The following is a 56935-nucleotide window of genomic DNA, read 5'->3' as shown; positions in this document are numbered from 1 at the left end:
CGTGAACTGGCGACTGCCGATGGTTTGAATGTGGTGCTGGAATTCAGTGCCAAGGTGGGGACGAAAGAGTTGAAGGGGATCGACATGATTCGCTTCGATGAGAGCGGGAAAATTATCGAGTTCGAGGTGATGGTGCGGCCGTTGAGTGGGTTGCAGGCCCTCGGCGAAGAGATGGGGCGGCGGCTTGGTGCGTATCTGGCAAGCGCGAAACCACAGTAGGATCAGGCGCCACAAAAAAAGCCCACTGACCATTACCGATTCAGTGGGCTTTTGCGTATCTGGCGTCTAGTTACAGCGCCATGTCACGTGCAGCATTTTCCTTCGGCGCTTCAGCTTTCTCAGCTGCAGGTGCAGCCGGAGCAGCCTGACCGATCACCGGAGGCGTTGGCAGTTCGAGGATCTTGGCGGTGTACGCCCACTCTTGTGCCACTTTGGCCGGATCGTTGTTCAGCTGGGTGCCGTAGCTTGGCACGATCTGGTGCAGCTTGGCCTGCCACTCAGGGGTGGCGACTTTGTCTTTGAAGACTTTCTGCAGCACGCTCAGCATGATCGGTGCAGCGGTCGACGCGCCTGGCGATGCGCCCAGCAGGCCGGCGATGGAGCCGTCTTGTGCAGCAACGATTTCGGTGCCCAGTTTCAGCACGCCGCCAGCGGCTTCATCACGCTTGATGATCTGCACGCGTTGGCCGGCTTGCCACAGGCGCCAGTCTTCGGCTTTGGCGTTCGGGAAGTATTCCTTCAGCGCGTTCAGACGGTCTTCATCCGACAGCATCAGTTGACCGGCCAGGTACTCGACCAGCGGGTATTCCTTGATGCCGACCTTGGTCATTGGCCAGATGTTGTGGGTGGTGGTGCTGGTCAGCAGGTCCAGGTACGAGCCTTCTTTGAGGAACTTGGTGCTGAAGGTCGCGAATGGGCCAAACAGGATGACGCGCTTGCCGTCCAGAACACGGGTGTCCAGGTGCGGAACCGACATCGGCGGTGCGCCAACCGAAGCTTTACCGTAGGCCTTGGCCAGGTGCTGCTCGGCGATGGCCGGGTTATCGGTCACCAGGAACGAGCCGCCTACCGGGAAGCCAGCATATTCCTTGGCTTCAGGAATGCCCGACTTCTGCAGCAGGTGCAGAGCGCCACCACCGGCACCGATGAACACGAACTTGGCGTCGGTTTCGGTTTTGGTGCCGTCTTTCAGGTTTTTGTAGCTGACGCGCCAGGTGCCGTCGGCGTTCTTGGTGATGTCTTCGACTTCACTCGACAGCTTCAGGTCGAAGTTAGGCTTGGTCTGCAGGTAACCGGCGAACTGGCGGGTGATTTCGCCGAAGTTCATGTCGGTGCCCAGCGGGCTCCAGGTGGCCGCGATTTTCTGGTTCGGGTCACGCCCTTCCATCATCAGCGGGACCCACTTCTTGATCACAGCCGGGTCTTCGGAGTACTGCATGCCGGCGAACAGCGGGCTCGCCTGCAGGGCTTCGTAGCGCTTTTTCAGGAACTTGATGTTGTCGTCACCCCACACGAAGCTCATGTGCGGCGTGGTGTTGATGAACGAGCGAGGGTTCTTCAGAACGCCTTGCTGAACCTGCCAGGCCCAGAACTGACGGGAAACCTGGAACGCTTCGTTGATCTCGACGGCTTTCGGGATCGTCACGTTGCCTTTGTCGTCTTCCGGGGTGTAGTTCAGCTCAGCCAGGGCCGAGTGACCGGTACCGGCGTTGTTCCAGCCGTTGGAGCTTTCCAGGGCGACGCCATCGAGGCGCTCGACCATTTCCATCGACCAGCTAGGCTCCAGCTCATTGATCCACACACCCAGGGTGGTGCTCATGATGCCGCCGCCGATCAGCAGAACGTCGACTTTCTTTGCTTCTGCAGCATTGGCGGACGACATCCCCATCGCCAAAGCCAGCCCGAGCAAGGCTGTGTTCACTTTCTTAAACATCCGTTGCACCTATGATAAAACGCCTTCCGCCCGTCGCTGTTGTGGGTATGAGGGCCTTTGTCGCGACACTCAGGCCAGGGTCGCGGGCACCTTCACACTGCAATGTTGACGGGTGGGCACACAAGGCCGACGTACCGCATCGACCTCAGTTAATGTCCCTTCTGAACTGACTTTTTATCATTATTGGCTTCAGCTACTTGAGCGACAGGGATTCCGTCAGCCCGCCCAAAGGCAGGCAAACCGAATAAGGTCAAACCAAGTTGGCGCGAAGAATATCACGTCAGGGCAAACCCGCGCGTCTGTTCCCGACTTGAGAGTCTTTTTCCGCTGTTGGCGTTATCGGCCGGTTTGGGCTGAACATGACCTGAATGAACCTGATACCTGAAGCCTTTCAACAATCTTGTGTTGTGTCGCGGCCGGATGCGGTGTCTGGTATGCCTGCTCGCGAAGAGGCCGGATCTGTCCCAATCACGCCCTCACAACCGAAACCGGTCCACCGACAACGCCAGCGCCCCCGCCAGACTCGACAGTTCATCGGTGGTGTTGGCCGTCTGCCCGATGACCTTGCTGTTGCCCTCGGACATCCCGGCGATCATTTCCACCTGATGGGCAATTTCGTTGCTGGCCTGGCTTTGCTCGCCGATGGTGCGGGTGATGTCATTGACCAGTTGCGTGGTGCTGAGGGTGGCGTCGAGGATCTCGCGGATCGCCCGCTCGACTTCAGCCGTGACCGCCATGCCTTTGTCGACCTGAGCCACGCCGGCCTCCATGCTGCTGACCGCTTCGCGGGTACTGTTCTGGATGCGCGCGACCATCGCCGCGATTTCCTGGGTTGAAGCGCTGGTACGCGCGGCCAGACTGCGCACTTCGTCGGCGACCACGGCAAAGCCCCGGCCCTGCTCGCCAGCCCGCGCCGCCTCGATGGCGGCGTTGAGTGCCAGCAGGTTGGTCTGGTCGGCGATGCTCTTGATCACCTGAATGATGTTGAAGATGCCTTCGGATTCCTGAGCCAGCGTGCGGATCACCTGTGCCGACTGCTGCGCCGAGCGGGCGATGTCGTCCATGTCGCTGACCACCTGATGGATCACCTGTCCGCCGCTCTTGGCCAGCGACTCGGCCTGATTGGCCATGCCCAGTGCGCGTTCGGCGTGGCGGGTGATTTCCTCGATGCTGGCGGTCATCTGGCTCGCGGCAGCGGCCATGGTGCCGGCGGCGGCGCTTTGCTGCTGACTGCTGTCGGCGACCTGATGGCAGCCGTGGCTCAACTGCTCGCTCATGCCGCTGACGCCATGCGCGTTGCGGCGCACCACGTCGATCATGTCGCGCAGATCGCGCTGCATGGTCGCCAGGCTGCGGATCAGTGTGCTGGCTTCATCCTTGCCGGCCGGTTCACTGATCGGCTCGCTGAGGTTGCCATGCGCAATGCTTTGGGCGATGTGGTTGGCGGACTTCAGCGGCCCCATGATGCTGCGGGTCACCCAACGCCCTTGCGCCAGCAATAGCAACAGGGCGGCGAGCAGCACCACGCCGAGGGCGATGTTGGCATTTCGAATGGCGCTGTCGGTGGCTTTGCTGGTGTCCCGGGTATTGCTTTCAATCAGCTCACTGAGCGCGGCCATCTGCTCTTCAAGCTGAGTGAAGGCGGTGTTGAACGTACCGAGCTCCCGTTGCGCGCTGTCCGGGTTGTCCAGTGCCAGGCCGACAATGCGCTCGGCCGCCTCGATGTAGGTGTCCAGGCTGGGCTTGATCTGTTCGAGCGCGGTCTTGATTGTCGGGTTGACCGGCAGCTTGAGGTTTTCATCCAGTACTTCGCGAAAATGGCTCGCGTGCTCGTTGATCGAATCCCGCACTTCGGCGGCCGTGCCGGTACTTTTGCCCAGGCCCACCAGCATCGCCGAGTACACGTCAGCCCGCAGTGCATCGTGCATCATGTCGGCTTCCATGTGATTGCGCAGCGCAGTCATGCTCACCGCGTTGTCGCCAACCGCCGCGGACATCCGCGTATTCCCCACATAGCTGACCAGACTCACGATCAGCGCTGTCAGCAGGCTGGTTGCTATCAGCAACAGCAAACGCAATTTGATCGACACGGTGGGTTCCTCCTGAGGCGCGCCGAATGCACCTGTCAGGAGTTCAGTTAAGCTTATTTGTGCAGATGTGCCGCTTCAGAGCGTTTCAGCAAGTATCCGCGTGTTTGAACGGAACTCCGGCAGAGGTCGCACCTCTGAGATTATGTAGTCTTCCTTTTTGCTTCGCGCTTGTGGAGGAACACCGTCATGCGCAAGTTAGTGCTCGTTTCTTCTCTCCTGCTGTGCCTCCCTGTCGGCTCGGCTCTGGCCCGTGTCGATGCTGGCGATGTCGCCACCTCGGCGGGTGTTTCCGCGTCGCTTTACTCGACCTTCAAGGATCACAAAATGGTGATCCCGGCGCGCGATGACCTGTCAGCGTTCGTGGCCAGCGGCGGAGCCATACGAGGGGTTTATCTGGAGTCGGTGCTGCAACAGGTCCGGCACGACAACCCCGGTCTGAACGCCAGCGATGAAGACCTTGCCAACGCGATTCTGGTGCATTACGAAGGCCTGAATCAGTAGTTGTCACGGAGGCAGCGGCCGATGGATGGCAGCTGAAGGCACATAGGCAAAACAGTCCGACGGCCTCTATGATGGAGGCCATGACGACTCTTGCGCCGCCTGCGCCTTTGCGCTCACCCTGCCCGCCCGGCGCCTGCGATTGCGGGCGCGAATCGTTGCTGGAAAATCCCGGCAGCGATCTGCGCATCCTGCGCCTGACTCGCGAGCAGGAAAAAATCCTGCTCGCCCGCCTGGAACAACTCAAAGACCTCGCCGACCTGCGCCATTTGCAAGATCGCATGCACGAACAGTTGGGCCTGCGAGTTGAGGTTGCTCCGGGCTTTCATGAAGTGCGCACCATGCTCGGCATCGAGATTCAGATCGAAGCGCTCCCGGGGCTGTGCCGCAAGACGCGCAAAGCGATTCCGGCGGCCATTCGTCGAGGCCTGAGCAACCACCCTGAAATCGCTTTCGAACTCCTCAACGCCCACGACTTGCTGCGCGACACCTGATCATCTTTTCATGCCAACCCGCTTGCGCATCTCTGCAGTGATGCTCTGGCGGGTTTTCTTCATATCGGCCCACGGCGCATCGCCGACCTCGTTCAGGCGCTCATGGACATTGCTGATGTTCCACTGATTGCCACCCTTGATCTGCGCCACCTCTTCGCGAAACAGCGGCACCGACACCGGCAGCCCCTCGCGGGTGCGCGCCGCGTAGGCACAAATAGTGGTGGCACCCAAACCGTTGCGCAGGTAATCGATGAAGATTCGCCCCACCCGATTTTTCGGCCCGGACACCGCGGAAAACCGTTCCGGCAACAAATTCGCCATATGACTGACGATCGCATGGCTGAAATCCTTGACCTCGTCCCAACCGTGCTTGCGGGTCAATGGCACCACCAGGTGAATGCCTTTGCCACCGCTGGTCTTGAGAAACGCCTTGAGCCCCAGTTCATCGAGCACGGTCAGGGTCAGCGCAGTGGCTTCGACCATGCTTTTCCATGGGAGCGCGGGATCCGGGTCAAGATCGAGGACAAAGCGGTCAGGCTTGTCCAGATCAATGGTGGTGGCGTTCCAGGTGTGCAACTCGACCGTGCTCATCTGCACGGCGCCGATCAAGGCTTCGGCATTGTTGATCAACATCACCGGTTGACCGGTGACCTCCTTGTCCAGCGTGGTGATGCCGGGAATCGCCAGACGCTCGGCGTTTTTCTGGAAGAACAGTTCGCCGGCGATACCGTCCGGCGCACGCACCAATGCCACTGGACGATCCTTGAGCTGCGGCAGGATCCACTCGGCGACGCTGGCGTAATACTCGGCCAGTTGCATCTTGGTGGTGCCACTGACCGCATCGATTACCCGGTCGGGGTGGGTGATGCGCACCTTGCCGCTGGCGAGGCCCAGCTGTGACGGTGCTGCTTCAGCCTTTTTCTTTGCCGGTGCAGCCTTTTTCGATGGGGTGGCTTTCGCTGAAGTCTTCACGGGTTTCGCGCGCTCCTCGGTAATTGCCTTCGCCGGTTTGTCATTGCGCAGACCATGGAACACGGCATGGCGCACCGAGCCGTCCTTGGTCATTTCGGCGAATGCCACTTCCGCCAACAGATTCGGTTTGAGCCAGTGCACACCCTTGGCGTCGAAGCCGCTTGGCGGGTTGACCACGGCAGCCTTCTTCACCTGCAACGGCTTTAGTTGGGCAAGGATGCTTTTCAGGGTGGTGTCGTTGAACCCGGTGCCGACCTTGCCGGCGTAACGCAATTCGCCACTGTCGCGGTCATGCAAGCCCAGCAGCAAGGCGCCGAAGGCACTGCGCGCGCCCTTCGGATCGGTATAGCCGACAACCACGAATTCCTGACGATGCTTGCACTTGAGCTTGATCCAGTCGCTGCTGCGCCGCGATACGTAAGGGGAGCCCAGGCGCTTGCCGATCAGTCCTTCCATCTGCATCTGGCAGGCGCTATTGAGCAGCGCGTCCGGGGTTTCGTCGAAGGCTTCGGAGAAGCGCAGCAAGGGCTGCTGATGCCCAGCGAGCACTGTGGACAGCGCGGCGCGGCGCTCCTCCACCGGCACTTCGCGCAGATCCACGCCGTTGAGGTAGGGCAAGTCGAACAGGTAATAGACGATGTTGCCGCTGCTTCCAGCTTCGAACGCATTCTGCAGCGCCTGGAAGTCCGGCACACCGTGTTCGTCAGCGACCACCATTTCGCCGTCCAGCCACGCCGATTCCAGGCCCAGCTCGGCCAGAGCCTGCGCCTGTTGCGGCAGTTTGTGCGTCCAGTCATGGCCATTGCGGGTAAACAGCTGCACCTGATCGTGATCGATGCGCGCCATGATCCGGTAGCCGTCGAACTTGATCTCGTAGCTCCACTGCCCTTCCGGGGCGCTGTCGACCAGCGTCGCCAGTTCCGGCTTGAGTTGTGCAGGGAGCTTGGCCTTGCGCGCACCGGTGAGCGTAGCGGACGCCGTTTTGCGCGGTTTGGCCGGGGCCTTCTTCACCGGTTTGGCTTGCTCGGCGGCAAGCTTGGATTTGCTGATCAAGGTGCGCTCGCTGAGCACACTGTGCGGCTCGGCGCTGAGTACGTCGTAATCGTCTTGCGGGCGCGCAGCGCTGTCCTGATGTTTGATCAGAAACCAGTTCTCCTTCTTGCCAGGCATGTGGGTGCGCACCAGATTCCAGAGGCCGGACAGCTTCTCGCCTTGCAGTTCGAATTTAAGTTTGCCCTTGGCGTAAGCCTTGGCCGGGTCTTCCTGTGGAATCCACACGCCACGATCCCAGACGATCACATCGCCGGCGCCGTAATGCCCTTCGGGAATGCTGCCCTCGAACGTCGCGTAATCCAGCGGGTGATCTTCGACGTGCACGGCCAGGCGTTTGACCTTGGGGTCGAGCGACGGCCCCTTGGGCACCGCCCAACTCTTCAGCGCGCCATCGAGTTCGAGGCGAAAGTCATAATGCAGGTGCGAAGCGTCGTGCTTCTGGATGCAGAACTGCAGCGCATGTTCAGTCGCCTTGCTGCGGCCACGGCGCTTGATGGCGGCGGGCTCCGAGGTCGCCGAAAAATCGCGCATGCGGTTGTAGTCGTCGAGGTTCCTGGTCATGACGCACCTGCCTTGTGTCAGCCAATGCGGGTCACGGTCAGCGCGACCACGGCGATCCGGTCTACACGCTGGTAATCGGGGTTCAACAATTCCTCACCGAACACGTCGGGATCCAGTTCGCGATAGGTCCAACCGAATCGCGCCGAATCCAGGCGTGGCACCACGGTGTCGAAAAACGGATCACGGCCATCGACCATGGCCACGCCGGTATACAGCAGTAACGAGCCGCCGGGTGCCAGCCGATTGAGTGCCTGTTCGACGATGCGCAGCGACAACCCGGCCCCGAGTGAACCTCCGCCATTTCGGTAGGCGCGCCCGGCGGGATCGGCCATGTATGGCGGGTTGGCGACGATCAGGTCGAAGTGGCCGTCGGTACCCTGCAACACATCGCTGGCCTGCACCTCGACGTTGGCGACCTCGGCCAATGCCGCGTTGATCGCGGTCAGGCGCAGCGCGGCGGGGTTGATATCCACCGCCAACACTTCGGCTTCCCGCCGAGCGCGGGCAATCAGAATCGCACCGACGCCCGCCCCGCATCCGATATCCACCGCACGCTGGATCGGTGCAAAGCTCTGCTGCAGATGCGCGTGAATCAACTGCGCGAAACGGTAGGTGTCCGGACCGAAAAACACCGAATCGGCGGCATCGGTGGGATAGCCCGAATGCACGAACAACAGGTCATCCAGACTCGACCAGCGCACCCGGCTTTTCAAACGGCCGTCGTAGGCGTCAATCACTTGCGCCTCTTGCAACTGCCGCTGCTCGTCGGCGGACAACAACCCCGGTTCGAACGGGCGCGACCAGCCGAAGACATCACGCAAGGTATCGGCCACCTGCCCCTCGTCCCGCTGGTTGACCCGCTGATGGGTCAAAGGCGTCGGCGTGATGAAACGATAACCGTCGGCCTGCAAGCGTCGGCCGAGTTGCAGCAGCGTGAGGTCGTCGGCAGACAAATGTTCTTCCTGATTCATGGAGAGTTCCTTAGCGCAGACTGGATTTGAGTTCGATGAAGCGACGCGTTGCCAACAGCCCCGCCGGGTGGGCATGGCGGGCGGGTGACAGCCATGGGATCAGCGTGGCCATTTGCGCGTGACCGTCCTGGCCTTGTAGCGAGGCGGTCAGACGCTGCACATCGGGATCGTGTTCGGGCACGGCGGCGTCCGGGGTGGCGACCTGACGGCTGCGTCTTGGTGTCGGATTCTTCTCCGACGACGTCCAGTCGCCGGCGATCCAGTCGTGCAGCAGTTGCTTTTCATAAGGACTGAACACGCCGAACATCGCCGCACCGTCGCCGTCGATCAACTGCCAGAAACGGCTGGCCTGCGGATCCTGATTGCGCTTGATCCAGCCCTTGTCCTGCATCACCTGCAGAAACCCGGGCAGTTGCTCGGGCGTGGCCAGCCACTGATTGACGGTTTTGCCGTCGAAGCGGCAGTAGTCGGAATGCATGTGCTGACCGAACGGACGCTTGCGCTCGAGCATCGTCAGCACTTCCTGTTCCAGGTCGAAACCCTCGATGATGGCGCGGCTGCCCTGCCCCAGGTCGTTGAGTCGATAGCCCAGCGATACCCGGCGCAGAAACTCGCTGCGATCCGCTTCCAGCGGCAGCAGGTCGAGCACCGCCTGCACAGCTTTTTGCGCATGACCGGTGCTGGCGTTATCGATGGTCACATGCAGGGTGAAATAGTACGGATCGATGCCCAACTCGCTGAGCTCATAGGCACTGATCAGCAGGTGCAGCGGTAATTGCTCGTAACCGAGGTTGTAACCGATCACCTCCGGCAAACAAGCTTCACCGCAGGCACCGAGTGCCAGTTGCAATGCACCTTGCAAGTAGCGCTCATCGGCGATGGCGCTGGCATCCTGCAAACCGTGTTCAGCGAGCAGTTTGCGATAGATCACCACATGGTTTTGCGCAGGATTGCCGTCGCCGAGTTCTTCCAGATAGGTACACAGCAAGCCATCAAAACGCGGGTCGCGCCATTGCGCCAACAAGCCGTACAGCCACGCGCCATCGACCAGTTTGGTCGGTGCCACGGCTTGTAGAAAGTACAACGCGTGAGCCTTGTTGCTGAAGAACTGGCGCGGTCCGCCGGCCTGACGCTGTTGCAGGTAATCGGCGTACTGCCGGGCAACCTCGGTGCAGTGCCCGGCGACCCACTCCTGCCACGCCGACGGATCCTGCGGCAGCGCTTCGGGCAGCAGCGCGGCGCGCTGCAACTGCTCGGCGAGAAAATCCTGCGCGAGGGTGTCAGGCGCATCCTCAAGCAGCAATGCCTCATAAATACGCCGCAGGTCACCGTCGGCAGTGATCGGCTGTGGCTGCGCGCTCGGCGCTGGCAGGGAAGTCAGGGCAGTCATGTCAGTGTTCTCACTCGGTTGGCCGGTCAGGGCGTTGTTTCACGCCTCTACAGCAGCAGAGCAACCGCTACGGAGAAAAATTCAATCAACATGAAAAACGCCCTGACGGACGGCGATCAGCGCCAATTCTCTTTCACTTGATCACCTGATCACTTGATCACTTGATCACTGTAGGAGCTGCCGCAGGCTGCGATCTTTTGATTTTGTCTTTTACGATCAAGATCAAAAGATCGCAGCCTTCGGCAGCTCCTACATTTACATCGTGTAATGGCTTGGCCGAGCGGATTGTTTCGGGAGCGCTAGTGTTCAAGGACGATGGTTACGGAGGGCAAAGGAATGCCTGAAGCTGCAAAAGCCTGCGGTTTACGCAAGGGACGTTATTCGGAGGTTGGGCGGGTTTATTTGTTGACAGCGGTGGTTGAGCAACGCCGACCGTTTTTTTCGGATTTGAGAGCAGGACGACTATTGGTAGGGCAGATGCGGGCCGCCGATCAAGCGGGAATGGTTCATTCGCTTGCCTGGGTTGTGATGCCGGACCACCTCCATTGGCTGGTCGAATTAAAACAAGGCTCTTTGGCGCAATTAATGTGCCGTGTCAAATCGCGCAGTAGTCGCTCGGTCAACCTGCTGCGAGGCAATTCGGAGCCGGTGTAGCAACGCGGCTATTACGACCGAGCTCTGCGTCGCGATGAAGATCTTAAAGCCGCTGCCCGCTACATTGTCATGAATCCATTGCGGGCCGGTCTGGTAAAGCGTTTGGGTGATTACCCGCTATGGGACGCAATCTGGCTCTGAAGATCAACAGATCGCAGCCTTCGGCAGCTCCTACATTTGGAGCGCTTTTCCCCTGTAGGAGCTGCCGAAGGCTGCGATCTGTTGACTTTTGCTTCAGCCCTGCCCCTTGGCCTGCTGTTCCAGGTGCACCTGCAATTGCGGATCGATCTGCAGGGCGGCGGCCAGTTCATCCAGATAGTTGCGTTCGGCGTCCTGCTGATCGTCCACCAGTATCACGCTGACCAGGTACATTTCGGCGGCCATGGCCGGGTCGCCGTTGGCGGCCTCGGCGACTTCGTTCGCATCCAGTGGTTTGGCGACTTCGCTTTCGAACCACTGCTGCAATTGCGGATCGTCGGTGTGCTTGCTGATTTCACTGTTGATCATCTGTTGTTCCCGGGTATCGATCTCACCGTCGGCCTTGGCTGCGGCGATCAGCGCCCGCAGTACGGCATGACTGTGTTCCTCGACTTCGGGCCCGGCCAGCAGGTTGGCGGTTGGCGGGATCTTTTGCGGTGCCGCTGAGGCCTGACTGCGTTGCCAGGCCTGATACGCCTGGAACGCCATCATCCCCAGCGACGCCAGCGCCGCATAATTGTTACCACCGGAGCGGCTTTGCGTACCGCCACCCAGTGCCCCACCCAACGCGCCGCCCAAGCCACCACCGCTACCGCCGCCGAGCAGACCACCGAGCAAACCGCCCAGACCGCCCAGCCCACCGGACTGCGCCGCACTGCCGCCGGGGCCTGCACCGCCACCCAACAGACCACCGAGCAAGCCGCCCAGTCCGCCGATTCCGTCCGGATTACCGGCCGAGTCAGCACGTTGTTGTCCCGCCGAGGCCTGGCCTCGCAGCAGTTGTTCGAGCAAATCGCTGGTGTTCATGATGTCGTCCTCAGGCATTGGCATTCACTGCGTCAGGCAACGATAGACCGGCGCAGCCATCGCGCCAGCACCGTCTGGCTGACACCGGCGGTTTTCGCCGAGGTATTTTTCGAGCGGCCAGCTAAGATTCAACAGTGGTGAACCTTATCCCGGCCAAACCGGTCGATAGCTGCAACCCCGACCCGGTTTGCCGGCGCCCTTTGCTCGAGGGTGATACCCGGCTTGCTTCATTTTTCTGGAGAACGCCCCTGTGATATCGACCGTACACATCGCCAGGCTCAAAGCATGGGGCGCCCATGGTTTTACCGCGACCGGCGTGGTCACTGCCTTTCTGGCGACCCTCGCCCTGCTGGAGAACCAGCCGACCCATTGCCTGATGTGGCTGGGTGTGGCATTGATCGTCGACGGCCTCGACGGGGCGCTCGCGCGCAAGGTCAATGTGCAATCGGTGCTGCCGAGTTTTGACGGTTCGATCCTCGATCTGGTGATCGACTACCTGACCTACGTGTTTATCCCGGCGCTGTTCATCTACCGCTACATCCCCCTGCCCGACTACACCCTGCTGCTGAGTGTGTCGCTGATTCTGGTGTCTTCGCTGTTCTGCTTCTGCAACGTCAACATGAAAAGCAAGGACAACTATTTCGTCGGTTTCCCCGCCGCGTGGAACGTGGTTGCCCTGTGCCTGTACATCATTGGCCCGGGACCGTGGATCACTTTCCTGACCATCATTGGCCTGGCGCTGCTGACCGTCACCCGCATGAAGTTCCTGCACCCGTTCCGTGTGCGCCGGTTCATGCCGATCAACATCGCGGTCACGGCAATCTGGCTGTTGTGCAGCCTGTCACTGGTGCTCAATCACCCGGTGATCAATCCGCTGGTGATGGGGTTGTGGCTGCTGATGTCGGCGTACTTTCTGGGGATCTGCATCTGGCGTACGGCGCTGGAGTGGGTTGATGGGGCACACCTGAAATAGCGCCAGACCAGCCAAACACGAATACCTGTGGGAGCTGGCTTGCCAGCGATTTCGTACTGTCAGTCGATATCGTTTTGACAGAACGGCCGCCATCGCTGGCAAGCCAGCTCCCACAGGGATTGGCATTGTTCCGCCATTCAGCGTTTGGTGATCACCACCTCCAGATACTCGCTCGGCACCACCAGCGAAGCGGCTCCCGCCCGATTCGAGCGGTTGAGCAAGTCCGCCAGATCACTCTCCAGCGCCTGACCGCTTTCCGGCGGCAATGCCGCGAAAGCCTTGTGCACCGGCCCGTACCAGTGACGGAAGATGTCGATGAAATGCGCTGCCGAGCGATAACGGAAGTTGAACGTGCGGCGTGTGACCTGCAGCAGAAATTCACGTTCATCGAAGTGGCTGTGCAACCACGCTTCGGTGCCCCAGTTTGACGGTGGCTGCGCCACGGCAGGCGGCGGCACGTGACGGCCGAGAACCTTGAACATCTGGCCGACGAAACCTTCCGGCGTCCAGTTCGCCAGGCCGATGCGCCCGCCACGCCGGCAGACCCGCGCCAGTTCCGCCGCCGCAGTCGCCTGATCCGGGGCAAACATCACGCCGAAGGTCGACAGCACCGCGTCGTAACTCTCGTCAGCGAACGGCAACGCTTCGGCATCGGCGACCTGAAAAATCACCTCCAGATGTTCGGCTCGCGCCCGATCCTGCCCACGTTCGAGCAGCGCCGCGACATAGTCGGTCGAGGTCACCTGGCAGCCACGCCGCGCTGCCGCCAGGGTCGCATTGCCGTTGCCGGCGGCGACATCCAGCACCTCTTCATCGCAGCGCAGGTCGCAAGCCTCGGCGAGGTTTTCGCCGACGATCTGCAAGGTGGTGCCGATCACCGCGTAATCGCCGCTGGCCCAGGCGACTTTCTGGCGCTCCTTCAGACCCGTCAGATCAATGGGCGTACTCATCAATCGTGCTCCGCAGCAGGTTGGAGAACTTCATTCAGCCGTGGTCGGGTCAATGACCGTCATCACCCGTGCCACGCTGTTGGCCGGGAAGCCGCCCAGCCTGGCGTGCTCGCGCACCTGCTCTTCGTCAGGGGCGATGTAAACGCAATAGATTTTGTCGGCGGTGACGTAACTCTGCAGCCACTGCACTTGCGGCCCGAGTTCACGCAACACTTGGCAGGAGGTTTGCGACACGGCTTGGAGTTCTTGCGGCGACAGCTTTCCGGCCCCTGGAATCTCGCGTTCAATCACGAATTTCGGCATGGCAACCTCGCGTTCTTTTTATCAAGGACAGGGTCGGCAGTGGCCCTGCCTGTTCACTATCGCGCCGAGGGTCGATGGCGTCCGTGCCAATCGTCCGAAGAGCACGTAAAACAAGGGCTGGGCCGATGAATGGCGGTTTTTTGTAAAGCCTGCGAAACACCGTCGGGACTGCTCGGGATGGCGAGGAGCACTCAATTTTCGTTGTTGCAGCCATCGGCGAATTTACGGTAATCCAGCACTTGGGTTTTGCCTGCCGAATCGAGGTAGGTCATGCGCGCATCGACAATGCCGCAGGTCACCGAGGTGTCCTGAGTCATCGACAGCACTTTCTGCACGTCCAGGTGCGTGCCGTAGGTGTAGGTGTGCGGGGTGATATCGGCTTCGGCACGGACCGACAGGGTGCAGATGTTCAGGGCGGCGAACAGGCAGGCGGCGATCACGGATGTGCGGGTCATGGCGGTTACCTCAAGGCGTGGATGGGTTGAGCCGAGGCAAGCTGGGTGCGCCTCGATGGAGCCTATTTGAGGCGCCTGAGGTATCACGTCTGTGTCTGGAAATGCCCGTTATGACGCGCTATGTATCTGCGCCACCCGGAGATACACAGCGATACAAAACCCTGAAAAAATCGCGTTTTTGCGTGTGTATGTATCCGTCATGGCGCCAGATACACTGCAATACAAACCCCGACAGGCAAGCCGGCGCAGGCTCGATAGACTGCATGGCATTGCCCTTTGATTAGAGGTTCTGCACCGATGGAACATGTCGATCACATTCTCATCGTCGACGACGACCGCGAGATCCGCGAGCTGGTTGGCAATTACCTGAAAAAGAACGGCCTGCGCACCACCGTGGTCGCCGATGGCCGACAGATGCGCAGCTTTCTCGAAGCCAACACCGTCGACCTGATCGTGCTCGACATCATGATGCCCGGCGACGATGGTCTGCAGGTGTGCCGCGAGTTGCGCGTGGGCAAGCACAAGGCCACGCCGGTGCTGATGCTCACCGCGCGCAACGATGAAACCGACCGCATCATCGGCCTGGAAATGGGCGCTGACGATTACCTGACCAAACCGTTCGCTGCCCGCGAACTGCTGGCGCGGATCAACGCCGTGCTGCGGCGCACGCGGATGCTGCCGCCGAACCTGGTGGTCACCGAAAGCGGTCGGCTGCTGGGTTTCGGCCGTTGGCAGCTGGACACCTCAGCCCGCCATTTACTGGACCAGGACGGCACGCTGGTCGCGCTCAGCGGCGCCGAATACCGCTTGCTGCGGGTGTTCCTCGATCACCCGCAACGGGTGCTCAGCCGCGATCAGTTGCTCAACCTGACCCAGGGGCGCGAGGCCGATCTGTTTGATCGTTCCATCGATCTGCTGGTCAGCCGCCTGCGCCAGCGTCTGCTCGACGATGCGCGCGAACCGGCTTACATCAAGACCGTGCGCAGCGAAGGTTATGTGTTCTCGCTGCCGGTAGAAATTTTCGGGGCTTCGGCATGAGTTTCAGGCTGCAGTGGCCGCGTACGCTGGCGTCACGCTTGTCGCTGATCTTTCTGGTCGGGCTGATCCTCGCTCAGGCACTGTCGTTTGGCGCGCAGTACTACGAGCGTTTCCAGAGTGCCCGAAGCACCATGCTGGGCAATATGCGAAACGACGTCTCGACGTCGATCGCCATCCTCGACCGTTTGCCCGCGCAGGAACGGCCCGCCTGGCTCAAGCAACTGTCCCGCAGCAACTACGACTATCTGTTGAGTGTCGGCGAATCCGGTGCGCCGCTCGACCCCGAGGCCGACGAGGTGCCGGTGGCCGTGACCTCGATCAGCGCCGCGCTCGGCGGTGCACACCCGCTGGGCTTCACCCGGTTTGCCGGGGAGCAAAAACACTTTCAGGCCCATGTCAGACTCAGCGACGGCAGCCCGGTGACGATTGATGTGCGTCCGGCGATGCCGCCCTTGTCGCCGTGGCTGCCGGGGGTCTTGCTCGGACAACTGGCGTTGCTGATCGCCTGCACCTGGCTGGCGGTGCGCATTGCCATCCGCCCCCTCGCCCGCCTCGCCAACGCCGTGGACACCCTCGATCCCAACGCCCATCCCGTGATGCTCGACGAGCAAGGCCCGATCGAAGTAGCCCACGCCGCGCGGGCCTTCAACGCGATGCAGACGCGCATCGCCGCGTATCTGAAGGAGCGCATGCAACTGCTGGCAGCGATTTCCCACGACCTGCAAACCCCGATCACCCGCATGAAGCTGCGTGCCGAGTTCATGGACGACTCAGTGGAAAAAGACAAACTGTGGCACGACCTCGGCGAAATGGAGCACTTGGTCCGCGAAGGCGTGGCCTACGCCCGCAGCATCCATGGTTCGACCGAAGAAAGCCGGCGCACCGACCTCGATGCCTTCCTCGACAGCCTGGTGTTCGATTACCAGGACATGGGCAAGGATGTACGCCTGATCGGCAAGAGCGCGGCGGTGATCGATACCCGCCCCCAGGCCCTGCGGCGGGTGCTGGTGAACCTGACCGACAACGCGTTGAAATTCGCCGGTGCCGCCGAAGTCTGGGTCGAAGCCCACAAGGATAGCCTCGCAATCACCGTCATGGATCGCGGTCCGGGCATCGCCGACACCGAACTGGCGCACGTGCTGCAACCGTTCTATCGCGTGGAAAACTCGCGTAATCGTGATACCGGCGGTACCGGTCTGGGACTGGCGATCGCCCAGCAACTGGCCATGGCCCTCGGAGGTTCGCTGACCCTGAGCAATCGCGAGGGCGGAGGGCTGTGTGCCGTGCTGAAGCTGCCGCTGCAGCCCTGAGCCGTTCAACGGCCTCTGTTCAATCGCTGCCGACAGGTAACTGACGGTTAACGTGCACATTGTTGCGCCATGCCTGCACCTTTGTCGCAATCCACTGACTGCGCCGCCGGGTTGTCGCACTTATCGTTATGTTGTCCGTTTCGCGTTGGCGACCACTGGTCACCACTGTCAGATCTGACAGTGGTGAATCAGCGTCGGGATGCGGTTCCATGGCGATTGGTCCAACCTGTCGGGGCGCCACATGACTCTGCTCGAATCCGTCAGCCACGTGTGTACGCGCCTTGCCCCCGGCGGCTGGCATTCGCTGATGCTCGCCCACGGCCTGGATCTGCTCGGTGAACCGTTCGCTGCCGAACTGCAAAAGCCGCTGAACATCGACCGCTCGATACCCGGGTTTGCCGATTTCACAGTGGCCGGCAGCCGCGCGATCGAAGCCGGCGTGCCGGCGCACAGCCTGCTGTATCACGCGCTGGCCTCACCCGATGTGCTCTGCGATGAGAACGGGCAAACATTGCAACTGTTTCCCACCGCCGCCGAGATCGAGACGGTGCTCGACTATGTCTACAGCGTCATCCCGCCCACGCTCGACAGCCTGCGCCACAAAGCCCGGGGCGCGCCGTTGGCGGTGGTCGCGTTCGCCAGTGAATATCGTTGCGCCGCCGACACCGTGCATGGCCGGCATGCCGACCTGTGCTTCTCGCGTACCGGTATCGCCCGCGTCGGCACCGCACCCGCGCGCTATGACGCGATGCGGCGCAGTTTCCTGCCCTTTGTCGACGATGACCCGCACGGCATCCAGGTGATGCCGGTACGCTACAGCGCCTACATTGCCGTGCAACTCAAGGGCGATGCCGAACGCTTCGGGCCGATGGATTTCCAGGTGGATCTCGACCCCGGGCTGGATTTCTGGGTGCCCCTGCACAAGTTGTTCAATGGTTCGCAGTGCCTGGAGGGGCTGAACCTGACGCTGACGCTGGACAACCACCAGATCAACGAAAAACTGCGACACATTCATTTGCGCCACAGTGGCACCGGTTGGCAGGAACCGCAGATCAGCCAGCCGCCCTTCGTCGTGACGGACAATCTTGCGCATTGGGCGTCGGCTGTGGATCTCGGGCCGGGTCTGCTGGTGCCGGAAACCAGAGCCCGGCTGGTTGCGCCCGTCGAGTACCAGGGCAAACCGTTGTCCTTTGTGCTGCCGGCCAATACCGGCGGTATGGTGCACGGACGTCACCGGGTCGAGGCGGATGGCAGCATCGAAGACCTGAACGACCACGAAGGTGTCGACGAGTTGGTTCGTCAGGGCGGTTATCGCGCCTTGCATTATCAGGACGGCACCGCCGATGGCTGGGTGTTGCCACGCTGCCGCATGCTGGAAAACTGCTTGCCGACCGTAGCCGCCTATTCGCTGATCGGCCCTCCGGATTTCTACCCGTTATGCACTCAACGCCGGCTGTTGCACTGGCTCGGCAATGAACCGTCGCTACCAGATGCCGGCGTCTGGCACGCCCGACTGGAAGCACTCTCTAACGTACGCTACTGCGCCAACCTGGACTTGCAGGATCAATTGTTCTCCCCGGCTGACCGCGGGGTGAGCGCGATAGTCGGCCTCGTCGATCAGCTCGGCCCGCCGCAATCCAACGGCGCACAAACGTCACCCTCGCGGCCCACCTCGCTGCCCGACGGCGCCGCCGGTGTGTTCGGGCCGGGCTGGGAGGTCGGCTGGGTTCGCCAGCGCACGGCGGACGACGAATGGATCAACGTCCTCGCCGGTTATCAGATGGCCAGCCCGTTTCCCGAGGATGCCAAGATCTGCGCCGCGCTAGGTTCTTTCTGGCCCGGGGTCGCGCCGGATTCGGCACGGGTCTTCGAACCGCGCTCGACGCTGCACAGCATCATTCCCCTGACCGATGAGGAAATCGGCATGGGCGGCGTGGCCTGGGATAATCAGCGCGCCCCGCAACTCATCACTGAAGACGAGCACCTGATCGTCCAATACCACGCGTACGCCCATGCCGATTACACACAGGTGGCCCTCGATGGCCGGTTTTCCCTGAGCCTGACCGGCCACACCGCGCAAGCCGCGTATCAGCAACGCGTGCGCTCGATGTATCGCGTGTACCGCGTGCTCGGCGCCGCCAGCGACAAGCCACTGCGCAATGCCTGGCCGCTGCTGTCGTTCGTTGAGTTGCAGCGGCCGAATGCCGAACTTGAAACCGCGCAGGAAGAGTCTGGGCGGGTTCTCGACGGCTGGGTGCAGCGTTTTTTGCTGTACAGGCGCGGTGCCGTGAAAGTCGCTGAAAGTGATTTCAGGTTACGCCACGTTGAAGTCGAAGAGCGGGTGATTCTGCTGCTCAGCGCGGATGCAATCCTGATCAAACGCGACACCCTGCCATGGCAGGTAGCTGATGAAGCCATTTGACGTCGTGATCATCGGCGCCGGGCCTGCGGGCAGTGCAACCGCGATCAGTTGCGCCCGACACGGTCTGCGTGTGGCCTTGATTGAACGGCAGGCGTTCCCGCGCTTTCGCCCCGGGGAAAGCCTGCATCCGGGCATCGAACCGCTGCTGCAGCAACTGGGGGTTGCCGAGCAATTGTGTGGCCGCACGGCCCGGCGCTTCGACGGCCACTGGGTGCACTGGGACGGCGCACCGCGCTTCAATGGTTTTGGTGCCGATGATCGCGGCGCCTGGCAGGGTTTTCATCTGGAACGAGCGCAACTGGATGCGGCGTTGCTATCGAGTGCCGCCGCGTTGGGTGTAGAGGTTAATCAACCCTGCCGGGCACGACGGGTACTGACCCAAAGCAACCGAGTAATCGGCGTGGAAACCGACAGCGGCTGCTTCTACGCGACCTGCCTGATCGACGCCAGCGGCGCTGGCTGCTGGCTCGGTCGCCAACTCGGTTTGCCGGTGCGCCACTGTTCACCGCCGCTGGTGGCGCGTTACGGCTACCTGCAGGGCCACAGCGCGACCTATGCAACGGCCGCGCATTTGCTGGCCGAGCCTGACGGGTGGACCTGGATCGCCCAGGTTGAGCCCCAGTTGCTGCACTGGACGCGCCTGACATTCGAAAACAACGGCCGATCGGCGAGCCTTCCCTTGGCGCTGCATGCATTCCCGGCCGTGGGGCCGATACGAGGCGCCGATGTGACCTGGCGCATCACCACGACCGCCGCCGGTGCCGGCTTTTTTCTGGTCGGCGATGCGGCCAACCGGCTAGACCCGGCGTCCTCCCACGGCGTGCTGAAGGCGTTGATGAGCGGTATGCAGGCCGCGCAAGCCGTGGTGGATTGCCTGCGCAAACCGGCCTTGCAAATACCGGCGCAGGCGCAATATCGCCATTGGCTGAACGCTGGATTCGCGCGCGATATGACGCACTTGCGCAATTTCTATCGTCAGCATCCCTGCCCACCGTCCTGGCTGCCTGTCGCATGACTCACAGGAAGCTGGCGAGCACGGAGTCCTCATGAAACCGCCGCAACAACGCCGAGCCGCCGACTGTATTCTTCCCACAGTGATAAAACCGCACTGTCTTTGCAGGTTCACAAAGCCTGCAGGTTGCCGCAGCCCGGCTAGACTGATTTATTACCCAGTCGAGGGGGCTGCAGGACGCATCGTCTCGCCCTGCCCGCATCCACGACCACCGCCCGGTGGTGTATGCCTCGACCTTCAACACCGCCGGACTGTGATCCTGTTTCAGGAGCACATGTGATGGACGAGGCCCGACTCAACGCATTCATGGGCAAACTGGTCAACGACATGGGCGGCGCCGCAATGCTGGCGAACGTCATCGTTGGCGAAGAACTCGGGCTGTACCGGGCAATGGCCGACAGTCAGCCGATCACCCCGCAAGCCCTCGCCGAAAAAACCACCTGCAATCCCCGACTGGTGCGCGAATGGCTCAGCGCGCACGCCGCGTCTGGCTACATGGAACATCACGATGGCCAGTTCCGTCTGCCGGAAGAACAGGCACTGGCACTCGCCGTCGAAGACTCACCGGTGTACGTCGCCGGCGGACTCGGCGTGGTGGCCTCGTTTTTCCACGACAAGGACAAACTGGTCAAAGCCATGCGTGGCAACGGCGCCCTGCCCTGGGGCGATCACCATCCGTGCATGTTCAGCGGTACCGAGCGCTTCTTCCGCCCCGGCTATAAGGGGCACCTGATCGCGGAATGGCTGCCGGCGCTGGACGGCGTGGTGGCCAAGCTCGAAGACGGCGCCAAGGTCGCCGACATCGGCTGCGGCCACGGTGCCTCGACGGTGATCATGGCCCAGGCGTTTCCCAACTCGCGCTTCGTCGGTTTCGACTATCACGCACCGTCGATCACCGTCGCCACTCAGCGCGCGGAAGAAGGCGGCGTCAGCAGCCGGGCGAAGTTCTTCCAGAACACCGCCAAAAGCTACCCCGGTGACGACTATGACCTGATCTGCTATTTCGACTGCCTGCACGACATGGGCGACCCGGTCGGCGCTGCGCGGCATGCGTTCGAATCATTGAAGGACGACGGCACGGTGCTGTTGGTCGAGCCATTTGCCAACGATGCGCTGGACGACAATATCAACCCGGTCGGACGCCTGTTTTACGCGGCCTCGACCTTTATCTGCACGCCGAATTCGCTGTCTCAGGAAGTCGGCCTGGGGCTCGGTGCGCAGGCGGGTGAAATGCGCTTGCGCAAAGTGTTTGCCGAGGCTGGGTTCAAGCACTTCCGCCGGGCGACGCAGACGCCGTTCAACCTGATTCTGGAGGCGCGCAAATAAACCACCGCTGTCACCTGTGGCGAGGTAGCTTGCTCCCGCTGGACTGCGCAGCAGGCCTGTTTTTGGGCTTGTTTTGCAATCCAGCGGGAGCAAGCTCCCTCGCCACAGGGTTAATGCTAACCTGCGGGCATCGTCCTCCCCGGAGTGCTGAGCATGCTCGACAGCCCGATCCGCGAACACTTCAACACCCTGTGCCAGGCCATGGCCGATGGCGATTTTCTGGTGCTGACCGGCGCCGGCATCAGCACGCCATCGGGCATTCCGGATTACCGCGATAGCGAAGGTGTGCGCCGGGGCCGGCAGCCGATGATGTATCAGGAATTTCTCGCTGCCCCCGAATCCCGTCGCCGCTATTGGGCGCGGGCCATGCTCGGCTGGCCCCGGGTGCGCCAGGCGCAACCCAACGCGGCGCATACAGCACTGGCGGATTTGCAGCGCCAGGGACGGATCAGCGCCTTGATCACACAGAACGTCGACACCCTGCATGATCAGGCCGGCAGTCAGGATGTGATCGAACTGCACGGCAGCCTGCACCGGGTGCTGTGCCTGGATTGCGGCCAACGCAGCGCGCGCGATGAGATTCAGCAACGCATGGTCGAGCAGAATCCGTATCTGGCCGGGGTCGATGCGGTGCAGGCGCCGGACGGCGATACCCTGCTCGATCCGGCCTTCGAGGCGCGCTTTCAGACACCGCAATGCCCGTATTGCGACGGGGAGCGGATGAAGCCGGACGTGGTGTTCTTTGGCGAGAACGTGGCGCCGCCGACGGCGGCGCGGGCCATGGCCGCAGCGGAAAAAGCCGAGGGTTTGCTGGTGGTGGGTTCGTCGCTGATGGCGTATTCGGCGTTCCGTCTGTGCCGGGTGATCGCCGATCGCGGCAAGCCGTTGCTGGCGATCAATCTGGGCAAGACCCGCGCCGATGATCTATTGGATCTGAAGATCGAGGCGTCATGCGAACAACTGCTGCCGTTGCTTGCGCAACACCTATCTACCTGAATGCCGAAAATCCCTGTAGGAGCTGCCGAAGGCTGCGATCTTTTGGCTTTGTTTTTTTTAGAAGCAAGATCAAAAGATCGCAGCCTTCGGCAGCTCCTACCGGGGTTCAACGTTTGAAGATCAGTGTTCGGCTTTGAGGATGTCGAACAGTGCCTGCGCCGCCGCCGACAGTTCATTGCCTGGCTCGGTCAGCACGCCAATCGCTCGCTCCACAGAATCATTCAAGGTCAGGCAATGCGCGCCCAGTTCGAGCATCTGCTCGGCACACAACGCCGGCACTGCACTCACTCCCAGCCCACTGGCGACCATGCGCCCGACGGTTGCCAGTTGATGGCTTTCGAACTCCACCGGGAGCTTCATGCCCCGCGCCTGCAAGTGTTCTTCGAGCATCACCCGCACTGTCGACGGCCGTTGCAGGGTGATGAACGGTTCCTGCAGCAAGGTCTGCCAGTCGATTTCGCCAAGCCTGGCCAGCGCTGAATCTTGCGGCACCACCGCGACAAAGCGGTCCATGTACAACGGGGTGAACGTCAGCGAGGTGTTCTGCATCGGCTCGAACGCGACACCCAGTTCCACGTGGCGGTCGCGCACCATTTCCAGCACTTGCTCGTTGATCACGTCGTTGACCGTGACATTGACGTTCGGATAGCGCGCGCGAAACGTCTTGAGGATCGGCGGCAACAGGTTGCCGGCAAACGACGGCATCGCCGCCAGCGTCACCCGCCCGCGTTGCAGGCTGAAACGCTGGCGCATTTCGTCTTCGGCGTTGTCCCAATCGGCGATCAGGCGCCGAGCCAGCGGCAGCAGCGATTCGCCCTCGGCGGTCAGCGCCACATTGCGCGTGTTGCGGCTGAACAGCCGCCCGCCCAGCCCCTCCTCCAGCGCCTTGATGGTCAGGCTCAGCGCCGATTGCGACAGGTGCAGACGCTCGCAGGCCACGGCGAAACTCAGGCTCTGGGCCACGGCGAGGAAGGCGCGGATCTGTTTGATGGTCATACTGGATAACGCCCTGTTAGCGATATTGCCGGATAAACACCGTACCCACTGTAGGAGCTGCCGCAGGCTGCGATCTTTTGATCTTGATCCTAAAAAACAACATCAAAAGATCGCAGCCTGCGGCAGTTCCTACAGGTAACAGTCAAAATTATTGAGTTTTATCTATTAATCAACCTTAAAAATCAACTTAACAAATATATCCTCCAGCGAGACACTCCAGTCATTCGGCTAGCCAGCCGCCCGACAAACAATAAAAGAGGTGCATATGGCAGGTTTCGACAAGCGCGTGAGTTCCTACGAGGAAGCTCTGGCCGGTCTTGAAGATGGCATGACCGTGATCGCCGGCGGCTTCGGCCTGTGCGGCATTCCGGAAAACCTGATCGCCGAGATCAAGCGCAAGGGCACCCGCGACCTCACCGTGGTTTCCAACAACTGCGGCGTCGACGGTTTCGGCCTCGGTGTGCTGCTGACCGACCGCCAGATCAGCAAAGTGATTGCCTCCTACGTCGGCGAAAACAAACTGTTCGAAGAGCAGCTGCTCAAGGGCGACATTGAAGTCATCCTGACCCCGCAAGGCACCCTCGCCGAGAAAATGCGCGCAGGCGGCGCCGGTATCCCGGCCTTCTTCACCGCCACCGGCGTCGGCACCCCGGTTGCCGAAGGCAAGGAAGTGCGTGAATTCAACGGGCGCAAGTACCTGATGGAAGAATCCATCACTGGCGACTTCGCCATCGTCAAAGGCTGGAAAGCCGACCATTTCGGTAACGTCATCTACCGTCACACCGCGCAGAACTTCAACCCGCTGGCGGCCACCGCCGGCAAGATCACCGTGGTCGAAGTCGAAGAAATCGTCGAGCCCGGCGAACTGGATCCGTCGCAGATCCACACCCCCGGCATCTACGTCGACCGGGTCATTTGCGGCACGTTCGAAAAGCGCATCGAACAGCGCACCATCCGCAAATAATTCAGGCTGACGGAGAATAAAAACATGGCACTTACCCGCGAACAAATGGCTCAGCGCGTCGCCCGCGAAATGCAGGACGGCTACTACGTGAACCTCGGTATCGGCATTCCGACCCTGGTCGCCAACTACATTCCCGAAGGCATGGAAGTCATGCTGCAATCGGAAAACGGCCTGCTCGGCATGGGCCCGTTTCCGACTGAAGACACCATCGATGCCGACATGATCAACGCCGGCAAACAGACCGTCACCGCGCGCATCGGCGCATCGATCTTCAACTCCGCCGAATCCTTCGCGATGATTCGCGGCGGGCATGTCGACCTGACCGTGCTGGGCGCGTTCGAAGTCGACGTTGAAGGCAACATCGCCTCGTGGATGATTCCCGGCAAACTGGTCAAGGGCATGGGCGGCGCGATGGATCTGGTGGCTGGCGCCGACAACATCATCGTGATCATGACCCACGCCTCCAAGGACGGTGAGTCCAAACTGCTGAGCAAATGCAGCCTGCCGCTGACTGGCGCCGGCTGCATCAAGCGCGTACTGACCGACCTCGCCTACCTGGAAATCGAAAATGGCGCTTTTGTCCTCAAGGAACGCGCACCTGGCGTCAGCGTCGAGGAAATCGTCGCCAAAACCGCTGGTAAACTGATCGTCCCGGATCACGTACCGGAAATGCAGTTCGCTGCCCAGTGAGGAATTCGAAAATGCAAGACGTCGTAATTGTTGCCGCCACCCGCACCGCGATCGGCAGTTTCCAAGGGTCGCTGGCCAGCGTGTCCGCGGTGGATCTGGGCGCTGCGGTGATCCGCCAACTGCTCGAACAGACCGGTCTGGACGGTGCGCAGGTCGATGAAGTGATCATGGGCCAGGTGCTGACCGCCGGCGCTGGGCAGAACCCGGCGCGTCAGGCGGCGATCAAGGCTGGCCTGCCCCACGCCGTGCCGGCCATGACCCTGAACAAGGTCTGCGGCTCGGGCCTGAAGGCCCTGCACCTGGGCGCGCAGGCGATCCGCTGTGGCGATGCCGAGGTGATCATCGCTGGCGGTCAGGAGAACATGAGCCTGTCCAACTACGTGATGCCGGGTGCTCGCACCGGTCTGCGCATGGGTCACGCGCAAATCGTCGACACCATGATCAGCGATGGCCTGTGGGATGCGTTCAACGATTACCACATGGGCATCACCGCCGAGAATCTGGTCGATAAATATGAGATCAGCCGCGAACAGCAGGACGCCTTCGCCGCCGCTTCGCAGCGCAAGGCCGCCGCAGCCATCGAAGCCGGGCGTTTCGTCGATGAAATCACCCCGATTCTGATCCCGCAGCGCAAAGGTGATCCGGTGGCGTTCAAGGTTGATGAGCAACCGCGTGGCGATACCACCGCCGAGTCGCTGGCGAAACTGCGTCCGGCGTTCAAGAAGGATGGCAGCGTCACCGCCGGCAACGCCTCTTCGCTGAACGACGGCGCCGCCGCCGTCATCCTGATGAGCGCCGAGAAAGCCAAGGCCCTGGGCCTGCCGGTGCTGGCGAAAATCGCTGCTTACGCCAATGCGGGTGTGGACCCGGCGATCATGGGCATTGGTCCGGTCTCGGCCACCCGTCGCTGCCTGGACAAGGCAGGCTGGAACATCGGCCAACTGGACCTGATCGAAGCCAACGAAGCCTTCGCCGCACAATCGCTGGCGGTGGCCAAAGATCTGCAATGGGATCTGGACAAGGTCAACGTCAACGGCGGCGCCATCGCCCTCGGTCACCCGATCGGTGCGTCGGGCTGCCGGGTGCTGGTGACTTTGCTGCACGAGATGCTCAAGCGTGATGCGAAAAAAGGTCTGGCGACCTTGTGCATCGGCGGCGGTCAGGGTGTGGCGCTGGCGCTGGAACGCGGTTAACCCAGAGGAGCAATACAGGCGGCGGACGGATCCACGACATCCACTGCTCGCTGGCTACAAAAAAACCGGTGCGACTTGCGTTGCACCGGTTTTTTTTGCCTGAATTTTGTGTCGATCTTCAGGGCCCCATCGCTGGCAAGCCAGCTCCCACAGGGTCTTGGGGTGTACAAAGCATTTGAATCCACCCTCAATCACTGTGGGAGCTGGCTTGCCAGCGATGAGGCCGGTTCAGGCAACACAAAACATGGCTCACACCACCATCTGCAGAATCAACCAGGCATTCGCCCCACTGATCACCACAAACAATCCCCACGCCAGCACCCGGGTCGGCAGCCGATTCACAAACGGCCCCATCAGTTGTTTGTCGCTGGTCATGCGAATCAACGGGTACAGCGCAAATGGCAGCTGCAGGCTCAACACCACCTGACTCAACACCAGCAATTTGCCCACCGCGTTATCGCCCATCAGCCACACGCCAATGAATGCCGGGATCAACGCCAGCCCGCGCGTGATCAAACGCCGCTGCCAGCAGGGAATCCGCAGGTTCAGGTAACCCTCCATGATCACCTGCCCGGCGATGGTTCCGGTGAACGTCGAGCTTTGCCCCGACGCCAGTAACGCGACGCCGAACAGCACACTGGCCAGCGCGCCACCGACCAGCGGGTCGAGCAGGTGGTAGGCGTCCTGAATATCGACCACGTCGGTATGCCCGGACTGGTGAAAAGCGGCCGCCGCCAGAATCAGGATCGCCGCGTTGACCAGCAGCGCCAATGCCAGCGAACCGATGGTATCGATCCGCGCCAGGTTCACCGCGTCCTGCTTGCTGGCCAGATCCTTGCCGATCATCCGCGTCTGCACGATCGAAGTGTGCAGGTAGAGGTTATGCGGCATCACCGTCGCGCCAAGAATACCGATCGCCAGATACAACGGCGCGGCATCACTGATCGCCGAGAGCGACGGTTTGAATCCGGCGAACACCTGCGGCCAGTAAGGTTTGATCAGCACCAGCTCAACGAAGAAACACACGCCGATGGTCGCCACCAGCACCAGCATGATCGCCTCCAGCCGACGGAAGCCACGGTTCTGCAAGGCCAGCACCAGCAGCGTGTCGAAGGCGGTCAGGGCAATGCCGAAGGTCAGCGAACAGCCAAGCAACAAGTGAAACGCCAGGGCGCAGCCGAGCACTTCGGCCAGATCAGTGGCGATGATCGAGATTTCCGCCAGCACCCATTGCAGGCGTGCGGTCGGGGTGCTGTAGCGCTCGCGGGACAATTGCGCGAGATCACGACCGGTGGCGATGCCCAGGCGCGAGCACAGGCATTGCACGACCATTCCCGCCAGACTTGCGAGCAACACCACGAACAGCAGGCTGTAACCAAAACGCGAACCGGCCTCGATGGCGGTCGCCCAGTTGCCGGGATCCATGTAGCCGATCGACACCAACAGGCCGGGACCGGCAAAACGCAGCACGCGTTTGAAGAACGAAGCGTTCGGATCGACCGCGACGCTGCCGGCTACTTCTGGCGGGCAGAACGGCGCAGTGGCGATTTTGGGTAAGCTGAATTTCACGCACACATCCAGAAACAAGTTCGAAAGACGCAGCTTAGACGTTTCAGTTGAACCCTTGAAGAGCAAAAGATCGCAGCCTTCGGCAGCTCCTACACTGGAATGCGTTCCCCTGTAGGAGCTGCCGAAGGCTGCGATCTTTTGACTTTAATGGCTCATGCCCAGTAACTGCTGACGCAACTCGGGATTACGGGTGCGCGGATCCAGCCAGATATCGAAAAACGCCCGGGCAAACTGCGGATCATCGATTTCATGCTGCAACTGCTGACCGACAAAGAACCGCGCACCCTGCCCCGGCAGGTACACGCCGGTAATCCGCGTACCCGCCTGCACATCGACGAACGATTGCTGCATTTGCCCTTGCCACTTGGCCAACTGCGCGGGGCTGACGCCTGAGCCTGCCAGCCGTTTGATTTCATCGACACTGGCCTGCACCAGATCATCGCGCGAGATCTTGCGCCGGTAGATCAGCTCCAGGGCAAAGGGCTGTTCGGTCGACAACGGGCGTGCCGCGCTCCACAACCGGGCGTTGTAGACGTCGAAGCCGAACACACTGAAATCGCCGGTGCCGATGATTTGCGCGCCGGGCACCGCGTCCTGCCAATTGGCCCAGGTGGGCGTGAGTAACAACGCCCACAAGCCGATGCCACAGCACCCACGCAGCAACTTCGAAGGTTTGCTCATCGCCGCCATAACTCCCGCTTGAACCCTGATAGCCAGAGCATAGCGGATGTCCGCCCAGCGCTTTGTATACAATGTTTGTCGATCAACGCACCAATCGGTTACCTTGGCCGTTCCATCCCCGGAGGCCTCCCGCGTGCTGATCCTCAAATTACTGCTGATCCCCGGTTTCCTGCTGCTGATTTCCCTCGCCGGCAAGCGCTGGGGACCGAGCGTCGCCGGTTGGCTGTCGGGGCTGCCGGTAGTGGTCGGGCCGATTCTGTTTTTCCTCGCCATCGAACAGGGGCCATCGTTTGCTGCGCAGTCGGCGGTCGCGGCGCTGTCGGCGATGTTCGCCATGATCGCCTTCTGCGTCACCTACGCGCAGGTGGCGCAGCGGGCGAACTGGCCGTTGGCGCTGACGATTTCCCTGACGGTTTGGGCGGTGCTGGCGCTAATGTTGTCGCTGATTCCGTCGTCACTGACGTTCTCGGTCGCGGCGGCGGCCACTGCCCTGCTCGCCGCGCCGTATCTGTTCCCCAACGTGCAACCGGTGCTGAACGGTCCGGCACCGAAGTCGGACAAACTGCTCTGGCGAATGATTGCCGGCGCGGCGCTGACGCTGTTGGTGACGATGCTCGCCAGCACCGTGGGCGAGCGCTGGAGCGGTCTGCTCGCGGTGTTCCCGGTGCTCGGGAGTGTGATGGCGGTGTTTTCTCAGCAGACCCGTGGCCCGGCGTTTACTGCGGCATTGCTACGGGCGACGGCGACGGGCATGTACTCGTTTTCGGCGTTTTGTCTGGTGTCGGCGCTGACCCTGCCAAGCCTCGGCCTCAGCGGTTTCATCGTCGGTGTCGCGGTGTCGGTGGCCATGCTCGGGGTCACCCGCAAACTGCTGGCCCGACCTGTTCCGGCAAAAAACCGTATTCCCGAGGCGGATGTCAACACCTGACAAACCGCGCTGGAATGCCGGGCATGCTCCGTGGGATCATCGCCGCCCTGGCGCGACCATCCCTCGGAGATTCACATGTCATTGCTCAGCAAGAAAGCCGTCGTCCTGTTGCTGGCGGCGGTCGCCGGTCTCGGCGCCCTCAACGCCCAGGCAGCCAAGCCCAAGGAAAAGGCCTCGACCAACAACGTGTCGATGCTCGACGGCAAGTTCACCTTCGTCCTGCCCAAAGGCTTCACCGCCGACCCGCTGCCAGCCGGGCCGACCGGTGCCAAGGGCACGATGTACACCAATCAGGCGACCAAGACCGTAGTCATCGCTGCGGAAAACCAGATCGCCGGTGGCGCCAGCGTCAAGGACAACGACAACGAATTTCTCGACGGCAGCCTGGCAAGTTTCATCGATGACCAGCGCAAGGCCTTGCCGGACTTCAACAAGCTCAGCGAAAAAAGTCTGACCCAGAAAAGCAGCGGCCTCGGCGTGCGTCAGGTCGACAGCACCGCCACTCAGGGCGGCGGCCAGACACTCAATACCACCCTGCTCGCCGCCTCCGGCAAGCGCATGGCTTTGGTCCAGGTAATTTCCCGGGCCAGCGACAAAAGCGGTCACGATGCGCTGGTGAAAACCATCCTCAAGGACAAGTGATCCCTACGGATTGAGCTGCTGCAGCCAAGCGTTCAAGTCGCGCAGTTCGGCAGAACTGATGCTGTGGCCGACACCGGGATAAGCATGAAACTCGGGGCCGTAGCCGAGTTTCTGCAGCAGCGCATTGGCTTCGGTGCCGTCGCGGTACGGCACTCGATCATCGGCGGTGCCGTGGCCGATGAAGACCTTCAGCGGCAACGGTGGCTGCTGCGCCTTGAGCTCGGTTTTCAATACCGGCAACAGGCGTCCGCTCAGTGCTGCGATACCGCCGACCGCCACGGGCGGACGCAGGCCCACTTCGTAGGTCATCATTGCGCCCTGGCTGAAGCCGATCAGGTACACCTTGTCCGGGCTGGCGTGATATTTCCGCGCTGCCTGCGCGACAAACTCCCGCAATTTGCGGCCGCTGGCCTGCAGATCATCGGTCTCACCGTTGTAGGCCCCTTCGCCCTTCTTGCGAAACCACTGGAAACGCCCTTCGCCCAACGCCAGCGGCGCCTGCACCGAGAGGTAGTTGTACTGCGCCGGCAGCTGAAATTTCATACCGATCAGATCGGCTTCGTTACTGCCGTAGCCGTGCAGGAATATCACCAGTGGTCGAGTGTTCGCGTCCGGGTGAACCTGTTCGATGTATTTCAGTGGCAAGTCGCTTTGCAGCGTGGTTTGCGCGTGGACGGCGCTGGACGCCAGGAGGGTTAACAGGGCAAACGCCTTCAACATAGAGCCTTCCTTCGCGGAGTGTCGGGTTCGGGGCAGCCTAACATTGTCTGAACGTTGTGGTGTCGCGGATGCCGCCATCGCTGGCAAGCCAGCTCCCACAGTGATCGGTGGTGTTCACAAAACCTGTGGGAGCTGGCTTGCCAGCGATGAGGCCAGCAAAAACACGGAAGATCTGTCAGTCGTTGATCAACTTGCCCACCCGGATCGGTTCACGCCCTGCCACTTTGGCCTGCCAGATCCCCGGCTGGGTATAACGCCCACGATCAATCGCAAACAGCACGCCACTGGTACCGGCGCGGACAGTGGTGAGGCGGTCATTCAACGGATCCACCACCTCGAACAGCGCATCGCCCTTCTCCACCCATTCCCCGGCATTACGCAGGAAACTGACCACGCCGTGGTGCGGCGCGAACAGGTATTCGGTGCCTTCGAACGGCATGCCTTCGCAGCACTCGTTCGGGGCCGCCGGCCATTCGCCGCTGATGAAACCCTGCTCGGCGAGAAAGCCGAGTATCGCTTCGCAATTGGCCTGCGCCTGATCGACCCGGGTGTCGCCCATGCTGCCCAGTTCCAGGGTGGTGGCAAGGTTTGCCGGGGGAATCGCCGCGTTCGGAAACGCCCGCGCCAGACGCAACCAAGGCGATGAGCACGACTCGTCGAACGAACTGCCGCCGGAGTCTTCACACAACAGCGCAACGCCGGCCTGCAGTCGCGCCGCCAGCGATTGCCAGCGCGGCCAGTGTTGCGGCAGCGCGTAGAGGTGAATCGCCGCCTCAAAATCGCAATGCAGATCCAGAGTGATGTCGGCGTCGCAGGCATGGCGCAGCAGCAAGCGGTGCAGCGCTTCCAGTTGCGAGGCCGGGGCTGGCAACTCATCGAGCACCTCGCCCATGGTCTGGCGGATCAGCGCGATGTTGGCCTCGGCGTCGCTGCCCAGTTGCTCGCCGATTCGCGCCGCCACCGGCGCACTGAGTTCAACAAACGCGCGGTTGAAATTCTTCCCGCTGCCCAGCTCGAAGCGGCCCATGTGGCTGCCTTGCAAATGCTGATCGAGCCCGATCGGGTTGGCCACCGGCACCAACTCGATCACCCCTTGCAGACGGCCCTGCTGCTCCAGCGCGTTGAGGCGTTGCTTGAGTTCCCATGCGGTGCGCATGCCCGGCAGTTCGTCGGCGTGCAGACTGGCCTGGATGTAGACCTTGCGGCTGCCCGCGCCGTAACGGAAGACGCTGAGGGAACGTTCGCTGCCCAAGTGGCTCCAGGGCAGGACATGGTCGATGCGTTGCATGGGAAAACTCCGATAAACCTGTAGGAGCTGCCGCAGGCTGCGATCTGTTGATCTTGCTTTTCAGAATCAAGATCAAAAGATCGCAGCCTGCGGCAGCTCCTACATTGGATAGGTGTTGGCAGAATAAATCATGGGCACAAAAAAAGTGGCCACCGCGCAAACGGGACCACTTTTTTCTACAGCGTATTAATGGCCGTACACGTCAAAGTCGAAATACTTGTCCTGGACTTTCTTGTACTCGCCATTGGCGCGGATTTCGGTGATGGCCTTGTTGAATTTCTCGGCCAGCTCGGTATCGCCCTTGCGCACCGCAATGCCGGCGCCGCCACCGAAGTACTTGGCGTCTTCGTAGGTCGGGCCGACGAATTCGAAACCTTTGCCGGCGTCGGTCTTCAGGAAACCGTCGCTGAGGTTGACCGAGTCGGCCAGCATCGCATCGATACGACCGGAGACCATGTCAAGGTTAGCTTCCTGTTGCGAGCCGTAACGCACCAGTTCGATCCCGGCCGGAACCAGCACTTCAGTGGCATAACGGTCGTGGGTGCTGGCGCGCAGTACGCCGACTTTCTTGCCCTTGAGCTCGGTCAGCGGGTCTTTGACACCAGAGCCTTCCTTCATCACGAAGCGCGCCGGGGTGTGGTAGTACTTGATGGTGAAATCGACGTTCTTCTTGCGGTCGTCGGTGATGGTCATCGAGGACAGGATCGCGTCGATCTTCTTCACTTTGAGTGCCGGGATCAGGCCATCGAACTCCTGCTCGACCCACACGCATTTAACGTCCATCTGTTTGCACAGCGCATCGCCGATATCGACGTCGAACCCGGTGAGTTTGCCGTCAGAGGTTTTCATCGAGAATGGCGGGTAAGCGGCTTCGATTCCCAGACGAATCGGTTTGGCGTCCTCAGCCACAGCGGTCAGGGACAACATCGACAGTGCCAGGGCACCGAACATCACTAGCTTCTTCATTTATTACTCCTGTGTGCGGAGGCTTTTATTGGCAGCTTTCGATTGGCGTTCGGTCATGGCCATCAAGTAGCAAAAACCGAAGTGGACGGCAGTCTATGGCGGCGCGCACAGGGTAAATTGTGTTTAGGCGACAAATACTTACAGAACATCGGCGCACGCGTTGACCGGGATCAACGGTGCGCCGACATGGTGCAAAGACTGTAGGACAAATCTTTGAAAACGACAAAATTTGCCTTTGCAGGAGCTGCCGCAGGCTGCGATCTTTTGCTCTTTAAAAGTCAAAAGATCGCAGCCTGCGGCAGCTCCTACAAAAGCATTCAGCATTCACATCCAATAGGCGCCTTGGCGGCTTGAGTAGTACTCAAGCTGAAGCCCTCATCCAGCCAGCCGGTCACGCCGCCGATCATCTCCTTGACCGGGTAACCCAACGCCGCCAGTTTCACCGCAGCCTTGTTGGCGCCGTTGCAGTGCGGGCCGGCGCAATAGACCACGAACAACGTGCTCGTCGAATACTCCGCCAGGCCTTCGGCGGTCAGCAAGCGGGTCGGAATGTTGATCGCGCCCGGCACGTGACCGCGCTCGAACGCCAAAGGCCCGCGCACATCGACCAGGACAAAATCGACTTCACCGGCCTCCTGGCTGCTGTACACGTCAGAACAATCGGTTTCAAACGTCAGACGGTTGCTGAAATGCATCAGGGCAATGGCCGACGGTGCGGCAGGAATGTCGCGAACCAGGCTGGTCATGTTGTGTGGCTCCTTCATATGTTGGGGTGTGAACAGACTTTATCGGGCCGTCACTTGGCGCTACAGTGGCGCGCAAGACACTCACCGGGAACTTTCCGCCAAATGCCTGATTCACCTGGATTGGTCGCGATTCTGGCCTACGACGGCCTCTGTACCTTCGAGTTCGGGATTGCCGTGGAAATCTTCGGCCTCGCCCGGCCGGAGTTCGATTTCCCGTGGTACGAGCACCGCATCGTCGCCGTCGACGCAGGGCCGATGCGCGCCATGGGCGGCATTCAAGTCCTGGCCGACGGCGGAATGGAGCTGCTGGCGCAGGCACGCACCATCATCATTCCCGGTTGGCGTGATCGCGAAGCCCCGGTGCCACCGGCCCTGCTTGGCGCATTGCGTCAGGCCCACGCCCACGGTGCGCGGCTGTTATCGATCTGTTCAGGGGTGTTCGTGCTGGCCGCCAGCGGCTTGCTCGACGGCCACGGTGCGACCACCCACTGGCGCTACAGCGATGAACTGGCGCGGCGCTTCCCGGCGATAGCGGTGGATCCGGATGTGCTGTACGTCGACTCGGGTCAGTTGATCACCTCGGCCGGCAGTGCCGCCGGGATCGATGCCTGTCTGCATCTGGTGGCCCGCGACTTTGGTACTCAGGTCGCCAATTCGGTGGCGCGGCGGTTGGTGATGTCGCCGCAACGCACCGGCGGCCAGGCGCAATTCATTCCCACGCCTGTCAGCCCGACGCCGCGCAACGATTTGTCACGGGTGATGCAGTGGGCTCGCGAGCGTCTGCACCAACCGCTGGAAGTGCGCGATCTGGCGAGCGAAGCGGCGATGAGCGAGCGCACGTTTCTGCGGCGATTCAGCGATGCCAGCGGGCAATCGCCCAAGGCGTGGCTGCAACACGAACGCCTGGCGCGGGCGCGGGAACTGCTGGAAAGCACAGCACACAACAGCGAACAGATTGCCGAGCGCTGTGGTTACCGATCGGTGGAAAGCTTTCGCGTGGCATTTCGCAGCGTGGTCGGGGTGCCGCCGTCGGTGTATCGGGAGCGGTTTGGGCGTGGGGTCAAAGCGATATCTTGAGGTGAATTTCCGGACGCCTTCGCTGGCAAGCCAGCTCCCACAGGTTTGGCGTCGTACACACCACCTTGTCTCAACCCGAAAACCTGTGGGAGCGGGCTTGCCCGCGATGAGGCCCGCATCGACACCCGACAATTCAAGGCTTGCGCAACAGATAGGTATCCATGATCCACCCATGCTCGGCCCGCGCCGCCTTGCGCGTGCGCTCGATCTGATCCGCAACATCCTCAAGCTTGCCGCTGATCAGAAGCTCATCTGGCGTGCCCAGGTATGCTCCCCAGTAAATCTCGGTCTGCTGATCCGCCACATGGCGGTAGGAATCTTCAGCGTCGAGCATCACCACCAGGCTGTCCGTGTCACTCACCTGCCCCGCCGCCAGACGCCGGCCCGTGGTGATTTCGATTGACCGGCCAATGCTGTTCAACGGCACTTTATGCTGCGCGGCCAGTGCCTGAACGCTGGTAATCCCGGGGATCACTTCAAACTCGAACGCACAGCGGCCTGACGCCAGAATCGCCTGCAGGATACGAATCGTGCTGTCGTACAGCGCCGGGTCGCCCCACACGAGGAAACCGCCGCATTCGTTGTCAGCCAATTCTTGATTGATCAGCCGCTCGAAGGTTTTCTGCTTTGCACGGTTCAGATCTTCGACCGCGCGGGTGTAGTCCACGTCGCCACGCTCACGCTCCGGGCTGTGAGCCTCGACGAAGCGATAGGCTGGATCGGTGATGTAGCGCTCACAGATGTCGCGACGCAGATCGATCAGTTTGTCCTTGCGCGGGCCTTTGTCCATCAGAAAAAACACGTCTACCCGGTTGAGCGCTTTCACCGCCTGCAGGGTGATGTAATCGGGGTTGCCGGCGCCGATGCCGATGACCAGCAGTCGTTTCATCACTGTGCTCCCACACGAACGCTACTCGGCAAGCGTAGCCGCCAGATCCCGTTGAACCGCAGTTCAACGACTGACAGCGGCTCAACATCAATCGCGTTGAACGCTACGCCCTGCACCACCTGCATCAATGCAGCCCGCACCACGAAAGGATGGGTGATGGCGACGATAGGACCCGGCACGCCTTGCAGGCTGGCCAGCCACGCCGCCACGCGTTCGCCCAATTGCGTCACCGACTCGCCGCCATGGGGTGCCGCCTGCGGATCACTGATCCATGCCTGCAAAGCCTCGGCCTCGCGCAGTTGCAGATCCTTGATCGCTTGTCCGTGCCAGCGCCCCATATCGCAATCGCGCAGCGCTTCGTCTACCTGCAGCGCCGCACCGAACCACTCGGCGGTCTGGCGCGTACGCAATTCCGGCCCACACAGCAGATGGCGGGCGCTGGCGAATTGTGTGGCCAATGCACCGAGCCCTGATGGCGGATTTTCAACAGGCTCGTTCGTAGGAAAACGCGACAATTTCTGTGCGACGGTTCGAGCGTGGCAGATCAAAGTCAAACAGGTGGATTGCACAGGGTTGCACTCGCTGAACATCGGTTGAATCGGCGGCAAACCGCCGGTTTTGCGGCAATTGTGCCGCAAAACCGGGCGGCCCGGGGGACCTCGCGAGCTAGGACGTTACTCCGGCGAGCTTACAAAAACGGCAATGTCTCACACGCCAATAGGCAATGGACTACAAGGGCCGAGGACATCGGTGTAGCCCTTGTGACACAGCTCTTTGAGGTTATTTAAACAGTGAATTCCTACCGCAAAAAATTCACTAGACATGTAACCTGAGTTACATAAATACTGTTTTAACGGATTATGAAACAAATTCAACACCCCTCATCCAGCAGGAGCCCGGATGCCCCCTCTTAGAGACTTGATCACCGATCCCGGCCTGGAGCTGACGCCGTCGGAGCGCAAAGTGATTCGCGCCCTGCTCGACCAGTATCCACGCAATGGCCTGGGTCCGATGGCGCGTCTGGCCGAACACGCCGGCGTCAGCGATCCGACCATCGTGCGGCTGGTGAAGAAGCTCGGATTCGGCGGTTATGCCGAATTCCAGGACGCCCTGCTCAGCGACATGGACCACCGCCTGCGCTCGCCGCGCACCCTGTTGCAACCGCGTTCGCACCTGAACAAGGACGACGCCTGGGGCCATTATCTGGCCGATAGCCAACGCCTGCTGGTGGAAACCCAGGTTCTGACCCAGCCCGAAGACGTACGCATTCTGCTCGACTGGCTGCTCGATACGCGGCACCAGATCTACTGCTTCGGCGGGCGTTTCAGCAGCCTGATGGCCAACTACCTGCTCAATCACCTGCGCCTGCTGCGCCCCGGCTGTTTTGCCCTGGAAGACAACGCGCAACTGCCCGACCGCCTGTTCGATCTGCAACGCCAGGACGTGGTGCTGCTGTTCGACTATCGCCGCTATCAGACCCAGGCCTTGCGCGTGGCCAGTGCTGCAAAAAGCCGCAACGCCCGGGTGGTGCTGTTCACCGACATCTATGCCTCACCGCTGCGCGAACTGGCCGACCTGATCATCAGTGCCCCGGTGGAATCGGCTTCGCCGTTCGACACCATGGTGCCAGCGCTGGCCCAGGTCGAAGCACTGATTGCCTGCCTGACCCTGCGCAGCCCCGATCTGGCCGATCGCCTGGAAGGCATCGACGCCCTGCGCAACGAGTTCAACACCCACTTGCTGGAGGATAAATAAGGATGTTCAGTCTTCCCCACCGCTCGCCGCGAGACTTGCCGTTTGTCACCGATCACACCGCGTTGCTGCTGGTGGACATGCAGCGTGCCTGGCTCGAACCGCAGTTCGATCCGCACCTGAACGGCCCGGACGCCGAGTATTTCCTGACCCGCACCCACATGCAGGTGGTGCCCAACCAGCGCCGCTTGCTCAGCGCCTTTCGCGAAGCGCGGCAGAATGTGCTGCACACCATTATCGAAAGCCTGACCGCCGACGGTCGCGACCGCTCGCTGGATCACAAACTGTCGGACATGCACCTGCCCAAAGGCAGTCAACAGGCGCGGATCATCGACGACCTGACCCCGGTAGAAAACGAAATCGTGCTGCCGAAAACCTCGTCCGGGGTGTTCAACTCGACCAACATCGATTACGTGCTGCGCAACCTCGAAACCCGCCACCTGATCATCGCCGGCATTGTCACCGACCAGTGCGTCGACATGGCGGTGCGTGATGCCGCCGACCGCGGTTATCTGGTGACGCTGGTCGAAGACGCCTGCGCCACCTACACCCCGGCGCGACATGACGCCTGCCTGAATGCGATCAAGGGCTACTGCTGGATCACCGACACGCAGACCGTGCTCGGCAGGTTGCAGGAGATGCGCCCATGAGCGAGCGCCTGACGCCGTTGCCGATGACCACCATCGTCACCACTGACCTGATCGGCATCACCCGTGGCCGTTCGTTTCCCACCGATCAGCTGGAGCATTATCAAGCGGCCGGTTGCGGCTGGGTGCCGGCCAACAGTGCCTTGACGCCGCAGGACATCATCGCCTCGACCAACCCGTGGGGCGCGTATGGCGATTTGCGGCTGATCCCTGACTTGAGCAGCCGCGTCACCGTCGGCAACGGCCCGGATGCCGCAGCGCCGGCGCTGGACTTCATCCACGGCGACATTCGCGAAACCGATGGCCGCCCGTGGAGTGCCTGTCCGCGCACGCTGCTGCGCGATGAAATCGAACGTTATCGCAACGACCTCGGCCTGCAGGTCAACGCGGCGTTCGAACACGAATTCAACCTGCATGCCGGCTTCGCCGAACACCTGGCGTTTTCCCTCGAAGCCCAGCGTCAGGGCGCCGAGTTCGGCGGCTGGCTGCTCAGCGCCTTGCGTGCCGGTGGCGTCGAGCCGGAGATGTTTCTGCCGGAATACGGCAAGCATCAATACGAAATCACCTGCCGCCCGACCTGTGGCGTGGCAGCGGCGGACCGTGCGGTCAATGTGCGCGAGATCACCCGTGAAATCGCCCGGCAAATGGGCCTGGACGTCAGCTTCGCGCCGAAAACCAAGGCCGATGCGGTGTGCAACGGCGTGCATTTGCACGTCAGCCTGCTCGACCTGCAAGGTCTGCCGCTGCTCTACGACGCCGGCACCAGCAACGGTCTGTCGACCCTTGGCCAGCATTGGGCGGCGGGGATTCTGCATTATCTGCCAGCGCTGTGTGCATTCACCGCGCCGACGCCGGTGTCGTACGAACGCCTGCAGCCGCATCACTGGAGCGCGTCCTACGCGTGTCTGGGGCAGCAGAACCGTGAAGCGGCGTTGCGCATTTGTCCGACCGTGAGCCTGGGCGGCAAATCCGTGGCGGCGCAGTACAACCTCGAATTCCGCGCCATGGACGCTACCGCTTCGCCGCACCTGGCAATGGCCGCGCTGCTGATCGCCGGACGGCTGGGCATCGAACAGCGTCTGGCGCTGAACGCGATCACCGATGAAATTCCCGATTCACTCAACGACGAGCAACGCAAGGCCCGGGGCATCGTTGCCCTGCCCGCCTCGCTGGCCCAGGCGCTGGATTGCCTGCGTGACAGTGCAGCCTTCAATCAATGGCTGCCCAAGCCGTTGCTCGACACTTATCACGCCCTTAAAACCGAGGAACTGGCGCTGACGGAACAGCTCTCGCCCGCTGACCTGTGTGAGCACTATGCACGCCTGTACTGAATCCGCCGAGCTGGGGTTGTACACCCGCCCGGTCTACAACCTGAGTCGTGAAGATTCATCGCATCCGTTGATCCTGGTGTGTGAGCACGCCAGCCGCTACATCCCCGAAGCCCTGAACAATCTGGGCCTGGACGATGCAGCCGCGCGCGAGCACATCGCGTGGGACATCGGCGCCTTGCAACTGGCTGAAAAGCTCTCGCAAGTGCTCGGGGCGACACTGTTGAGCGCCAACTATTCACGGTTGCTGATCGACCTCAACCGGCCCCGGCATGCCCCCGACAGCATTCCGGCACAGAGCGAGATTTATCAGGTGCCCGGCAATCGCGAGCTGGACGAAGCCACTCGCGAGTACCGGCGCCAGACGCTGTTCAAACCGTTTCACGCCCGGCTGCAAACCCTGATCGACCAACGCGTCGCGCAGGGTCAAGCGGTACGGGTGGTGGGGATTCACAGCTTTACCCCGGTGTATTACGGCCAGCCGCGCCCGCTGGAAGTCGGCGTGTTGTTCGGCCAGGCCAGCGCCTATGCACAACGGCTGATCGACGGCCTCGGCCAGCACCCGTTGAAGGTCGCGGGCAACCAGCCGTACCGGATCGATCCGCTGGGGGACATGACCGTGCCAGTGCACGGCGATGCCCGTGGACTGGAGTCGGTGCTGATCGAGGTGCGCAACGATCTGCTGCGCAGCCCGGAAGCGGTTTCGCTGTGGGCCGAGCGCCTGGCACCGCTGCTGTAACGAATGCAAAGATTGATAACGCGGTAAACGATGGACCGACATAACAACTAAAAACGCCGGATAGGCTGACAAGGAGTTGCGCTTCATGGAAATAGAAGAGTTCGGCTACAAACAGGAGTTGAAACGTAGCCTGACACTGACCGATCTGGTGGTGTACGGAATGATCTTCATGATCCCCATCGCCCCGTTTGGCGTGTATGGCTACGTCAATGCCGAGGCGCCCGGGATGGTGCCGCTGGCCTACATCATCGGCATGGTGGCGATGCTGTTCACCGCGTTGAGCTATGGCAGCATGGCGCGGGCATTTCCGATTGCAGGTTCGGTCTACTCCTACGCGCAACGCGGCCTCAACCAACACGTCGGCTTCCTCGCCGGCTGGCTGATGCTGCTCGACTACCTGCTGATTCCGCCGCTGCTGTACGTCTACGCGGCGATGGCCCTCAACCATCTTTATCCGGACATTCCGAAAGTCGGCTTCATTCTGGCGTTCCTGGTCAGCGCGACGTTCGTCAACCTGCGCGGCATCACCTTCACCGCACGGATGAACATCATCTTCCTGCTGGCGCAATTGGTGGTGCTGGGGATTTTCCTGTTCTACGCCTGGAATGCCCTGCACAACGGCGGCGGCAACGGCGAGCTGACCCTGGCGCCGCTGTATCACCCGGAAACATTCAACTTCGCCCTGCTGATGCAAGCGGTGTCGATTGCGGTGCTGTCGTTCCTCGGCTTCGATGCGATCTCGACCCTCGCTGAAGAAATCAAGGGCGACCCGGGCAAAAGCGTCGGTCGGGCGGCGCTGATCACGCTGGTGGTGATGGGCGCAATTTTCGTCGTACAGACCTGGATCGCCACCGACCTCGCTGCCGGCATGGGCTTCAAGTCCGCCGACACCGCGTTCTATGAAATCGCCGAAATCGCGGCGGGCAGCTGGCTGGCAACGCTGACCGGTGTGGCGACTGCTCTGGCCTGGGGCGTTGCCGTGGCAATCACCTCGCAAGCCGCGGTGTCGCGCCTGCTGTTCGGCATGGCCCGTGACGGCAAGTTGCCGAAAGTGCTGGCCAAGGTGCACCCGAAGCACAACACCCCGTACCTGAGCATTTATCTGGTGGCGCTGCTGTCGCTGGTGATCTGCTACCTGTTCATCAATTCGGTCGACACCCTGACCTCGCTGGTCAACTTCGGTGCCCTCAGCGGTTTCATGCTGCTGCACCTGACAGTGATCAACTACTACTGGCGTCGGCAGAAGTCCGGCCAGGTCGTGCGCCATCTGATCTGCCCGGTGATCGGCTTCATCATCGTCGCCGCCATCATGTACAACATGGGCGTCGATGCGCAGAAACTCGGCCTGATCTGGATCGCGCTGGGTCTGGTGTACCTGTTCTTCCTGAACAAGCTCGGCGCCAGCAGTGCGTTGCCTGACCCGAGTAATGGCTGACAAGAAAAAGAGCGGCGTCTGACAACAAATCAGGCGACCGCCGCTTTAAAGCGTGGCAACCGACAGTGATAGTCAGGTTCGGTGCGGATCACCGGACCCTTTGATACAGGAGTACATCCATGCTGGTCTTACGCCCAGTCGAGCCAACCGACCTGCCGCAATTGCAGCAACTGGCCCGCGACAGTCTGGTCGGCGTCACGTCGCTGCCGGACGACAGCGAACGCCTGCGTGAAAAAATCGCCGGTTCCTGCGCCTCGTTCGACAAAGACATTCAGGCGCAAGGCCCGGAGAATTACTTCTTCGTGCTGGAAGACCTCGACACTCGGCGGCTGGTCGGCTGCTCGGAGATCCTCGCCACGGCCGGTTTCAACGAACCGTTCTACAGCCTGCGCAACCGCCACTTCACCAGTGCCTCGCGGGAATTGAACATCGAGCACGGGGTGCCGGCGCTGTCGCTGTGTCACGACCTCAACGACCACACCCTGCTGCGCGGTTTTCACATCGACAATGCGCTGGTGCGCAGCGCTTTTTCCGAACTGCTGTCGCGGGCGCGGCTGCTGTTCATCGCCGCTCACGCATCCCGTTTCGCCGATGCGGTGATCACCGAAATCGTCGGCTACAGCGACGAGAACGGTCATTCGCCATTCTGGGATGCACTGGGCAAGCATTTCTTCGACCTGCCCTACGTCGAGGCCGAGCGCCTGTGCGGTCTGCAAAGCCGCACGTTTCTCGCCGAACTGATGCCGCAATACCCGATCTACGTACCGATGCTGCCCCCGGAAGCACAGGCATGCATCGGCCGGATTCACCCGGACGGCCAGGAAGCGTTCGACATCCTTGAACGCGAAGGCTTTGAAACCAACAGCTACATCGACCTGTTCGACGCCGGCCCGACCCTGTATGCGCGCACCGCGAACATCCGTTCGATCGCCCGCAGCCAGACCGCCACCGTGCGCCAGCAAGCACAAATCGACGCTCGGGGACGCTATCTGGTGAGCAACGACGCCTTGCACGGTTTCCGGGCCATCGTCGCCGAACTGGATTACCAGCCCGATCAACCGCTGTCCCTTACGCCAGCCCTGTGCACGGCGCTGAAGGTCACCGATGGCAGCACGATCAGGCTGACAGCCCTGTGAACGGCGCCCGGTTGCACACCCAACGACAGTGCCCGAACAGGCGCGTACAAGGAGTTACCGCATGATCGTCCGTCCGGTCAAAGTCAGCGACCTGCCAGCGCTGATGACTCTGGTGCAGCAGGCCGGCCCCGGGTTCACCACCCTGCCGGCCAATGAAGACCGCCTCGCTCACCGGGTGCGCTGGGCGCAACGTGCGTTCGCCGAGCAGGTGGAACGGGCCGACGCCGACTACCTGTTCGTGCTCGAAGACGACGATCTGCGCGTGGTGGGTGTCAGCGCCCTGACCGGCGCGGTTGGCCTGCGCGAGCCGTGGTACAACTACCGCGTCGGGTTGACCGTGAGTTCATCAGCGGATCTGGGCATTTCCCGGCAGATACCCACGCTGTTTCTCAATAATGAGCTGACCGGCCAGTCGGAACTGTGCTCGCTGTTTCTCAGCCACGACCATCGTCATGGCAGCAACGGCCGGCTGCTGTCGTTGGGGCGCCTGCTGTTCGTGGCTGAATTTCCGCAATTGTTTGGCGAGAAGATGATCGCCGAACTGCGTGGCAGTGCCGATGAACGCGGTTGTTCGCCGTTCTGGGACAGTCTGGGCCGACACTTTTTCCAGATGGACTTCAGCCACGCCGACCACTTGTCGGGCCTGGGCAACAAGTCGTTCATCGCCGAACTGATGCCACGCCAGCCGTTGTACACCTGCATGCTGACCGAACAGGCACAAGCGGCCATCGGCCAGCCACATCCCAATACCGAGCCGGCGCTGAAGATCCTGCGCGAAGAAGGCTTTGTACATAAGGGCTACATCGACATCTTCGACGGCGGCCCGGTGATCGAAGCGCCGATCGGCAGCATTCGTACCGTGCGCGACAGCCAGGCGCTGACCCTGAGCCTCGGCACGCCGGACGATCAGGCCCCCTTATGGCTGATTCACAACCGTCGCCTGGAGAACTGCCGCATCACCGTGGCCCCCGGTCGTCTGGTCGGCAATACCCTGGTGGTCGATCGCCTGACCGCCAAGCGCCTGCAACTGCAGCCGGGCAATTCGGTCCGCGCCGTGCTGCTGCCCAGGCAACAGCAACATGCAGTCGCGGCCTGAACGCCGGCCCTGACACTGGAAATCCGCTGATTGCAGATGAAACCTTTCAGCCTTTGCACCCGTGCTCAACGCCTCACTTGCAAATTCGTCATGAACCTTGACCCATTCGCGTGATAGCCTTTTCATTCTTCGGCGTTGACACCTTTGCTCAAGCCGTTCCATTCCTTTGTATTGGTGGAACTCGTATGACCAGGCTTTCCCATCAAGATTTGCGCCGTAACTTCCGTCAATTGCTGGCTTCCGACACCTGCTACCACACGGCCTCGGTGTTCGACCCGATGTCCGCGCGCATCGCCGCAGACCTGGGTTTTGAAGTGGGGATCCTCGGCGGCTCCGTCGCCTCGTTGCAGGTGCTGGGCGCTCCCGACTTCGCCTTGATCACCCTCAGCGAGTTCGCTGAGCAAGCCACCCGCATTGGCCGCGTCGCTCAGCTGCCGGTGATCGCCGACGCCGACCACGGCTACGGCAACGCTCTCAACGTGATGCGCACCATCGTCGAACTGGAACGCGCCGGCGTCGCCGCCCTGACCATCGAAGACACGCTGCTGCCGGCACAATTCGGCCGTAAATCCACCGACTTGATCTCGGTTGCCGAAGGCGTCGGCAAGATCCGTGCAGCGCTGGAAGCCCGGGTCGATTCGGAAATGGCGATCATCGCCCGCACCAACGCCGGCATTCTGCCGAACCAGGAAATCATCAGCCGCACCAAGCAATACCAGGCCGCCGGTGCCGACGGCATCTGCATGGTCGGCGTGCAGGACTTCGATCAGCTTGAGCAAATTGCCGAACACCTGACGGTACCGCTGATGCTGGTCACCTACGGCAACCCGGCGTTGCGTGATGACAAGCGTCTGGCCGAACTCGGTGTGCGCGTAACCATCGACGGTCACGGCGCGTACTTCGCGGCGATCAAGGCCACCTACGACAGCCTGCGCGAACAACGCCAGATCTTCACCCAGGCCTCGGACCTGAGCGCCACCGAGCTGACGCACACCTATACCCAGCCTGAGGATTACATTCTGTGGGCGAAGGAATACATGAGCGTCAAGGAGTGATGTGATGGCCGGGCTGACGCTATCGCTGGCAAGCCAGCTCCCACAGGTTATTTGGCCGACCATGGATTTGTGGTCATTACCAAGCACTGTGGGAGCTGGCTTGCCAGCGAAGGCGGTGGATCAGGCTATATGGATGTTGATTGTGCCGACGCCATCGCGAGCAGGCTCGCTCCCACATTTGATCGGTGTCGAACACAGAGACTGCGTTCACTTAAGATCTACTGTGGGAGCTGGCTTGCCAGCGATGGGGCCGGTCGCCTCAGCACTGAACAATGTTCAGACTGTGACTATTTGGCCAGTTCCATGATCATCCGCGATAACAGATAAATCCGCGGCGTCACGCTCGCCACCTCGGCGTACTCCTCCGGCGTATGAATATTGCCGCCGACAATCCCGAAACCGTCCAGCGTCGGCGTGCCCACGCCGGCTGACAGGCTGGCATCCGCCGCACCACCACTGCCCTCTTCGGTCAGCTTGCGGCCGATCTCGCCGTAAATCCCTTGGGCCATCGCCATCAAGCGATCCGACTCCGCCGTTTGCGGCATCGGCGGCAAGCCGCGTTTGAGGCTGGTGGTGACTTCGGTTTCCGCGATCAGCTTGTCCTGAGAGACCCGCGCCAGGTCTTTCTCGATCCGGTCGAATTCTTCCGGCACGGCCGCGCGCACGTCAGCCTTGGCGGTGGCGTGATCGGGAATCACGTTGGTGCGGTCGCCGGCCTGGAGCACGGTGAAGTTGATCGTGGTTTTCTTCGCTTCGTCGCCGAGTTTGCCCAATTGCAGAATCTGGTGCGCCGCTTCCATCGCGGCGTTGCGTCCCAGCTCCGGCGCAACGCCCGCGTGCGCAGCCTTGCCCTTGACCTCGACCAGCGCCGTTGCGCTGCCTTTGCGCCACACCACCAGACCATCGGCCGGACGCCCCGGTTCGAGGTTGAGCGTCACGTCGTGGGCCTTGGCGGTTTTCTTGATCAGGTCGGTGGCGACGTCCGAGCCGGTTTCTTCGCTGGCATCAAGCAGGAAGGTGATTTGCGCGTAGTCCTTGAAGTCGAGGTTCTTCAAGATCTTCAGTGCGTAGATCCCGGCGACGATGCCGCCCTTGTCGTCCATCACCCCCGGCCCGTAGGCGCGGCCGTCCTTGATGTGGAACGGGCGCTCGGCGGCGGAGCCTTCCTTGAACACCGTGTCCATGTGCGCCATCAAGAGGATTTTCGCCTTGCCGGTGCCTTTGAAAGTGGCCAGCACGTGGTTGGTTTTTTCCGGTGTATTGGGCACCAGCTCGATGGTGGCGCCGAGTTTTTTCAGCTCGTCGATGGCGATCTCGCTGACGTGTTTAAGGCCCGGTTCATAGCCGGAACCGGAGTCGATGTTGACCAGCCGTTCCAGCAGTTTCAGGGCTTCAGGCTGATACTGCTCGGCATCGGCCAGCACTTGCTTGTGCGGTTCGGCAAAGGCACCGGCAGCGCTGAAGGCGAGAGACAGGCCGAGGGTGGCGGCCAGCAGGGAGCGGGGAAATGAGAACGTCATGAATCGATCCTTGTTTCGCGTCGGGGGATTCAAACCGTACCTGACATCGACGCAAGGCTCTATAGCGGATGCGACACCCGAGCCGCCGACACCGAACACTTCCAGGAGCGAGCCGGCTCGCACAGGTGAATGTGGTGAGCAGTCAGACCGAATCGAGCAGTTCCTGCTTCGGCAGGTCGTCACTGTTGCAAATCACCCGATTGCGCCCGGTCGCCTTGGCCTCGTACAGCGCCTGATCCGCATCATTGAGCCAGCGGGTCGCGTCGCCATGCGCCGGATCATAAGCCGCCAGACCAATGCTCAGGCTGACCTTGAGCGCCGGGTTCTGCTCGTAACCCAGAGTGGCGAAACGTTCGCGCAAGGCTTCCATGGCCTGCGCGGCATTGAACAGCGGCAGGTCGGGCAGAATCACGCAGAACTCATCGCCGCCGTAGCGCCCGGCAATATCCGCAGCGCGCAGGTTCTGCTTGAGCATTTTGCTCAACTGGCGCAGGACGATGTCACCCGCCACATGCCCATACGTGTCATTGATCGACTTGAAGTGGTCGATATCGATCAACGCAATCGCCGCGCCCTGTTGCTGTCGACGGCAACGTTGAAACGCGATGTCCAGTTGATCCTTCCAGGCGCCGTGGTTGAGCAGACCGGTCAGGCTGTCGGTGCGACTCAGGGCCAGCAGTTCACGCTTGTGCAGGCCCAGCGTGTAGGCCTGGCGAAAGCAGATCCAGCCCAGCGCCAAAGGGTACAACATCAACAACGGCAGGCAGGCATACAGCTGTAAAGGTGAGGTGGGCGGGATGAACGCCGGGGCGAACACCACCAGGCCGACGCCGATTCCAAGGACCTGCGCCGCCAGGCCCGCCGCGAGAAAACGCAAGCCGCCGATGGCGACATTATTCATCGCCATCATCGAAACAGTGGTGGCACTGGGCAACGGATTGAACTGCATGGCGGCGACCCAGAAGCCGCCCATAAACGCGTCGATCAACAGATTGCGGTGTTCAGCGTGGTAGGGAACGCTGGAGCGACGGGCCCATTGAAACGCCAGATGCGGCCAGACCAGGCCATTGAACAGCATCAGTGCCCAGACCCACGGCGGCGGGTCAAGCGGGTACATCGCCACGCCCACGCACAACAACCCCAGCACCAGGCCGAGGGTTCGCGATGTATAAAGCCTCCTGGCCAGTGAAAGTCCCTTTCCCCCCTTGTTTCGCATAAGGGCCTCGACCACTCAACGGAACCTGCGCACACCGTCAGACCGATGTGCTGGGAGTCTATCAGCCAGCCGTTAAATAGCCATCACCGCCCAGCCGCCCGCTCCCACTCGGCGAATTTTTAGCTATACCTGAAAGGATGAAAACGCTGAAACGACTATAAGAAGGAGACCCATGCGGACCTACCAGGTGTTGATCATCGGCAGCGGATTTGGCGGTCAATGTGCGGCGGTCAATTTGCTCAAGGCCGGCATTGACGATTTTCGCCTGCTGGAACGAAGGGCGTTCTTCGGTGGCACCTGGTGCCAGAACACCTATCCCGGCGCAGCGGTGGATGTGCCCTCACCGCTGTACTCGCTGTCCTTCGCGCCGTACCGCTGGACGCAGATGTTTGCCGCCCAGCCTGAACTGCACCGATACACCGAACACGTCATCGAACGCTTCGGCCTGCGCGAACGCGTGGAACTGCAAACCAACGTCGAACGCATCGAATGGGATGACGCCGCCAGGCAGTGGGCGGTGCACACTGACAAAGGGATGTTCTGCGCGCAGTTCGTGATCAACGCCTCCGGGCCATTGAGCCAACCGGTGATCCCGCCCTTCCCCGGCCAGGATCGCTTTCAGGGCAAGACTTTTCATACAAACAATTGGGATCACAGCTACGACTACCGCGGTAAACGCGTGGCCATCGTCGGCAGCGGCGCCAGCGCCGCGCAGGTCATTCCGGCAATTGCCCCCGAGGTCGCACAACTGCATGTATTCCAGCGCACACCACATTGGGTGCTGCCGCGCGCCGATCGTCGGTTCGGGCCTTTTCAGCGCTGGCTGCTGGGGGTAAAACCGGCCTACAAGCTGCTGCGCTGGCTGCTTTACTGGCAATTCGAAACGCGGGTCATCGCCTTCAAATATTCGAAACCGGCGATTCACCTGGTCCAGCGCCAGGCCCTGCGCTTTCTCAAGCAACAGGTGCCGGACCCGCTGTTGCGCGAAAAACTCACCCCGGACTTCACCATCGGCTGCAAGCGCATCCTGCTTTCCAGCACCTATTACCCGGCGCTGACCCGACCCAACGTCACCCTGCACAGCCGCGAGCAAAGCATCGCCGCGCTCGATGAAACCGGCATCGTCACCCAGGATGGCCAGCACATCGATGTCGACCTGATTGTCTGGTCAACCGGCTACGACGCCACCGACGGCGTGGTCTCCTATCCGGTGACCGGCAAGGACGGTGTGCAACTCAAGGACGTCTGGGCGCAATACCCGCGCGCCTATCTGGGCACCAGCCTGCCGGACTTTCCCAACCTGTTTATCGTCACCGGGCCCAACACTGGCATCGGGCATACCTCGGCGCTGTTCATCATCGAGGCGCAGATGAACTACATCCTCGACTGTATCCACACCCTGCAGGCAAAAGGACTGCGCAGCATCGAAGTGCGCCCCGACGCGGAACGTACCTACACTGCAATGATCCACCGTGAGATGGAGCGCACGGTATGGAAGTCCGGCGGCTGTCACAGTTGGTATCAAAGCAAGAGCGGTCATGTGATCGCGATATTTCCGGGCTTCAGTTTCAGCTACTACCGGTTGACCCGGGCGCTGAAACCGGCTGACCACACTCTGTCCTGAACACGTAAAAGGAAGACGTCGATGCTTGTGCTGTTTGTCGCTCTCGCGGTTTTCGTGGCCTGGAGCTGGTTGAGTTATCCGGCGATCGGCCATTGGCTATATGACCTGAGCACGGCGCTCGAGGCCAGGATGTACAAGTTGCACAAGATCGAAGTGCCGATTGCCGAAATGACCGTCTCGACCTGGCAAGGTGGGCCCTATGAAGCCGCCAGCGCGATCCTGATGCTGCACGGCTACAGCGCCGAGAAAAACCTCTGGCTGCGCTTCGCCAGGCACTTTGTCCGCCAGTACCGAGTGATCATTCCGGACATCGCCGGCCACGGTGAAACCGGCTTCAAGGCCGGCGGCGGCTATGACATTGCGCTGCAGGCCAAGCGCATGATCCAGCTGCTCGACGTGTGCGGCGTGGAGAAAGTCCACGTGATCGGCAACTCGATGGGCGGCTACATCGCAGCGTGGCTGGCGGCAACCTACCCGGACCGGATTGCCTCAGTGGCACTGATCGACCCGGCCGGCGTCACCGCACCGCAGGCCAGCGACATGGAACGCCATCTGGCCCGTGGACATAACCCGTTCCTGATCAACTCCCGGGAAGAATTCCGCCAGTTTTATGCGATGACCATGGCCTCGCCACCGTGGGTACCCGGACTGGTGCTGGACGCCATCGCCCAGCGTTACCAACGCCAGCGTGATGAGCTGGAAGAGATCTTCCGCGACTTTCGCGCCAGCCCGCCGATGGAACCGAAACTGGCCGAAATCAAATGCCCGGCGCTGCTGCTGTGGGGGCGCAAGGACCGTTTGATCGACGTCAGCAGCGTGCCGGTGTGGAGCAAGGGCATCGCCAATCTGCGGGTCGAAGTGTGGGACGGTGTCGGGCACATGCCGATGGTCGAACAACCGGGGAATACTGCGCGGTTGTATCGGGAGTTTCTGGGCAGTCAGCGATGACAGCCACCACAGTCCTTGTGGCGAGGGAGCTTGCTCCCGCTGGGGCGCGAAGCGGCCCTGATCCAGCGAAAGCGACTTGCCTGCCTCGACACGGCACCAATCTCAGGTCGGCTGCGCAGCCCAGCGGGAGCAAGCTCCCTCGCCACAAAAAACCGTCCCGGCGACAAAGATTCGGAAGGTCGGAATGAACATTCTCTACGACGAACGCCTCGACGGCCCGCTACCGGAAGTGAACAAGGCCGAGCTGCTCAAAACCCTGCAGCACGCCCTCCCGGATCTCGACCTTCTGTGGCGCGAAGACGAACTCAAGCCGTACGAATGCGATGGCCTGTCGGCCTATCGCACCACGCCGATGCTGGTGGCGCTGCCCCGGCGACTCGATCAGGTACAAACCCTGCTCAGGCTCTGCCATCAATACCATGTGCCGGTGGTGGCCCGTGGCGCCGGCACCGGGTTGTCGGGCGGCGCGCTGCCGCTGGAAAGCGGCCTGTTGCTGGTGATGGCGCGGTTCAACAACATCCTGCACATCGACCCGGCGGCTCGCACCGCACGGGTACAACCCGGGGTGCGCAACCTGGCGATATCCCAGGCGGCGGCGCCGTTCGGCCTGTATTACGCGCCGGATCCGTCGTCGCAGATTGCCTGTTCGATCGGCGGCAACGTCGCGGAAAATGCCGGTGGCGTGCATTGCCTCAAGTACGGTCTGACCGTACACAACCTGCTGAAAATCGAGGCGCTGACCATCGAAGGCGAACGCCTGACGCTGGGCAGCGAGGCCCTCGATGCCCCGGGTTTCGATTTGCTGGCGCTGTTCACCGGCTCCGAAGGTTTGCTCGGGATCATCACCGAAGTCACGGTCAAACTGCTGCCCAGACCGCAGGTCGCCAAGGTGCTGCTAGGCAGCTTCGATTCGGTGGAAAAGGCTGGCCGCGCGGTGGCCGACATCATCGCTGCGGGGATTATTCCCGGCGGCCTGGAGATGATGGACAACCTGGCGATCCGCGCCGCCGAAGATTTCATCCACGCCGGTTACCCGGTCGCTGCCGAAGCGATTCTTCTATGCGAACTCGATGGTGTCGAAGCCGATGTCCACGACGATTGCCTGCGAGTCCGCGAGGTCATGCTTCAGGCCGGCGCCAGCGAAGTGCGCCAGGCCCGCGATGAATCCGAGCGCGTGCGCTTCTGGGCCGGACGCAAAAACGCTTTTCCGGCGATCGGCCGCTTGTCGCCGGACTACTACTGCATGGACGGCACCATCCCGCGTCGCGAATTGCCCGGCGTGCTGCAAGGCATCGCGCGCCTCGGCGCCGAATACGGCTTGCGCGTGGCCAACGTGTTCCATGCCGGCGACGGCAACATGCACCCATTGATCCTGTTCGACGCCAACCAACCGGGCGAACTGCATCGCGCTGAAGCGCTGGGCGGGAAGATTCTCGAACTGTGCGTGCAGGTCGGCGGCAGCATCACCGGCGAACACGGCGTCGGACGCGAGAAAATCAATCAGATGTGTGCGCAATTCAACAGCGCAGAGCTGACCCTGTTCCACGCCGTCAAAGCCGCGTTCGACCCGCAAGGCCTGCTCAACCCCGGCAAGAACATCCCGACCCTGCACCGCTGCGCAGAATTCGGCGCCATGCACATTCACGCCGGACAACTGCCATTCCCCGAACTGGAGCGCTTCTGATGGCTGACGTCGACGCCAGCGGCGCCCTGCTCGATCAGGTCAATCAGGCCCGGACCAACGCCACGCCGCTGAAAATCCAGGGTGGCAACAGCAAGGCGTTTCTGGGACGCGAGGTGGCCGGCGAAGTGCTCGACACTCGCGCGCACTGCGGCATCGTGCGCTATGAACCGACCGAGCTGGTGGTCAGCGTGCGCGCCGGTACGCCGCTGCGCGAGTTGCTCGCGGCGCTCGACGCTGCCGGGCAGATGCTGCCGTGCGAACCGCCGGCCTTCGGTGACAGTGCCACCGTTGGCGGGATGATTGCCAGCGGGCTGTCCGGGCCACGGCGGCCATGGTCAGGTTCGGTGCGCGATTTCGTCCTCGGCACCCGGGTCATCACTGGCCTCGGCGAGCACCTGCGGTTCGGTGGCGAGGTGATGAAAAACGTTGCCGGCTACGATCTGTCGCGCTTGTTGACTGGTAGTTTCGGCTGTCTCGGCGTGCTCACCGAGGTCTCGCTGAAAGTCCTGCCGAAACCGCGTCAATGCCTGAGCATCCGCCTCGATATCGACTGCACCCGAGCGCTGACCAGGCTGGCCGAATGGGGTCAGCAACCGTTGCCGATCAGCGGCGCCTGCCATGACGGGCAAAGCCTGTACCTGCGCCTGGAGGGCGGCGAAGGCTCGGTGACCGCCGCGCATCAACGACTCGGCGGCGAGCCGCTCGACTCGGTGTTCTGGCGCGATTTAAACGAGCAACGCCTGAGCTTTTTCGACGAAGGCCTGCCGCTGTGGCGCCTGTCGCTGCCGAACAATCTCGGGCCGCAAGAATTGCCCGGCCAGCAGTTGATCGACTGGGCCGGCGCGCAACGCTGGCTGAAGTCCGATCACGAGCACGTTCAGATTCTCGCCCAGGAACTCGGTGGCCATGCCACCTGCTTCACCCATGGCGCCAGCGACACACCGTTCCAGCCGCTGCCGCGCACGCTGATGCGTTATCACCAGCAACTCAAGGCGCAACTCGACCCGCAAGGGCTGTTCAACCCCGGCCGGATGTACGCGGAGTTCTAGCCATGCAGACCACCCTCAGCGAACAATCCCGACAACTGCCGCGTGCGGCCGAGGCGGAAAAGATTCTGCGCACCTGCGTGCATTGCGGTTTTTGCAACGCCACCTGCCCGACCTATCAGTTGCTCGGTGATGAGCTCGATGGGCCACGCGGACGCATCTATCTGATCAAACAAGTGCTCGAAGGGACGCCGGCCACCGAGCAGACTCAGTTGCATCTGGATCGCTGCCTGTCCTGCCGCAATTGCGAAACCACCTGCCCCTCCGGTGTTGACTATCACAACCTGTTGGATATCGGGCGGGCGGTGGTCGATCAGGCCGTGCCGCGACCTGCCGCCCAGCGCTTGTTGCGCGAGGGCTTGCGTGCACTGGCGCCGAATCCGGGCGTATTCAAGGGACTGCTGCGGGTAGGCACGACGTTCCGGCCGCTGTTACCGCGCATCCTCGAAAGCAAATTGCCGCAACGCGCCCCAGTGTCCGGCTCACGCCCCGCCCCATGCCATGTGCGGCGGGTGTTGCTGCTCGAAGGCTGCGTGCAACCGGGCCTGTCGCCGAACACCAACGACGCGACGGCACGAGTGCTGGACCGGTTGGGGATCAGCGTCACGCCGGTGACCGAGGCCGGTTGCTGTGGCGCGCTGGACTATCACCTCGACGCCCAGGCCAAAGGCCTCGAGCGCGCCCGACAGAACATCGACGCCTGGTGGCCGCACCTGCAAAACGGCGCGGAAGCCATCGTGCAGACGGCCAGCGGTTGCGGCGCGTTCATCAAGGATTACGGGCATCTGCTGGCGCAGGATCCGCGCTACGCCGACAAGGCGCGGCAGATCAGTGAGCGAACGCTGGATCTGGTGCAACTGCTCGCTCAGGAACCGCTGGAGCAAGTGTGCGCCGCCCGCCAGCGGCGGATCGCCGTGCATTGCCCCTGCACCCTGCAACATGCGCTGAAACTCGGCGGCGCAGTCGAAACGCTGCTGAGCCGCCTTGGATTCAATCTCACCCCAGTGCCGGACGGTCACCTGTGTTGTGGTTCGGCCGGCACTTATTCGCTGACGCAACCGACCCTCGCCCGGCAATTGCGCGATAACCGCCTCAATGCGCTGGAAAGCGGGCGCCCGGAGCTGATCGTCACGTCCAACGTCGGCTGCCAGAATCATCTGGCCGGCGCCGGACGCACGCAGGTTTTGCACTGGATCGAACTGGTGGATCAGTCGTTGACAGAATGAAGTTCGTAGGATTCTTCGTTTGCCGCCGTCGGCGAAGGCTGCGATCTTTTCCTCCATCCTTTACGTGACCGTGGCAGGAATTTTTTTCATGACCGTGCAGCCTTTCGTCAGCCCCGACCTGATCCGTCAACGCTTCTCCAAAGCGATGTCCGACATGTACCGCGAAGAAGTGCCGTTGTACGGCGCGCTGATGGAGTTGGTGGAACAGACCAACCGTGAAGTGCTGGCCGCCCAGCCAGACCTCGCACGGCAGCTCGACAGCACCGGTGAAATCGAGCGCCTGGACATGGAGCGACACGGCGCGATCCGCGTCGGCACCGGCAAAGAGCTCGCGACCCTCGCGCGCCTGTTCGCGGTGATGGGCATGCAACCGGTGGGCTACTACGACCTGACCCCGGCGGGTGTGCCGGTGCACTCCACGGCGTTTCGCGCGGTGCATGAAGCGGCGCTGCAGGTCAGCCCGTTTCGGGTGTTCACTTCGTTGCTGCGGCTGGAGCTGATCGAAGATCCAGAGTTGCGCGGTTTTGCCGAATCGGTGTTGAACCGGCGTTCGATCTTTACCCCTGCTGCCTTGCAGCTGATCGAGCGGGCGGAGTCAGCCGGTGGGCTGAATGAGGAGGACGCGGCGCAATTTGTCCTACAGGCACTGGAAACCTTTCGCTGGCATCACAGCGCCACTGTCACCGCTGCGCAGTACCAGACCCTCAGCGCCCAGCACCGTCTGATCGCCGATGTGGTGGCGTTCAAAGGCCCGCACATCAATCACCTGACCCCACGCACGCTGGACATCGATATTGTCCAGGCGCAAATGCCGGTGCACGGCATCACCCCCAAAGCAGTGATCGAAGGCCCGCCACGCCGCAAGTGCCCGATCCTGTTGCGCCAGACCAGTTTCAAGGCGCTGGACGAGCCGATCGCTTTCACCGATCAGCACGAGACTCGTGGTAGCCACAGCGCGCGTTTCGGCGAAATCGAACAACGCGGTGCGGCGCTGACCCCCAAAGGCCGAGCGCTGTATGACCGCTTGCTGAATGCCGCGCGCGATGAACTGGGCGACTTTCCCAACGAAGGCAACGCCGCACGTTACAACACGCTGATGACCCGACACTTTGGCGAATTTCCGGACAGCGTCGACGGCATGCGTGAACAGGAGCTGGCGTATTTTCGCTATTTCCCCACGGAAAAAGGCTTGGCAGCGGCTAGCCTCAAATCGACATCGCTGGAGGATTTGCTCCGCGAAGGCCATGTGAAAGCTGAACCGTTGGTGTACGAAGATTTTCTGCCAGTGAGTGCGGCGGGGATTTTTCAGTCGAACCTTGGGGACGCGGCGCAGACGCACTATGGCGAACACTCGAACCGCCAGGCATTCGAACAGGCGCTGGGGCGTGCGACCATTGATGAGCTGGGGTTGTATGCCGAGACGCAGCGGCGTTCGATTGAGGAGTGTGCTCAGGTTTTGGGCTTGAAACTGTTCTGACTGTGGCGAGGGAGCTTGCTCCCGCTGGGCTGCGAAGCGGCTCAGGTTTTGGGAGCGCTGCGCACTCCAGCGGGAGCAAGCTCCCTCGCCACAGAATCAAATGTTGCTTCTAGCGCAACCGCGACAACAGCGCGAACGCTGTCTCTTCCGACGACGCCGGATTCTGCCCGGTCAGCAGCAATCCGTCCTCACGGGTGTAGCTCGACCAGTCCGCGCCCTTGGAGAAAATCCCGCCTTTGACCTTGAGCTCGTCCTCCACCAGAAACGGCACCACGTTGGTCAACTGCACCGCATCTTCTTCGCTGTTGCTGAAACCAGTCACCTGCTTACCCTTGACCAACGGCTGACCGTCCGCACCTTTGACATGGCGCAGCACCCCGGACGCATGACACACCGCCGCCACGGGTTTGCCACTGTTGTAAAACGCTTCGATCAGCGCAATCGAATGGCGGTCTTCAGCCAGGTCCCACAACGGGCCGTGGCCGCCGGGATAGAACACGGCATCGAATTCCGCAGCCTTCACCGTGTCCAGTTTGACCGTAGAGGACAGTGCCGACTGGGCGGCAGAATCCTTGCGAAAGCGCTCGGTCGCGGCGGTCTGCGCATCGGGCTCGTCACTTTTCGGGTCCAGCGGTGGCTGGCCGCCCTTGGGCGAGGCCAGCGTCAGTTGCGCGCCGGCATCCTTGAACACGTAATACGGCGCGGCGAATTCTTCCAGCCAGAAGCCGGTTTTCTTGCCGGTATCACCCAGTTGATCGTGGGACGTTAAAACCATCAGGATTTTCATGTCGTTCTCACTCGCGGTGGGGAATGTTCAGACGCCTGCGGCGCAGTCGTGAGTGATTGACCGTCGCGCTGGGTGGATCGTTTCAAACGCTCGACGCTGGCACTTGGCCTTACTGCGCAACTTCTTGCGCACTCGCTCGGCGAAAAAGACTGATCATCGCGCTGTAGGCCTTGAGGCACGTGGCCCGCAGCCGAGTGCGCAACTTCTTGCGCAGTACTGCGCAAGAAGTTGCGCACTTTCCACCTCGATTCAGCAAAAAACATCGGTCATAACGCAGACTAGAGCCGCTTCACCCCCGGCTGCCGGGCCCTTCGACAAACCTGGCACGCTCCTTGATAACAGTCAGGCACCCACCGGGCGATTTCGCCTCCCGGGCACCCTAAATTTATCCGCAAGGAGAGCACCCCATGGCAACACCAGCGTACATGTCGGTTACCGGCGAAAAACAAGGCCTGATCACTGCC

Annotated in this window: 51 protein-coding genes and 2 pseudogenes (1 of these 53 cut by a window edge); 31 read left to right on the top strand and 22 right to left on the bottom strand. The window is 61.5% G+C overall.

Features of this window, described 5'->3' with window-relative positions; all coding sequences use genetic code 11:
* Positions 1–219, top strand: partial view of a nuclear transport factor 2 family protein gene (locus B1722_RS11715; protein WP_041073499.1) — the 3' portion only. 213 nt of this gene lie to the left of the window's left edge; 219 of the gene's 432 nt are visible here — the last part of the coding sequence; its start codon lies beyond the left edge, outside the window; its stop codon occupies positions 217–219.
* Between the two features lie 70 nt (positions 220–289).
* On the opposite strand, the gene mqo is transcribed toward B1722_RS11715, so the two are convergent.
* The 3 genes and pseudogenes from mqo to B1722_RS30110 form a co-directional block, all read right to left on the bottom strand.
* Positions 290–1933 (bottom strand): malate dehydrogenase (quinone), encoded by a 1644-nt coding sequence (gene mqo, locus B1722_RS11710; protein WP_041073501.1) that lies wholly within the window; start codon positions 1931–1933, stop codon positions 290–292.
* A 476-nt stretch (positions 1934–2409) separates the two neighbouring features.
* Positions 2410–3135, bottom strand: coding sequence for a methyl-accepting chemotaxis protein (locus B1722_RS30115; protein ID WP_371851374.1), 726 nt, complete (start codon positions 3133–3135; stop codon positions 2410–2412).
* Between the two features lie 129 nt (positions 3136–3264).
* Positions 3265–4023: pseudogene (locus B1722_RS30110) on the bottom strand (MCP four helix bundle domain-containing protein); the annotation flags it as partial.
* A gap of 186 nt (positions 4024–4209) precedes the next feature.
* Between B1722_RS30110 and B1722_RS11700 the strand changes: the two are divergent.
* Positions 4210–4524: a DUF2388 domain-containing protein gene (locus tag B1722_RS11700; RefSeq protein ID WP_025111286.1), complete on the top strand. Its 315-nt coding sequence runs from the start codon at positions 4210–4212 to the stop codon at positions 4522–4524.
* A 68-nt stretch (positions 4525–4592) separates the two neighbouring features.
* Positions 4593–5015 (top strand): hypothetical protein, encoded by a 423-nt coding sequence (locus B1722_RS11695; RefSeq protein ID WP_041073505.1) that lies wholly within the window; start codon positions 4593–4595, stop codon positions 5013–5015.
* Here B1722_RS11695 and ligD read toward each other — a convergent pair whose 3' ends face one another.
* From ligD to B1722_RS11680, 3 genes are read right to left on the bottom strand one after another with little or no spacing between them, the layout of a single operon-like run.
* Positions 5016–7601 (bottom strand): DNA ligase D, encoded by a 2586-nt coding sequence (ligD, locus tag B1722_RS11690; protein WP_086792591.1) that lies wholly within the window; start codon positions 7599–7601, stop codon positions 5016–5018.
* 17 nt (positions 7602–7618) lie between these two features.
* Positions 7619–8572: a class I SAM-dependent methyltransferase gene (locus tag B1722_RS11685; RefSeq protein ID WP_086792588.1), complete on the bottom strand. Its 954-nt coding sequence runs from the start codon at positions 8570–8572 to the stop codon at positions 7619–7621.
* 10 nt (positions 8573–8582) lie between these two features.
* Positions 8583–9962, bottom strand: coding sequence for an iron-containing redox enzyme family protein (locus B1722_RS11680; protein ID WP_086792587.1), 1380 nt, complete (start codon positions 9960–9962; stop codon positions 8583–8585).
* A gap of 336 nt (positions 9963–10298) precedes the next feature.
* Between B1722_RS11680 and B1722_RS11675 the strand changes: the two are divergent.
* Positions 10299–10757, top strand: a pseudogene (locus B1722_RS11675) (transposase).
* Between the two features lie 93 nt (positions 10758–10850).
* Here the strand turns inward: B1722_RS11675 and B1722_RS11670 are convergent.
* Positions 10851–11621, bottom strand: a complete 771-nt coding sequence (locus B1722_RS11670) for a tellurite resistance TerB family protein (protein WP_086792827.1) — start codon at positions 11619–11621, stop codon at positions 10851–10853.
* 250 nt (positions 11622–11871) lie between these two features.
* On the opposite strand from B1722_RS11670, the gene pcsA reads away from it, so the two are divergent.
* Positions 11872–12594, top strand: coding sequence for a phosphatidylcholine synthase (pcsA, locus tag B1722_RS11665; protein ID WP_041073513.1), 723 nt, complete (start codon positions 11872–11874; stop codon positions 12592–12594).
* A gap of 137 nt (positions 12595–12731) precedes the next feature.
* Here the strand turns inward: pcsA and B1722_RS11660 are convergent, their stop codons facing one another.
* The 3 genes from B1722_RS11660 to B1722_RS11650 form a co-directional block, all read right to left on the bottom strand.
* Positions 12732–13544, bottom strand: a complete 813-nt coding sequence (locus B1722_RS11660; protein WP_086792585.1) for a class I SAM-dependent methyltransferase — start codon at positions 13542–13544, stop codon at positions 12732–12734.
* 30 nt (positions 13545–13574) lie between these two features.
* Positions 13575–13847: a DUF4242 domain-containing protein gene (locus tag B1722_RS11655; RefSeq protein ID WP_007962415.1), complete on the bottom strand. Its 273-nt coding sequence runs from the start codon at positions 13845–13847 to the stop codon at positions 13575–13577.
* Positions 13848–14038: 191 nt separating this feature from the next.
* Positions 14039–14302: a DUF2790 domain-containing protein gene (locus B1722_RS11650; protein WP_086792583.1), complete on the bottom strand. Its 264-nt coding sequence runs from the start codon at positions 14300–14302 to the stop codon at positions 14039–14041.
* Between the two features lie 297 nt (positions 14303–14599).
* Here B1722_RS11650 and B1722_RS11645 point away from each other — a divergent pair, with 297 nt between their 5' ends.
* From B1722_RS11645 to B1722_RS11620, 6 genes are all read left to right on the top strand, one after another.
* Positions 14600–15340: a response regulator gene (locus B1722_RS11645; protein ID WP_041073520.1), complete on the top strand. Its 741-nt coding sequence runs from the start codon at positions 14600–14602 to the stop codon at positions 15338–15340.
* A complete protein-coding gene (locus B1722_RS11640; RefSeq protein WP_086792581.1) occupies positions 15337–16650 on the top strand; it encodes a HAMP domain-containing sensor histidine kinase in 1314 nt (437 codons plus the stop codon). The genes B1722_RS11645 and B1722_RS11640 overlap by 4 nt, the downstream gene beginning before the upstream one ends.
* 241 nt (positions 16651–16891) lie before the next feature.
* Entirely contained in the window at positions 16892–19072 is a 2181-nt protein-coding gene (locus tag B1722_RS11635; protein WP_086792578.1) for a hypothetical protein, read from the top strand.
* A complete protein-coding gene (locus B1722_RS11630) occupies positions 19059–20087 on the top strand; it encodes an NAD(P)/FAD-dependent oxidoreductase (RefSeq protein ID WP_086792575.1) in 1029 nt (342 codons plus the stop codon). The genes B1722_RS11635 and B1722_RS11630 overlap by 14 nt, the downstream gene beginning before the upstream one ends.
* Positions 20088–20363: 276 nt before the next feature.
* Positions 20364–21410 (top strand): class I SAM-dependent methyltransferase, encoded by a 1047-nt coding sequence (locus tag B1722_RS11625; RefSeq protein ID WP_086792574.1) that lies wholly within the window; start codon positions 20364–20366, stop codon positions 21408–21410.
* A 153-nt stretch (positions 21411–21563) separates the two neighbouring features.
* Positions 21564–22406: an NAD-dependent protein deacetylase gene (locus B1722_RS11620; RefSeq protein ID WP_086792573.1), complete on the top strand. Its 843-nt coding sequence runs from the start codon at positions 21564–21566 to the stop codon at positions 22404–22406.
* 120 nt (positions 22407–22526) lie between these two features.
* On the opposite strand, the gene B1722_RS11615 is transcribed toward B1722_RS11620, so the two are convergent.
* A complete protein-coding gene (locus B1722_RS11615) occupies positions 22527–23402 on the bottom strand; it encodes a LysR family transcriptional regulator (protein WP_041073532.1) in 876 nt (291 codons plus the stop codon).
* A 265-nt stretch (positions 23403–23667) separates the two neighbouring features.
* Between B1722_RS11615 and B1722_RS11610 the strand changes: the two genes are divergently transcribed.
* The 3 genes from B1722_RS11610 to B1722_RS11600 are packed head-to-tail and all read left to right on the top strand — an operon-like array spanning position 23668 to position 26249.
* Complete coding sequence (locus tag B1722_RS11610) at positions 23668–24366, top strand: CoA transferase subunit A (RefSeq protein WP_003226174.1); 699 nt, start codon at positions 23668–23670, stop codon at positions 24364–24366.
* Between the two features lie 24 nt (positions 24367–24390).
* Positions 24391–25056, top strand: a complete 666-nt coding sequence (locus B1722_RS11605) for a CoA transferase subunit B (RefSeq protein WP_041073534.1) — start codon at positions 24391–24393, stop codon at positions 25054–25056.
* A gap of 11 nt (positions 25057–25067) precedes the next feature.
* Positions 25068–26249 (top strand): acetyl-CoA C-acetyltransferase, encoded by a 1182-nt coding sequence (locus B1722_RS11600; RefSeq protein WP_041073536.1) that lies wholly within the window; start codon positions 25068–25070, stop codon positions 26247–26249.
* Positions 26250–26498: 249 nt separating this feature from the next.
* On the opposite strand, the gene B1722_RS11595 is transcribed toward B1722_RS11600, so the two are convergent.
* The gene (locus B1722_RS11595; RefSeq protein WP_041073538.1) at positions 26499–27818 is read right to left on the bottom strand and encodes an Nramp family divalent metal transporter; all 1320 of its coding nucleotides are present in this window, start codon (positions 27816–27818) and stop codon (positions 26499–26501) included.
* Positions 27819–27962: 144 nt separating this feature from the next.
* Positions 27963–28499: a chalcone isomerase family protein gene (locus B1722_RS11590; protein WP_086792825.1), complete on the bottom strand. Its 537-nt coding sequence runs from the start codon at positions 28497–28499 to the stop codon at positions 27963–27965.
* A gap of 133 nt (positions 28500–28632) precedes the next feature.
* Between B1722_RS11590 and B1722_RS11585 the strand changes: the two genes are divergently transcribed.
* Both B1722_RS11585 and B1722_RS11580 read left to right on the top strand, forming a co-directional pair.
* Complete coding sequence (locus tag B1722_RS11585; protein WP_041073540.1) at positions 28633–29427, top strand: hypothetical protein; 795 nt, start codon at positions 28633–28635, stop codon at positions 29425–29427.
* A 75-nt stretch (positions 29428–29502) separates the two neighbouring features.
* Complete coding sequence (locus B1722_RS11580; RefSeq protein WP_086792572.1) at positions 29503–30069, top strand: hypothetical protein; 567 nt, start codon at positions 29503–29505, stop codon at positions 30067–30069.
* Positions 30070–30072: 3 nt separating this feature from the next.
* On the opposite strand, the gene B1722_RS11575 is transcribed toward B1722_RS11580, so the two are convergent.
* From B1722_RS11575 to B1722_RS11560, 4 genes are all read right to left on the bottom strand, one after another.
* The gene (locus tag B1722_RS11575; protein ID WP_086792571.1) at positions 30073–30789 is read right to left on the bottom strand and encodes an alpha/beta hydrolase; all 717 of its coding nucleotides are present in this window, start codon (positions 30787–30789) and stop codon (positions 30073–30075) included.
* Positions 30790–30964: 175 nt separating this feature from the next.
* Positions 30965–32077 (bottom strand): succinylglutamate desuccinylase/aspartoacylase family protein, encoded by a 1113-nt coding sequence (locus B1722_RS11570; protein ID WP_041073546.1) that lies wholly within the window; start codon positions 32075–32077, stop codon positions 30965–30967.
* Between the two features lie 186 nt (positions 32078–32263).
* On the bottom strand, positions 32264–33043 hold the full coding sequence (locus B1722_RS11565) for an ABC transporter substrate-binding protein (RefSeq protein ID WP_086792570.1): 780 nt from the start codon (positions 33041–33043) through the stop codon (positions 32264–32266).
* 317 nt (positions 33044–33360) lie between these two features.
* Positions 33361–33789, bottom strand: coding sequence for a rhodanese-like domain-containing protein (locus B1722_RS11560; RefSeq protein ID WP_041073551.1), 429 nt, complete (start codon positions 33787–33789; stop codon positions 33361–33363).
* 102 nt (positions 33790–33891) lie between these two features.
* On the opposite strand from B1722_RS11560, the gene ftrA reads away from it, so the two are divergent.
* Complete coding sequence (ftrA, locus tag B1722_RS11555; protein WP_041073553.1) at positions 33892–34866, top strand: transcriptional regulator FtrA; 975 nt, start codon at positions 33892–33894, stop codon at positions 34864–34866.
* Positions 34867–34999: 133 nt separating this feature from the next.
* Here ftrA and cobF read toward each other — a convergent pair whose 3' ends face one another.
* Together cobF and B1722_RS11545 are read right to left on the bottom strand one after the other, a co-directional pair.
* Complete coding sequence (gene cobF, locus B1722_RS11550; protein WP_041074164.1) at positions 35000–35755, bottom strand: precorrin-6A synthase (deacetylating); 756 nt, start codon at positions 35753–35755, stop codon at positions 35000–35002.
* Positions 35755–36345, bottom strand: coding sequence for a histidine phosphatase family protein (locus B1722_RS11545; RefSeq protein ID WP_174377059.1), 591 nt, complete (start codon positions 36343–36345; stop codon positions 35755–35757). Before B1722_RS11545 ends, cobF begins: the two co-directional genes overlap by 1 nt.
* Positions 36346–36655: 310 nt before the next feature.
* Between B1722_RS11545 and B1722_RS11540 the strand changes: the two genes are divergently transcribed.
* The 8 genes from B1722_RS11540 (at position 36656) to B1722_RS11505 (ending at position 44943) form a co-directional block, all read left to right on the top strand.
* Complete coding sequence (locus B1722_RS11540; protein WP_041074163.1) at positions 36656–37510, top strand: MurR/RpiR family transcriptional regulator; 855 nt, start codon at positions 36656–36658, stop codon at positions 37508–37510.
* A gap of 2 nt (positions 37511–37512) precedes the next feature.
* On the top strand, positions 37513–38157 hold the full coding sequence (locus B1722_RS11535) for an isochorismatase family cysteine hydrolase (protein WP_041074161.1): 645 nt from the start codon (positions 37513–37515) through the stop codon (positions 38155–38157).
* The gene (locus tag B1722_RS11530; RefSeq protein WP_041074159.1) at positions 38154–39485 is read left to right on the top strand and encodes a glutamine synthetase; all 1332 of its coding nucleotides are present in this window, start codon (positions 38154–38156) and stop codon (positions 39483–39485) included. The genes B1722_RS11535 and B1722_RS11530 overlap by 4 nt, the downstream gene beginning before the upstream one ends.
* A complete protein-coding gene (locus B1722_RS11525; protein WP_041074157.1) occupies positions 39469–40221 on the top strand; it encodes an N-formylglutamate amidohydrolase in 753 nt (250 codons plus the stop codon). The genes B1722_RS11530 and B1722_RS11525 overlap by 17 nt, the downstream gene beginning before the upstream one ends.
* 85 nt (positions 40222–40306) lie before the next feature.
* Complete coding sequence (locus tag B1722_RS11520) at positions 40307–41656, top strand: APC family permease (protein ID WP_041074155.1); 1350 nt, start codon at positions 40307–40309, stop codon at positions 41654–41656.
* Positions 41657–41775: 119 nt separating this feature from the next.
* Positions 41776–42792: an arginine N-succinyltransferase gene (locus tag B1722_RS11515; RefSeq protein ID WP_041074153.1), complete on the top strand. Its 1017-nt coding sequence runs from the start codon at positions 41776–41778 to the stop codon at positions 42790–42792.
* A 61-nt stretch (positions 42793–42853) separates the two neighbouring features.
* Positions 42854–43888, top strand: coding sequence for an arginine N-succinyltransferase (gene astA, locus B1722_RS11510; protein WP_041074151.1), 1035 nt, complete (start codon positions 42854–42856; stop codon positions 43886–43888).
* A 185-nt stretch (positions 43889–44073) separates the two neighbouring features.
* Complete coding sequence (locus tag B1722_RS11505) at positions 44074–44943, top strand: oxaloacetate decarboxylase (RefSeq protein WP_007968750.1); 870 nt, start codon at positions 44074–44076, stop codon at positions 44941–44943.
* A gap of 287 nt (positions 44944–45230) precedes the next feature.
* Here the strand turns inward: B1722_RS11505 and B1722_RS11500 are convergent, their stop codons facing one another.
* Together B1722_RS11500 and B1722_RS11495 are read right to left on the bottom strand one after the other, a co-directional pair.
* Complete coding sequence (locus B1722_RS11500) at positions 45231–46463, bottom strand: M20/M25/M40 family metallo-hydrolase (RefSeq protein ID WP_086792569.1); 1233 nt, start codon at positions 46461–46463, stop codon at positions 45231–45233.
* Between the two features lie 142 nt (positions 46464–46605).
* Complete coding sequence (locus B1722_RS11495; RefSeq protein ID WP_041074147.1) at positions 46606–47679, bottom strand: diguanylate cyclase; 1074 nt, start codon at positions 47677–47679, stop codon at positions 46606–46608.
* A gap of 172 nt (positions 47680–47851) precedes the next feature.
* Here B1722_RS11495 and B1722_RS11490 point away from each other — a divergent pair, with 172 nt between their 5' ends.
* The 6 genes from B1722_RS11490 to B1722_RS11465 all read left to right on the top strand — a co-directional run bounded on the left by B1722_RS11490 (position 47852) and on the right by B1722_RS11465 (position 55684).
* Positions 47852–49303: an NAD(P)/FAD-dependent oxidoreductase gene (locus tag B1722_RS11490; protein WP_041074145.1), complete on the top strand. Its 1452-nt coding sequence runs from the start codon at positions 47852–47854 to the stop codon at positions 49301–49303.
* Positions 49304–49324: 21 nt separating this feature from the next.
* Complete coding sequence (locus B1722_RS11485) at positions 49325–50251, top strand: alpha/beta fold hydrolase (protein ID WP_041074143.1); 927 nt, start codon at positions 49325–49327, stop codon at positions 50249–50251.
* A gap of 184 nt (positions 50252–50435) precedes the next feature.
* Positions 50436–51935 (top strand): glycolate oxidase subunit GlcD, encoded by a 1500-nt coding sequence (gene glcD, locus B1722_RS11480; RefSeq protein ID WP_041074141.1) that lies wholly within the window; start codon positions 50436–50438, stop codon positions 51933–51935.
* The gene (glcE, locus tag B1722_RS11475; RefSeq protein ID WP_041074139.1) at positions 51935–52984 is read left to right on the top strand and encodes a glycolate oxidase subunit GlcE; all 1050 of its coding nucleotides are present in this window, start codon (positions 51935–51937) and stop codon (positions 52982–52984) included. The genes glcD and glcE overlap by 1 nt, the downstream gene beginning before the upstream one ends.
* Positions 52985–52986: 2 nt before the next feature.
* Complete coding sequence (gene glcF / locus B1722_RS11470; RefSeq protein WP_041074137.1) at positions 52987–54207, top strand: glycolate oxidase subunit GlcF; 1221 nt, start codon at positions 52987–52989, stop codon at positions 54205–54207.
* A gap of 88 nt (positions 54208–54295) precedes the next feature.
* Positions 54296–55684, top strand: coding sequence for a VOC family protein (locus tag B1722_RS11465; RefSeq protein WP_041074135.1), 1389 nt, complete (start codon positions 54296–54298; stop codon positions 55682–55684).
* A 109-nt stretch (positions 55685–55793) separates the two neighbouring features.
* Here the strand turns inward: B1722_RS11465 and B1722_RS11460 are convergent, their stop codons facing one another.
* On the bottom strand, positions 55794–56471 hold the full coding sequence (locus B1722_RS11460; protein WP_086792568.1) for a type 1 glutamine amidotransferase domain-containing protein: 678 nt from the start codon (positions 56469–56471) through the stop codon (positions 55794–55796).
* Between the last annotated feature and the right edge of the window lie 464 nt (positions 56472–56935).

It is taken from the genome of Pseudomonas sp. SCPG-7, from assembly GCF_002156405.1.
Lineage (GTDB): Bacteria > Pseudomonadota > Gammaproteobacteria > Pseudomonadales > Pseudomonadaceae > Aquipseudomonas > Aquipseudomonas parakoreensis.
The sequence above is the reverse complement of the archived record's forward strand: the minus strand, read 5'-3'. Positions and strand labels throughout refer to the sequence as shown.

What these genes read in the sequence shown, in the direction of transcription:
- mqo (WP_041073501.1), bottom strand. Translation starts at nt 1,933, where the DNA reads ATGTTTAAGAAAGTGAACACAGCCTTGCTCGGGCTGGCTTTGGCGATG.
- B1722_RS30115 (WP_371851374.1), bottom strand. Translation starts at nt 3,135, where the DNA reads ATGGCCGCTGCCGCGAGCCAGATGACCGCCAGCATCGAGGAAATCACC.
- B1722_RS11700 (WP_025111286.1), top strand. Translation starts at nt 4,210, where the DNA reads ATGCGCAAGTTAGTGCTCGTTTCTTCTCTCCTGCTGTGCCTCCCTGTC.
- B1722_RS11695 (WP_041073505.1), top strand. Translation starts at nt 4,593, where the DNA reads ATGATGGAGGCCATGACGACTCTTGCGCCGCCTGCGCCTTTGCGCTCA.
- ligD (WP_086792591.1), bottom strand. Translation starts at nt 7,601, where the DNA reads ATGACCAGGAACCTCGACGACTACAACCGCATGCGCGATTTTTCGGCG.
- B1722_RS11685 (WP_086792588.1), bottom strand. Translation starts at nt 8,572, where the DNA reads ATGAATCAGGAAGAACATTTGTCTGCCGACGACCTCACGCTGCTGCAA.
- B1722_RS11680 (WP_086792587.1), bottom strand. Translation starts at nt 9,962, where the DNA reads ATGACTGCCCTGACTTCCCTGCCAGCGCCGAGCGCGCAGCCACAGCCG.
- B1722_RS11670 (WP_086792827.1), bottom strand. Translation starts at nt 11,621, where the DNA reads ATGAACACCAGCGATTTGCTCGAACAACTGCTGCGAGGCCAGGCCTCG.
- B1722_RS11660 (WP_086792585.1), bottom strand. Translation starts at nt 13,544, where the DNA reads ATGAGTACGCCCATTGATCTGACGGGTCTGAAGGAGCGCCAGAAAGTC.
- B1722_RS11655 (WP_007962415.1), bottom strand. Translation starts at nt 13,847, where the DNA reads ATGCCGAAATTCGTGATTGAACGCGAGATTCCAGGGGCCGGAAAGCTG.
- B1722_RS11650 (WP_086792583.1), bottom strand. Translation starts at nt 14,302, where the DNA reads ATGACCCGCACATCCGTGATCGCCGCCTGCCTGTTCGCCGCCCTGAAC.
- B1722_RS11645 (WP_041073520.1), top strand. Translation starts at nt 14,600, where the DNA reads ATGGAACATGTCGATCACATTCTCATCGTCGACGACGACCGCGAGATC.
- B1722_RS11640 (WP_086792581.1), top strand. Translation starts at nt 15,337, where the DNA reads ATGAGTTTCAGGCTGCAGTGGCCGCGTACGCTGGCGTCACGCTTGTCG.
- B1722_RS11635 (WP_086792578.1), top strand. Translation starts at nt 16,892, where the DNA reads ATGACTCTGCTCGAATCCGTCAGCCACGTGTGTACGCGCCTTGCCCCC.
- B1722_RS11630 (WP_086792575.1), top strand. Translation starts at nt 19,059, where the DNA reads ATGAAGCCATTTGACGTCGTGATCATCGGCGCCGGGCCTGCGGGCAGT.
- B1722_RS11625 (WP_086792574.1), top strand. Translation starts at nt 20,364, where the DNA reads ATGGACGAGGCCCGACTCAACGCATTCATGGGCAAACTGGTCAACGAC.
- B1722_RS11620 (WP_086792573.1), top strand. Translation starts at nt 21,564, where the DNA reads ATGCTCGACAGCCCGATCCGCGAACACTTCAACACCCTGTGCCAGGCC.
- B1722_RS11615 (WP_041073532.1), bottom strand. Translation starts at nt 23,402, where the DNA reads ATGACCATCAAACAGATCCGCGCCTTCCTCGCCGTGGCCCAGAGCCTG.
- B1722_RS11610 (WP_003226174.1), top strand. Translation starts at nt 23,668, where the DNA reads ATGGCAGGTTTCGACAAGCGCGTGAGTTCCTACGAGGAAGCTCTGGCC.
- B1722_RS11605 (WP_041073534.1), top strand. Translation starts at nt 24,391, where the DNA reads ATGGCACTTACCCGCGAACAAATGGCTCAGCGCGTCGCCCGCGAAATG.
- B1722_RS11600 (WP_041073536.1), top strand. Translation starts at nt 25,068, where the DNA reads ATGCAAGACGTCGTAATTGTTGCCGCCACCCGCACCGCGATCGGCAGT.
- B1722_RS11590 (WP_086792825.1), bottom strand. Translation starts at nt 28,499, where the DNA reads ATGAGCAAACCTTCGAAGTTGCTGCGTGGGTGCTGTGGCATCGGCTTG.
- B1722_RS11580 (WP_086792572.1), top strand. Translation starts at nt 29,503, where the DNA reads ATGTCATTGCTCAGCAAGAAAGCCGTCGTCCTGTTGCTGGCGGCGGTC.
- B1722_RS11575 (WP_086792571.1), bottom strand. Translation starts at nt 30,789, where the DNA reads ATGTTGAAGGCGTTTGCCCTGTTAACCCTCCTGGCGTCCAGCGCCGTC.
- B1722_RS11570 (WP_041073546.1), bottom strand. Translation starts at nt 32,077, where the DNA reads ATGCAACGCATCGACCATGTCCTGCCCTGGAGCCACTTGGGCAGCGAA.
- B1722_RS11565 (WP_086792570.1), bottom strand. Translation starts at nt 33,043, where the DNA reads ATGAAGAAGCTAGTGATGTTCGGTGCCCTGGCACTGTCGATGTTGTCC.
- B1722_RS11560 (WP_041073551.1), bottom strand. Translation starts at nt 33,789, where the DNA reads ATGACCAGCCTGGTTCGCGACATTCCTGCCGCACCGTCGGCCATTGCC.
- ftrA (WP_041073553.1), top strand. Translation starts at nt 33,892, where the DNA reads ATGCCTGATTCACCTGGATTGGTCGCGATTCTGGCCTACGACGGCCTC.
- cobF (WP_041074164.1), bottom strand. Translation starts at nt 35,755, where the DNA reads ATGAAACGACTGCTGGTCATCGGCATCGGCGCCGGCAACCCCGATTAC.
- B1722_RS11545 (WP_174377059.1), bottom strand. Translation starts at nt 36,345, where the DNA reads ATGTTCAGCGAGTGCAACCCTGTGCAATCCACCTGTTTGACTTTGATC.
- B1722_RS11540 (WP_041074163.1), top strand. Translation starts at nt 36,656, where the DNA reads ATGCCCCCTCTTAGAGACTTGATCACCGATCCCGGCCTGGAGCTGACG.
- B1722_RS11535 (WP_041074161.1), top strand. Translation starts at nt 37,513, where the DNA reads ATGTTCAGTCTTCCCCACCGCTCGCCGCGAGACTTGCCGTTTGTCACC.
- B1722_RS11530 (WP_041074159.1), top strand. Translation starts at nt 38,154, where the DNA reads ATGAGCGAGCGCCTGACGCCGTTGCCGATGACCACCATCGTCACCACT.
- B1722_RS11525 (WP_041074157.1), top strand. Translation starts at nt 39,469, where the DNA reads ATGCACGCCTGTACTGAATCCGCCGAGCTGGGGTTGTACACCCGCCCG.
- B1722_RS11520 (WP_041074155.1), top strand. Translation starts at nt 40,307, where the DNA reads ATGGAAATAGAAGAGTTCGGCTACAAACAGGAGTTGAAACGTAGCCTG.
- B1722_RS11515 (WP_041074153.1), top strand. Translation starts at nt 41,776, where the DNA reads ATGCTGGTCTTACGCCCAGTCGAGCCAACCGACCTGCCGCAATTGCAG.
- astA (WP_041074151.1), top strand. Translation starts at nt 42,854, where the DNA reads ATGATCGTCCGTCCGGTCAAAGTCAGCGACCTGCCAGCGCTGATGACT.
- B1722_RS11505 (WP_007968750.1), top strand. Translation starts at nt 44,074, where the DNA reads ATGACCAGGCTTTCCCATCAAGATTTGCGCCGTAACTTCCGTCAATTG.
- B1722_RS11500 (WP_086792569.1), bottom strand. Translation starts at nt 46,463, where the DNA reads ATGACGTTCTCATTTCCCCGCTCCCTGCTGGCCGCCACCCTCGGCCTG.
- B1722_RS11495 (WP_041074147.1), bottom strand. Translation starts at nt 47,679, where the DNA reads ATGCGAAACAAGGGGGGAAAGGGACTTTCACTGGCCAGGAGGCTTTAT.
- B1722_RS11490 (WP_041074145.1), top strand. Translation starts at nt 47,852, where the DNA reads ATGCGGACCTACCAGGTGTTGATCATCGGCAGCGGATTTGGCGGTCAA.
- B1722_RS11485 (WP_041074143.1), top strand. Translation starts at nt 49,325, where the DNA reads ATGCTTGTGCTGTTTGTCGCTCTCGCGGTTTTCGTGGCCTGGAGCTGG.
- glcD (WP_041074141.1), top strand. Translation starts at nt 50,436, where the DNA reads ATGAACATTCTCTACGACGAACGCCTCGACGGCCCGCTACCGGAAGTG.
- glcE (WP_041074139.1), top strand. Translation starts at nt 51,935, where the DNA reads ATGGCTGACGTCGACGCCAGCGGCGCCCTGCTCGATCAGGTCAATCAG.
- glcF (WP_041074137.1), top strand. Translation starts at nt 52,987, where the DNA reads ATGCAGACCACCCTCAGCGAACAATCCCGACAACTGCCGCGTGCGGCC.
- B1722_RS11465 (WP_041074135.1), top strand. Translation starts at nt 54,296, where the DNA reads ATGACCGTGCAGCCTTTCGTCAGCCCCGACCTGATCCGTCAACGCTTC.
- B1722_RS11460 (WP_086792568.1), bottom strand. Translation starts at nt 56,471, where the DNA reads ATGAAAATCCTGATGGTTTTAACGTCCCACGATCAACTGGGTGATACC.